General features: G+C 71.8%; 53 protein-coding genes (2 of these 53 running past the window's edge). 33 read left to right on the top strand and 20 right to left on the bottom strand.

The genetic code is table 11. The annotated features are described in order from the left end of the window. Nucleotides 1-1,080, bottom strand: the 5' portion of a protein-coding gene (locus J2Z30_RS34420) for a right-handed parallel beta-helix repeat-containing protein (protein ID WP_209468947.1). The gene continues 264 nt to the left of window position 1, outside the view; 1,080 of the gene's 1,344 nt are visible here — the first part of the coding sequence; it begins with the start codon at nt 1,078-1,080; its stop codon lies beyond the left edge, outside the window. A 67-nt stretch (nt 1,081-1,147) separates the two neighbouring features. On the opposite strand from J2Z30_RS34420, the gene J2Z30_RS34415 reads away from it, so the two are divergent. Then, nucleotides 1,148-2,305 (top strand): Dyp-type peroxidase, encoded by a 1,158-nt coding sequence (locus J2Z30_RS34415; RefSeq protein ID WP_044572433.1) that lies wholly within the window; start codon nt 1,148-1,150, stop codon nt 2,303-2,305. Between the two features lie 77 nt (nt 2,306-2,382). On the opposite strand, the gene J2Z30_RS34410 is transcribed toward J2Z30_RS34415, so the two are convergent. Continuing rightward, nucleotides 2,383-4,521 carry an ATP-binding SpoIIE family protein phosphatase gene (locus J2Z30_RS34410; RefSeq protein ID WP_044572432.1) on the bottom strand — a complete coding sequence of 713 codons (2,139 nt, stop codon included), beginning with the start codon at nt 4,519-4,521 and terminating at the stop codon, nt 2,383-2,385. A gap of 119 nt (nt 4,522-4,640) precedes the next feature. On the opposite strand from J2Z30_RS34410, the gene aspS reads away from it, so the two are divergent. Together aspS and J2Z30_RS34400 are read left to right on the top strand one after the other, a co-directional pair. Beyond that, on the top strand, nt 4,641-6,467 hold the full coding sequence (gene aspS / locus J2Z30_RS34405; protein WP_044572429.1) for an aspartate--tRNA ligase: 1,827 nt from the start codon (nt 4,641-4,643) through the stop codon (nt 6,465-6,467). A gap of 153 nt (nt 6,468-6,620) precedes the next feature. Then, on the top strand, nt 6,621-7,565 hold the full coding sequence (locus J2Z30_RS34400) for an intradiol ring-cleavage dioxygenase (protein ID WP_044572427.1): 945 nt from the start codon (nt 6,621-6,623) through the stop codon (nt 7,563-7,565). Nucleotides 7,566-7,593: 28 nt separating this feature from the next. Here J2Z30_RS34400 and J2Z30_RS34395 read toward each other — a convergent pair whose 3' ends face one another. The 3 genes from J2Z30_RS34395 to J2Z30_RS34385 all read right to left on the bottom strand — a co-directional run bounded on the left by J2Z30_RS34395 (nt 7,594) and on the right by J2Z30_RS34385 (nt 12,040). Continuing rightward, nucleotides 7,594-7,989 (bottom strand): hypothetical protein, encoded by a 396-nt coding sequence (locus J2Z30_RS34395; protein WP_020869882.1) that lies wholly within the window; start codon nt 7,987-7,989, stop codon nt 7,594-7,596. A gap of 129 nt (nt 7,990-8,118) precedes the next feature. Then, nucleotides 8,119-9,852: a methionine--tRNA ligase gene (gene metG / locus J2Z30_RS34390; RefSeq protein ID WP_044572424.1), complete on the bottom strand. Its 1,734-nt coding sequence runs from the start codon at nt 9,850-9,852 to the stop codon at nt 8,119-8,121. Nucleotides 9,853-10,024: 172 nt separating this feature from the next. Then, the gene (locus J2Z30_RS34385; protein WP_078956771.1) at nt 10,025-12,040 is read right to left on the bottom strand and encodes a VWA domain-containing protein; all 2,016 of its coding nucleotides are present in this window, start codon (nt 12,038-12,040) and stop codon (nt 10,025-10,027) included. 271 nt (nt 12,041-12,311) lie between these two features. Between J2Z30_RS34385 and J2Z30_RS34380 the strand changes: the two genes are divergently transcribed. Continuing rightward, nucleotides 12,312-14,390, top strand: coding sequence for a PhoX family protein (locus tag J2Z30_RS34380; protein ID WP_044572422.1), 2,079 nt, complete (start codon nt 12,312-12,314; stop codon nt 14,388-14,390). Nucleotides 14,391-14,408: 18 nt separating this feature from the next. On the opposite strand, the gene ligD is transcribed toward J2Z30_RS34380, so the two are convergent. Beyond that, the gene (ligD, locus tag J2Z30_RS34375; protein ID WP_044572419.1) at nt 14,409-15,347 is read right to left on the bottom strand and encodes a non-homologous end-joining DNA ligase; all 939 of its coding nucleotides are present in this window, start codon (nt 15,345-15,347) and stop codon (nt 14,409-14,411) included. Nucleotides 15,348-15,515: 168 nt separating this feature from the next. Here ligD and J2Z30_RS34370 point away from each other — a divergent pair, with 168 nt between their 5' ends. Beyond that, nucleotides 15,516-16,553 (top strand): LysR family transcriptional regulator, encoded by a 1,038-nt coding sequence (locus J2Z30_RS34370; protein ID WP_044581668.1) that lies wholly within the window; start codon nt 15,516-15,518, stop codon nt 16,551-16,553. Between the two features lie 51 nt (nt 16,554-16,604). Here the strand turns inward: J2Z30_RS34370 and J2Z30_RS34365 are convergent, their stop codons facing one another. After that, on the bottom strand, nt 16,605-17,690 hold the full coding sequence (locus tag J2Z30_RS34365; protein WP_308280195.1) for an endonuclease/exonuclease/phosphatase family protein: 1,086 nt from the start codon (nt 17,688-17,690) through the stop codon (nt 16,605-16,607). 156 nt (nt 17,691-17,846) lie between these two features. On the opposite strand from J2Z30_RS34365, the gene J2Z30_RS34360 reads away from it, so the two are divergent. Then, on the top strand, nt 17,847-19,085 hold the full coding sequence (locus tag J2Z30_RS34360) for an alginate lyase family protein (protein ID WP_044572417.1): 1,239 nt from the start codon (nt 17,847-17,849) through the stop codon (nt 19,083-19,085). Between the two features lie 165 nt (nt 19,086-19,250). Here the strand turns inward: J2Z30_RS34360 and J2Z30_RS34355 are convergent, their stop codons facing one another. Beyond that, nucleotides 19,251-20,789 (bottom strand): ATP-dependent DNA ligase, encoded by a 1,539-nt coding sequence (locus tag J2Z30_RS34355; RefSeq protein ID WP_044572415.1) that lies wholly within the window; start codon nt 20,787-20,789, stop codon nt 19,251-19,253. Nucleotides 20,790-20,837: 48 nt separating this feature from the next. Then, nucleotides 20,838-21,308 (bottom strand): DUF7144 family membrane protein, encoded by a 471-nt coding sequence (locus tag J2Z30_RS34350; RefSeq protein WP_052701456.1) that lies wholly within the window; start codon nt 21,306-21,308, stop codon nt 20,838-20,840. Nucleotides 21,309-21,630: 322 nt separating this feature from the next. Between J2Z30_RS34350 and J2Z30_RS34345 the strand changes: the two genes are divergently transcribed. The 12 genes from J2Z30_RS34345 (at nt 21,631) to J2Z30_RS34290 (ending at nt 34,480) form a co-directional block, all read left to right on the top strand. After that, the gene (locus J2Z30_RS34345; RefSeq protein WP_078957347.1) at nt 21,631-24,378 is read left to right on the top strand and encodes a SpoIIE family protein phosphatase; all 2,748 of its coding nucleotides are present in this window, start codon (nt 21,631-21,633) and stop codon (nt 24,376-24,378) included. Nucleotides 24,379-24,699: 321 nt separating this feature from the next. After that, nucleotides 24,700-26,307 carry a sensor histidine kinase gene (locus J2Z30_RS34340; RefSeq protein ID WP_063790933.1) on the top strand — a complete coding sequence of 536 codons (1,608 nt, stop codon included), beginning with the start codon at nt 24,700-24,702 and terminating at the stop codon, nt 26,305-26,307. Nucleotides 26,308-26,321: 14 nt separating this feature from the next. Further along, a complete protein-coding gene (locus tag J2Z30_RS34335) occupies nt 26,322-26,750 on the top strand; it encodes a roadblock/LC7 domain-containing protein (protein WP_020869870.1) in 429 nt (142 codons plus the stop codon). After that, nucleotides 26,747-27,106: a DUF742 domain-containing protein gene (locus tag J2Z30_RS34330; protein ID WP_020869869.1), complete on the top strand. Its 360-nt coding sequence runs from the start codon at nt 26,747-26,749 to the stop codon at nt 27,104-27,106. Before J2Z30_RS34335 ends, J2Z30_RS34330 begins: the two co-directional genes overlap by 4 nt. Beyond that, nucleotides 27,087-27,731, top strand: a complete 645-nt coding sequence (locus J2Z30_RS34325; RefSeq protein WP_185057991.1) for a GTP-binding protein — start codon at nt 27,087-27,089, stop codon at nt 27,729-27,731. Before J2Z30_RS34330 ends, J2Z30_RS34325 begins: the two co-directional genes overlap by 20 nt. Further along, the gene (locus J2Z30_RS34320) at nt 27,728-29,026 is read left to right on the top strand and encodes a cytochrome P450 (protein ID WP_107073323.1); all 1,299 of its coding nucleotides are present in this window, start codon (nt 27,728-27,730) and stop codon (nt 29,024-29,026) included. The genes J2Z30_RS34325 and J2Z30_RS34320 overlap by 4 nt, the downstream gene beginning before the upstream one ends. A gap of 94 nt (nt 29,027-29,120) precedes the next feature. Next, complete coding sequence (locus J2Z30_RS34315) at nt 29,121-29,684, top strand: GNAT family N-acetyltransferase (RefSeq protein WP_044572403.1); 564 nt, start codon at nt 29,121-29,123, stop codon at nt 29,682-29,684. 110 nt (nt 29,685-29,794) lie between these two features. Beyond that, complete coding sequence (locus J2Z30_RS34310) at nt 29,795-31,009, top strand: helix-turn-helix domain-containing protein (RefSeq protein WP_044572401.1); 1,215 nt, start codon at nt 29,795-29,797, stop codon at nt 31,007-31,009. A 104-nt stretch (nt 31,010-31,113) separates the two neighbouring features. Further along, complete coding sequence (locus J2Z30_RS34305) at nt 31,114-31,533, top strand: ATP-binding protein (protein ID WP_044572399.1); 420 nt, start codon at nt 31,114-31,116, stop codon at nt 31,531-31,533. Nucleotides 31,534-31,586: 53 nt separating this feature from the next. Further along, on the top strand, nt 31,587-32,477 hold the full coding sequence (locus J2Z30_RS34300; protein ID WP_044572397.1) for a radical SAM/SPASM domain-containing protein: 891 nt from the start codon (nt 31,587-31,589) through the stop codon (nt 32,475-32,477). Nucleotides 32,478-32,485: 8 nt separating this feature from the next. After that, entirely contained in the window at nt 32,486-33,616 is a 1,131-nt protein-coding gene (locus tag J2Z30_RS34295; protein WP_044572395.1) for a methyltransferase domain-containing protein, read from the top strand. A gap of 252 nt (nt 33,617-33,868) precedes the next feature. Beyond that, entirely contained in the window at nt 33,869-34,480 is a 612-nt protein-coding gene (locus tag J2Z30_RS34290; protein WP_044572393.1) for a TetR-like C-terminal domain-containing protein, read from the top strand. A 58-nt stretch (nt 34,481-34,538) separates the two neighbouring features. Here J2Z30_RS34290 and J2Z30_RS34285 read toward each other — a convergent pair whose 3' ends face one another. The 5 genes from J2Z30_RS34285 to J2Z30_RS34265 all read right to left on the bottom strand — a co-directional run bounded on the left by J2Z30_RS34285 (nt 34,539) and on the right by J2Z30_RS34265 (nt 39,239). Then, complete coding sequence (locus tag J2Z30_RS34285) at nt 34,539-35,249, bottom strand: DUF305 domain-containing protein (RefSeq protein ID WP_044572391.1); 711 nt, start codon at nt 35,247-35,249, stop codon at nt 34,539-34,541. Then, entirely contained in the window at nt 35,246-35,911 is a 666-nt protein-coding gene (locus J2Z30_RS34280) for a thioredoxin-like domain-containing protein (protein WP_044572389.1), read from the bottom strand. Before J2Z30_RS34280 ends, J2Z30_RS34285 begins: the two co-directional genes overlap by 4 nt. A gap of 87 nt (nt 35,912-35,998) precedes the next feature. After that, complete coding sequence (locus tag J2Z30_RS34275; RefSeq protein ID WP_044572387.1) at nt 35,999-36,409, bottom strand: hypothetical protein; 411 nt, start codon at nt 36,407-36,409, stop codon at nt 35,999-36,001. A gap of 275 nt (nt 36,410-36,684) precedes the next feature. Continuing rightward, nucleotides 36,685-37,785, bottom strand: coding sequence for an AMP-binding protein (locus J2Z30_RS34270; RefSeq protein WP_044572385.1), 1,101 nt, complete (start codon nt 37,783-37,785; stop codon nt 36,685-36,687). Between the two features lie 44 nt (nt 37,786-37,829). Further along, on the bottom strand, nt 37,830-39,239 hold the full coding sequence (locus J2Z30_RS34265) for an aldehyde dehydrogenase family protein (protein ID WP_078957346.1): 1,410 nt from the start codon (nt 39,237-39,239) through the stop codon (nt 37,830-37,832). Nucleotides 39,240-39,474: 235 nt separating this feature from the next. Here J2Z30_RS34265 and J2Z30_RS34260 point away from each other — a divergent pair, with 235 nt between their 5' ends. The 3 genes from J2Z30_RS34260 (at nt 39,475) to J2Z30_RS34250 (ending at nt 40,961) form a co-directional block, all read left to right on the top strand. Beyond that, complete coding sequence (locus tag J2Z30_RS34260) at nt 39,475-40,173, top strand: response regulator transcription factor (RefSeq protein ID WP_044572383.1); 699 nt, start codon at nt 39,475-39,477, stop codon at nt 40,171-40,173. 105 nt (nt 40,174-40,278) lie between these two features. Continuing rightward, nucleotides 40,279-40,722, top strand: a complete 444-nt coding sequence (locus J2Z30_RS34255) for a hypothetical protein (protein ID WP_044572381.1) — start codon at nt 40,279-40,281, stop codon at nt 40,720-40,722. Beyond that, nucleotides 40,719-40,961: a hypothetical protein gene (locus tag J2Z30_RS34250; protein ID WP_044572379.1), complete on the top strand. Its 243-nt coding sequence runs from the start codon at nt 40,719-40,721 to the stop codon at nt 40,959-40,961. The genes J2Z30_RS34255 and J2Z30_RS34250 overlap by 4 nt, the downstream gene beginning before the upstream one ends. 44 nt (nt 40,962-41,005) lie before the next feature. Here the strand turns inward: J2Z30_RS34250 and J2Z30_RS34245 are convergent, their stop codons facing one another. Further along, entirely contained in the window at nt 41,006-41,350 is a 345-nt protein-coding gene (locus J2Z30_RS34245) for a hypothetical protein (protein WP_044572378.1), read from the bottom strand. An 83-nt stretch (nt 41,351-41,433) separates the two neighbouring features. Then, nucleotides 41,434-43,230, bottom strand: coding sequence for a cellulose-binding domain-containing protein (locus tag J2Z30_RS34240; protein WP_052701454.1), 1,797 nt, complete (start codon nt 43,228-43,230; stop codon nt 41,434-41,436). A gap of 445 nt (nt 43,231-43,675) precedes the next feature. Between J2Z30_RS34240 and J2Z30_RS34235 the strand changes: the two genes are divergently transcribed. From J2Z30_RS34235 to J2Z30_RS34190, 10 genes are all read left to right on the top strand, one after another. Continuing rightward, nucleotides 43,676-44,587 carry a dihydrodipicolinate synthase family protein gene (locus J2Z30_RS34235; RefSeq protein WP_044572376.1) on the top strand — a complete coding sequence of 304 codons (912 nt, stop codon included), beginning with the start codon at nt 43,676-43,678 and terminating at the stop codon, nt 44,585-44,587. 40 nt (nt 44,588-44,627) lie between these two features. Continuing rightward, complete coding sequence (locus J2Z30_RS34230) at nt 44,628-45,629, top strand: proline racemase family protein (RefSeq protein ID WP_044572374.1); 1,002 nt, start codon at nt 44,628-44,630, stop codon at nt 45,627-45,629. Nucleotides 45,630-45,656: 27 nt separating this feature from the next. Then, nucleotides 45,657-46,340: a GntR family transcriptional regulator gene (locus J2Z30_RS34225; protein ID WP_044572372.1), complete on the top strand. Its 684-nt coding sequence runs from the start codon at nt 45,657-45,659 to the stop codon at nt 46,338-46,340. A 20-nt stretch (nt 46,341-46,360) separates the two neighbouring features. After that, nucleotides 46,361-47,674, top strand: a complete 1,314-nt coding sequence (locus tag J2Z30_RS34220) for an NAD(P)/FAD-dependent oxidoreductase (protein ID WP_245388743.1) — start codon at nt 46,361-46,363, stop codon at nt 47,672-47,674. Next, complete coding sequence (locus J2Z30_RS51840; RefSeq protein WP_209468946.1) at nt 47,655-48,068, top strand: (2Fe-2S)-binding protein; 414 nt, start codon at nt 47,655-47,657, stop codon at nt 48,066-48,068. The genes J2Z30_RS34220 and J2Z30_RS51840 overlap by 20 nt, the downstream gene beginning before the upstream one ends. Further along, nucleotides 48,058-49,515 carry an FAD/NAD(P)-dependent oxidoreductase gene (locus J2Z30_RS34210; RefSeq protein WP_245388742.1) on the top strand — a complete coding sequence of 486 codons (1,458 nt, stop codon included), beginning with the start codon at nt 48,058-48,060 and terminating at the stop codon, nt 49,513-49,515. The genes J2Z30_RS51840 and J2Z30_RS34210 overlap by 11 nt, the downstream gene beginning before the upstream one ends. A gap of 119 nt (nt 49,516-49,634) precedes the next feature. Next, a complete protein-coding gene (locus J2Z30_RS34205) occupies nt 49,635-50,024 on the top strand; it encodes a TOBE domain-containing protein (RefSeq protein WP_209468945.1) in 390 nt (129 codons plus the stop codon). A gap of 101 nt (nt 50,025-50,125) precedes the next feature. Beyond that, a complete protein-coding gene (modA, locus tag J2Z30_RS34200; RefSeq protein ID WP_044572370.1) occupies nt 50,126-50,986 on the top strand; it encodes a molybdate ABC transporter substrate-binding protein in 861 nt (286 codons plus the stop codon). Between the two features lie 71 nt (nt 50,987-51,057). Further along, the gene (locus tag J2Z30_RS34195; RefSeq protein ID WP_044581659.1) at nt 51,058-51,882 is read left to right on the top strand and encodes an ABC transporter permease; all 825 of its coding nucleotides are present in this window, start codon (nt 51,058-51,060) and stop codon (nt 51,880-51,882) included. Then, nucleotides 51,879-52,979 (top strand): ABC transporter ATP-binding protein, encoded by a 1,101-nt coding sequence (locus tag J2Z30_RS34190; protein ID WP_044572368.1) that lies wholly within the window; start codon nt 51,879-51,881, stop codon nt 52,977-52,979. The genes J2Z30_RS34195 and J2Z30_RS34190 overlap by 4 nt, the downstream gene beginning before the upstream one ends. A 59-nt stretch (nt 52,980-53,038) precedes the next feature. Here J2Z30_RS34190 and J2Z30_RS34185 read toward each other — a convergent pair whose 3' ends face one another. Both J2Z30_RS34185 and J2Z30_RS34180 read right to left on the bottom strand, forming a co-directional pair. Next, nucleotides 53,039-53,374: a hypothetical protein gene (locus tag J2Z30_RS34185; RefSeq protein ID WP_044572366.1), complete on the bottom strand. Its 336-nt coding sequence runs from the start codon at nt 53,372-53,374 to the stop codon at nt 53,039-53,041. A 139-nt stretch (nt 53,375-53,513) separates the two neighbouring features. After that, nucleotides 53,514-54,209 (bottom strand): HAD family hydrolase, encoded by a 696-nt coding sequence (locus J2Z30_RS34180; RefSeq protein ID WP_078956769.1) that lies wholly within the window; start codon nt 54,207-54,209, stop codon nt 53,514-53,516. Nucleotides 54,210-54,231: 22 nt separating this feature from the next. Here J2Z30_RS34180 and J2Z30_RS34175 point away from each other — a divergent pair, with 22 nt between their 5' ends. Further along, complete coding sequence (locus J2Z30_RS34175) at nt 54,232-54,480, top strand: hypothetical protein (RefSeq protein ID WP_044572365.1); 249 nt, start codon at nt 54,232-54,234, stop codon at nt 54,478-54,480. A 577-nt stretch (nt 54,481-55,057) separates the two neighbouring features. On the opposite strand, the gene J2Z30_RS34170 is transcribed toward J2Z30_RS34175, so the two are convergent. Then, nucleotides 55,058-55,252 (bottom strand): DUF397 domain-containing protein, encoded by a 195-nt coding sequence (locus J2Z30_RS34170; RefSeq protein WP_044572361.1) that lies wholly within the window; start codon nt 55,250-55,252, stop codon nt 55,058-55,060. A gap of 11 nt (nt 55,253-55,263) precedes the next feature. After that, a complete protein-coding gene (locus tag J2Z30_RS34165; RefSeq protein ID WP_209468944.1) occupies nt 55,264-55,599 on the bottom strand; it encodes a Scr1 family TA system antitoxin-like transcriptional regulator in 336 nt (111 codons plus the stop codon). 348 nt (nt 55,600-55,947) lie between these two features. Between J2Z30_RS34165 and J2Z30_RS34160 the strand changes: the two genes are divergently transcribed. Next, nucleotides 55,948-56,068, top strand: the 5' end (the start) of a protein-coding gene (locus tag J2Z30_RS34160) for a hypothetical protein (RefSeq protein ID WP_209468943.1). The gene runs 653 nt beyond the window's last position; only the first 121 of its 774 coding nucleotides appear in the window; its start codon is at nt 55,948-55,950; its stop codon lies beyond the right edge, outside the window.

Genomic DNA, 56,068 nt, shown 5'->3' with positions numbered 1-56,068 from the left:
CGTCGTGCGCAGATCATTGCCGCGCAGGCAGTTGCCCCGTCCCTTCGTGGCGGTGGGGAACGTCCAGCCGACGTCAACCTTGTTCGCGGTGAAGGTGTTGTCCAGGATCCGGTTGCCGTCCGGCTTCATGTCAGCGGTCGCGGTGATCATCAGCCCGGCGTTGCTGTTGTCGGCGATTCGGTTGCGGACGAACTGGTTGTCGCCGCCGCCGTCGACGCCGATGCCGATGCCCCACCCGCCGTCGGCCTGTTCGGGGGTGGCCGCCTGCTGGTTGGCCGCGATCAGATTGCCCGCGATGACGGCGTCCCGCTGTGGGAGCAGCTTCTCCTGGTGGTCGGAGTTGGTGGTGAGCCCGACCCGGTTGCCGACCAGGCGGTTGCCGACCACGTACATGTCGCCGCCGGCATTGGTGCCCTCGTAACCGACCGCGTTGAGTTCGGCGATGTTGTCCCGCACCACGATGCGACAGGGCTTGCACTGTCCGACGTAGATCCCCGAGTCGGCCGAGCCCGACGTGTACGAGTGCTCGATGACACCGTTCTGCGCGGAGAACGCGTAGATGCCGTACAGCCCGTTGCGGGTCGCGGTCACATGGGAGACCAGGAACGATTTCAGGAAGGTGACGGGCTCGTCGCCGGTGTCGTAGCCGCCGGACTGCCCCGGCGCTCCGGCGGCCGCCTTCGCCGAGCCGGTGACCAGGACCCCGTTCTGTGTGTTGTTCTGCACGGTCAGGTTCTCCACGGCCACCCCGGGAGCGGCGACGACGATGCCGTTCGGCTGCCGTAACCGCCCGTCGATGACGACCTTGTCCCGGGACTCGCCGCGAAGGGTGATGCGGTCCGTGGATATCTTCACCGACTCGTGATACTTGCCCGGCGCGACCAGCACGAGATCGCCTGGCCGGGCCAGGGACACCGCGGCCGAGATCGTCGGGGCGTCGCCCGGCACGTTGATCGTCACATGCGCACCGGACGGCCGTCGGCCCTGGTCCGGCCCGTTGTCGTCCCCGCCGCAGCCGACCAGTACGGGTGTCAGTGTGCCGAGTACCGCGGCCATGAGACGAAGACGGAGACGAGGCATGGCCTCATCCTGGCACGTGCGCCGACGGGGTCGCAGGCGCCGGAATGGATATGGCACAGTTCACGCTGTGCGCCAAGCCGACTCCCGCCCGTCACGCCGCACGTTTCTCGGTGCCACCGGCACGGTGACCGCCGTCGGCCTCTCCGCCGGGTGCCAATCGAGTTCCGCCCCGCCGGACCGGGACGATGCCCCCGCGCCGACCCCGCCGGTCTCACCGACGGGCCGGTACCAGGCGGGCATCACGCTTCCGCAACCGGCCCAGCGGAACCTGCTGGCCGTGGTGGCCGACCTCGTTGACGTCCGTGCCGCGGCTGTCCGTCCGCTGCTGGCCGAACTCGGCGAGGTCATCCGCACCCTCACCGCGGGGACCGACGCACGGCTGATGGGCCTGGAGCCGGGCGATCTGACCGTGACGGTCGGGGTGGGCCCCCGGCTGGTGCGCGAGGTCGATCCCGCCCTGCCCGGCGCGAAGGACCTCCCACGGTTCTCCCGCGAGCGGATCGCCTCCCGGGCACGCGGCGGCGACCTGCTGATACAGATCTGCGCCGGCGACGCCTTGGTGGTACCGGTCGTGGCCGCCGCGCTTCTGGAGCGGGCCGGTGACCGGATACGCGAACGCTGGCGGCAGTCCGGAGTCCGCGGTGCGAACGTGCCGGTGGCCGAGGGCCGTGCCGCGCCACGAAACCTCTTCGGTTTCGTCGACGGCATCGTGGGCCCCCACACCAAGGCCGAACAACGACGCCACCTGTGGTTGGCCGGACCGGCTCGAGTCGCCGACGGCACCCTCGCCGTACTACGGCGCATGGAGCTCGACCTGCCCCGGTTCGCCAAGCTGTCCGTCGCCGAACAGGAAGCGGTCTTCGGCCGGCGCCGGGCCACTGGTGTGCCCCTCTCCGGTGGCACCATCGCCTCGGGCCCGGACCTCGGCGCCAAGACTCCGGACGGGCGCTATCTCGTCCCGGTGGACGCCCACGCCCGCAGGGCGCACTCCAACGCGGTCGGCGTCGGCCTTATGCTCCGTCGCTCCTACAGCATCGACGGACCCGCCCCGGGCCTGCTCTTCATAAGCTTCCAGAACGACATAAGGACCTTCACCAACACCCTCACCAGCATGGACAATTCCGATGCCCTGCTGGAGTTCACGACCACGACCGCCAGTGCGACCTTCCTGATACTTTCCGGATTCGACGAACAAGACCGGCTGGGTTCCCGGCTCTTCCGCTGAAGCGCTCCGCTGGAAGTGCACTGACCTGCCGTCGCTCGTCCGCGGCGCCGTCGTGGCTGGGACTTCAGCGCGGCCGCTCAGGCCCCGTCCTCCGGCCCCGCCTCGTACAGCTCGTACCAGATGCATTTGCCGTCGCCGCGCGGATCCACCCCCCAGTTGTCGGCCAGCAGCTCCATCAGCAGCAGCCCGCGCCCGGAGGAGGCCAGCTCGCCCGGACGGCGGCGGTGCGGCAGCTCGTCGCTGCTGTCGGCGACGTCAAGCCGCAGCCGCCGGGTCCCGTGCCGCCCGCTGACCTCGGCCACCAGCAGGGCGTCCCCGTCCGTGTGCACCAGTACGTTGGTGACCATCTCGGAGAGCATCAGCACGGCCGACTCCACCTGGTCCGGGTCGGCCCAGTCGTGCAGCATGTCGCGCAGCTGCTGCCGGGCGCCCGCTATCCGCTCCGGCTCGGCCTGCGCGACCGTGACCGCCGTACGCCGCACCGGCGCCGAACCGGGCCCGACCAGGCACAACTCCGCCTCCCGGCGGATCAGCAGCAGCGCTATGTCGTCCTCGCGCCGGTCCGCGAGCGGACCGGTGGTGTGGTGGGAGGGCGGCCCGTGCACCGCCTGTACGAGGGAGTCGGCCAGGATCTCGAGGTCGTCCGAGTCGAGCCCTCCGGAGCCGGCGTCCGGGGCGGCGGGCCGCTCGAAGACCTCCCGGATCCGCTCCCAGCCGGTCTCCAGATCGTGCCCGCCGGTCTCGATCAGCCCGTCGGTGCACATCAGCAGCGTCTCGCCGGGCTCCAGCACCACCCGGGTGGTCGGATAGTCGGTGTCCGGGTCGATGCCCAGCGGCAGCCCGCCCGCCGTGGGCCGGAGCATCATCGTGCCGTCGGCCAGCCGGACCGCCGGGTCGGGGTGGCCCGCGCGGGCGATGTCCAGGGTCCCCGCCACCGGGTCCACCTCCATGTAGAGGCAGGTGGCGAACCTCGGGTCGTAGCGGCCGTCCGGGCCCTCGGGCTCGGCAAGACCGGCCAGGAAGCGGGAGGCGCGGGAGAGCACCGCGTCGGGGTGGTGGCCCTCGGAGGCGTACGCCCGGACCGCGATCCTCAGCTGCCCCATGATCCCGGCGGCCCGCACATCGTGGCCCTGCACATCGCCGATCACCAGCGCGGTGCGCCCCGAGGGCAGCCCGATCACGTCGTACCAGTCGCCGCCGACCTGGAGTCCGCCGCCGGTCGGCACATAGCGCGCGGCCACCGTCAGCCCCGGGATGTCGGGCTTGCTGGCGGGCAGCATCGAGCGCTGGAGCCCGTCCGCCAGCTCCCGCTCGGTCTCCTGGAGCGCGGTGCGGGACAGCGCCTGGGCCAGCATCCGGGCGATCGTGGTCAGCACCGAGCGCTCATCGGGCGAGAACGACACCGGATGGGCGAATCCGGCCATCCACGCGCCGATGGTGCGGCCCGCGACGATCAGCGGCAGAAACGCCCAGGACCGGCGGATGCGGGGGCGGCCGGGCGACCACGCGGCCGGAAACCGGCCGCGGTACTCCTCCGGTGTGGGCAGATAGACCGCCCGGCCGGTGCGCACCACCTCCGCCGCCGGATGGTCGGTGCTCAGCGCGATGTCGTGGAGGGGACGGTCGGTGCCCGCCCGCGGCCCGTGGTGGCCGATCACCGAGATCCGCTCGCCCTCGACGCCGAAGACCGCGAGCCCGTCCGGGGAGAAGCCCGGCATCGACAGCCCCGCCGCCACCCGCAGCACCTCGGCGGTGGACATCGCCTCCGCCAGCGCCCGCCCCGCGTCCAGCAGGAACGCCTCGCGGTTGCGGCGCCAGTCGCCGGTGATCGGCGGGCCGCCGGCCGAGGTGCCCGGCAGCGGGTCGGGGACCTCCTGGAGGGTGCCGAGCAGGTAGTAGCCGTCGTCGCTGCCGCCCCGCGCTATCGGCCGGGAGCGGGTGCGCACGGTCCGCAGTACGGTGCCCTTCTCGTCCACGATGCGCAGCCGGGCCTCGGCCAGGGTGCCCTCGGCCACCGCGAGCTGGACTATCGCCTTGACCTCCAGCCAGTCCGCGGGGTGGAAGCAGGCGCGGGCGGCGGCCTCGGGGAGGGTGACGGCCTCGGCGGGGAGGCCCACCAGCCGGGCGGCCTCCGCGTCATAGGTGACGGCGCCCGAGACACTGTCCCAGCGCCATAGGCCGGTCGCTATGGCGGCCAGCAAGTCCTCGGTGCGCATTGCGCTACCTTATGGGGATTTGCCAACCGCTTACCAGTGAGGGTCGCGGCGCCGGTAGGCTTGGCCGGAAGCTTCCCGAGGGTACGTACGCCTCCCGCTCGACACGACTTGGATGAATGATGCATCGGTACCGGTCCCACACGTGTGGTCAGCTCCGCGCCGCTGACGTCGGCACCGACGTCCGGCTCTCCGGATGGCTCCACAATCGACGGAACCTGGGCGGCATCCTCTTCATCGATCTCCGCGACCACTATGGCCTGATCCAGCTGGTGGTGCGCCCCGACACCCCCGCCAACGAGGCCCTGAGCTCCATCAGCAAGGAGACCGTCGTCCGGGTGGACGGCCGGGTCATCGAGCGCGGCGCGGACAACGTCAACCCCGAGCTGCCGACCGGCGAGATCGAGGTCGAGGTCGCCGACGTCGAGGTGCTCGGCGCCGCCGAGCCGCTGCCCTTCACCGTCTTCCCCGAGGACGGGGTCGGCGAGGAGCGGCGGCTGGAGTACCGCTTCCTGGACCTGCGCCGCGAGCGCATGCACCGCAACATCATGCTGCGCTCCGCCGTCATCTCCGCCATCCGGCAGAAGATGACCGCGCAGGGCTTCAACGAGCTCGCGACCCCGATCCTGTCCGCCACCTCCCCCGAGGGCGCCCGGGACTTCCTGGTCCCCTCCCGGCTGCACGCGGGCAAGTTCTACGCGCTGCCGCAGGCCCCGCAGCAGTTCAAGCAGCTGCTGATGATCGCGGGCTTCGACCGCTACTTCCAGATCGCGCCCTGCTTCCGCGACGAGGACGCCCGCGCCGACCGCTCGCCCGGCGAGTTCTACCAGCTCGACGTCGAGATGAGCTTCGTCGAGCAGGAGGACGTCTTCGGCGTCATCGAGAAGGTCATGACCGAGCTCTTCGAGGAGTTCGGCGGCGGCCGCCATGTGACCTCGCCCTTCGTGCGGATCCCGTTCCGCGAGGCCATGCTCAAGTACGGCTCGGACAAGCCGGATCTGCGGGCCCAGCTGGAGCTGCGGGACGTCAGCCACATCTTCGAGGGCTCCGGCTTCAAGGCGTTCGCGGACAAGCATGTGCGCGCGCTGGCCGTGCCGGACACCGCCGAGCAGCCCCGGAAGTTCTTCGACCAGCTCGGTGAGTTCGCCGCTCTGCAGGGCGCCAAGGGGCTGGCCTGGGTCCGGATCGGCGAGGACTCCAAGCTGACCGGCCCGATCGCGAAGTTCCTCACCGAAGAGGACGTCGAGAAGCTGATCGCCGAGGTCGAGGGCAAGCCCGGCACGTCGATCTTCTTCGGCGCGGGGGACTTCGACGAGGTCTCCAAGATTATGGGCGCGGTGCGGGTCGAGGCCGCCAAGCGGGCCGGCCATTTCGTAGAGAACGTCTTCCGCTTCTGCTGGATCGTGGACTTCCCGATGTTCGAGCGGAATGAGGACACCGGGCAGATCGAGTTCTCCCACAACCCCTTCTCCATGCCGCAGGGCGGCCTGGAGGCGCTCGAGACCAAGGACCCGCTCGACATCCTGGCGTGGCAGTACGACATCGTCTGCAACGGTGTGGAGCTGTCCTCCGGCGCCATCCGGAACCACGAGCCGGACGTCATGTACAAGGCGTTCGAGATCGCGGGCTACTCCCGGGAAGAGGTCGAGCACGAATTCGGCGGCATGCTGCGCGCGTTCCACTTCGGCGCCCCGCCGCACGGCGGGATCGCCCCCGGCGTCGACCGCATCGTGATGCTGCTGGCCGATGAGCCCAACATCCGCGAGACCATCGCCTTCCCGCTCAACGGCAACGCCCAGGACCTGCTGATGGGCGCGCCCAGCGAGGTGGACGAGGCCCGGCTGCGCGAGCTGCACCTGTCGCTGCGCAAGCCGCCGCAGGTCAAGCAGGCCGAGAAGGCCGAGAAGGCTGAGAAGACGGGCGAGAAGGCCGAGAAGCCCGCAGAGTAGGCGGGGGCCGGACGAGACCCACAGGGCGGGGGCGTGCCGAACGGCGCGCCCCCGCCCTTCGCGTTGGGGGGATGGCCGAATGCCGCTCTTCGCACAGCCATTCACAGCCCGCGCCCATGGGGCTGCCAGGTTGCCTCCCTACTGTCCCGGCCCATGACCGAACAGCAGAGCAGCAACGGCCTCGAGCCGCAGCCCCAGCGGGACATGACGAGGCGGCGGGCCGTGGTGGCGGGCGGCGCGGCGGTCGCGGCGGCGGGCCTGGGAGCGGCCGTCGCCACCACCGCCTCGGCGGGCGAGACCTCCGCGTCCGCCTCCTCCGCCACCCCCTCGGCCGCCACGTCCTCGCCGTCCGGCGAGGTCTGTTACCGGCTCACCTCGGAGACCACCGAGGGGCCGTACTACATCGACGCCGACAAGATCAGAAAGGACATCACCGAGGGTAAGGAGGGCATTCCGATGACCCTCCGCCTCAAAGTGATCGACTCCGACAGCTGCAAACCCATGGCGAAGGCTGCCGTCGACATCTGGCACTGCGACGCGCTCGGGCTCTACTCGGGTTACGAGAGCTCCAGCAGCGGTGGCGGCGGCACCCCGCCGACCGGGACCCCGCCCACCGGCACCCCGCCCACCGACGCCCCGACGGGCGCTCCGACCGGTGCCCCGCCCGGTGGCGGCCACCAGGAGCCGACCGACGACAAGCGGTATCTGCGCGGCACCCAGCTGACCGACCGGCACGGTTTCGTCGAGTTCACCACGGTCTTCCCCGGCTGGTACCGGGGCCGCTGTGTGCACATCCACACCAAGGTGCACATCGGCGGCAAGCTCACGGACGACGGCTACGAGGGTGGCCACACCTGCCACACCGGTCAGCTCTTCTTCGCCGAGGAGGCGGTGCTCGACTCGGCGAAGGTGGCCCCGTACAACACCAGCACCACGCCGCGCACCACCCTCGACGAGGACGGGATCTACCCCGGCAACGGCGCACAGGGCGGGCTGCTGCACCTGAAGTACCGCAAGGGAAAGATCGAGAAGGGTGTCGTCGGCAGTCTCACGCTGGGGGTCGACCCCGACGCGACCCACGACGGCACGGATCTCTGACGCCCTGGGGTCCCCTGAAGCCCTGGGGTCACAGCCTCCGGTCCACGCCGCACGGTGTGCCCCGGTCCGCGCGGGCGGCCCGGTGCACGGCGCGCAGCAGCCGCTTCGGCGTGGTCCGGTGCTGCCATAAGACGGCTTGGACGCCGTACTCCATCACCGCCATCAGCTCCGTCTCCCGGAGCTCGCCCGCGATCAGTACCACCCGCTGCCGTCCGCCCCGCACCAGGCGGCGCAGCTCCGCCCCGGCGCGGTCGTCGAGGCGCTCGGCGAGCATCACGGCGACGGCGCCGCGGGGCTCGTCGCCGAACGGGCACGGCCGGTCGACCAGCTCGACGCTGGGCTGATGCTGCAGATGACGCACGACCCCGGCCCGGCTGAGCGGGTCGGGGCCGTGGACCGTCACCGTGACACGCGCGTCCGGCACTGTGTTCCTCGATTTCCCGGTGGCTATGGACTCCACAGGGTCTTCGAGGGGGCTAAACGAACGGTTGCCGCGCGATCAACACATGCGTGAGGGGCGTCTTGGGCCGAACCCCGCCACGCGGCGGAGCCGCTAAGCGGCGCCGTTCCCGTTCTGCTCATCGCCGCCGAAGCGCTGCCGGAAGGAGTCCAGATCCTCCTCGGTGATCTTCGCGAAGAGCACCGGGGGAACCGTGAAGGCCGTGCCCGCCGGGACCGACGCCAGCGCCTTCGCCTCCTCCTGGCCGACCCAGGCCGCGGTGTCCTCGCCCAGCGCGAACGCCGACCGCATGGCCCGCGCCGAGGCCGGGATGAACGGCTCGGAGACGATCGCGTAGAGGTGGATGAGGTTCATCGCCGTACGAAGGGTGAGGGCCGCGGCCTCCTGGTCGGTCTTGATCTCCAGCCAGGGGGCCTTCTCCTCCAGGTAGGAGTTGCCCGCGCTCCACAGGGCGCGCAGCGCCGCCGCGGCCTTGCGGAACTGGAGCGCGTCCATGTGCTCTTCGTACTCCGTCAGCAGCCGCGCGATCTCCTCGCCCAGGCGCTCCTCCGCCTCCCCGGCGGCCTTTCCGGCCGGGACCTCGTCGCCGAACCGCTTGCGGGAGAAGGAGAGCACGCGGTTGACGAAGTTGCCGAGGGTGTCGGCCAGGTCCTTGTTGACGGTGGCGGTGAAGTGCTCCCAGGTGAAGGAGGTGTCGTCGGACTCCGGGGCGTTCGCCATCAGGAAGTAGCGCCAGTAGTCGGCGGGCAGCACCTCGAGCGCGGCGTCGGTGAACACCCCGCGCTTGGCGGAGGTGGAGAACTTCCCGCCGTAGTACGTCAGCCAGTTGAACGCCTTGACGTAGTCGACCTTCTTCCAGACGTCCCGGGTGCCGAGGAGGGTGGCCGGGAACATCACCGTGTGGAACGGGACGTTGTCCTTGGCCATGAACTCCGTGTAGCGGACCGTCCGGTCCACGTCGTACCACCACGACTTCCAGTCGCGGTTCGCCGGGTCCTGGTCGGCCCACTCCTTCGTGGCTCCGATGTACTCGATCGGGGCGTCGAACCAGACGTAGAAGACCTTGCCCTCGGCCGCCAGCTCCGGCCAGGTGTCGGCCGGCACCGGCACGCCCCAGTCCAGGTCACGGGTGATCGCCCGGTCCTGAAGCCCCTCGTTCAGCCACTTGCGGGCGATCGAGGAGGCGAGCGTCGGCCAGTCCTTGCCGTGCTCGTCGACCCAGGCGGCGACCTCGTCCGCCAGCTTGGACTGGAGGAGGAAGAGGTGCTTGGTCTCCCGGACCTCCAGATCGCTGCTGCCGCTGATCGCGGAGCGGGCGTCGATCAGATCGGTCGGGTCGAGGACACGGGTGCAGTTCTCGCACTGGTCGCCGCGGGCCCGCTCGTAGCCGCAGTGCGGACAGGTGCCCTCGATGTAGCGGTCGGGGAGGAAGCGGCCGTCGGCGTTGGAGTACACCTGGCGGATCGAGCGCTCCTCGATGAAGCCGTGTCCCTTGAGCTCCCGTGCGATCGTCTGGGTGATCTGCACGTTCTGCGCGGAGGAGCTGCGGCCGAAGTAGTCGAAGGCGAGCCCGAAGCCGTCGTAGATCGCCTTCTGCGCCTCATGCTGCTGGGCGCAGAACTCGTCGACCGGCAGCCCGGCCTCCTTGGCGGCCAGCTCGGCGGGGGTGCCGTGCTCATCGGTGGCGCAGATGTAGAGGACGTCATGGCCGCGCTGGCGCATATAGCGGGAGTAGACGTCGGCCGGGAGCATGGACCCCACCATGTTGCCCAGGTGCTTGATCCCGTTGATGTAGGGAAGGGCGCTGGTGATGAGGTGTCGAGCCATTGCAGGCTGCTCCCGAGTCGATACGGTAAGTGACTTTTCGCTCTGTTGAGCCGCCAATATCGTATCGGAGCGACGGGGGCCACCCGCGCGGCGTTTTTCCGCGGCGGATGGCCCCCGGGGTGGCGCCGGTGCGGCGCCTGGTCGGGTGTGGGGTTTTGGGCAGGGTCGCTGGTCAGCCCTGTTCGCGGGCGGCCAGCCAGCCCGGGAACTTCTTCAGCAGCTCCCGGTACAGCTCGGCGTCGGCGACCGTACGGGGGTCGAGCCCGGCGTGGAAGAAGCCGGTGTTGTCGACCGCCCGCTTCTCCGGGACGGCGAGGGCGGGCGAGGTGTCCAGCTTCCGCAGGAAGTCGAACCCCTTCGCCTCCGGGTCCCCGAACGCCAGGAACTGCCAGAACAGCGGCAGCCCCGCCGCCTCGCACAGCGCCTTCTCGGCGGCGGTCTTGGTGGTGGGCGCGCCGTCCGTCTGGAAGATCACGAACGCGGGGTCGGTCGCGCCGGACGCCTTGTAGTGCTCGATGACGGCGTTGACGGCGGTGTGGTAGTTCGTCCGCCCCATGTGCCCGAGCGAGCCGTGCAGCTCCTCGATCCGGCCGGTGTGCTGGTCCAGCTCGAGGTCGGCGGTGCCGTCGATGTCGGTGGAGAAGAACACGACGGGCACGGTGCCGCTGGTGTCGAGCTGCGCGGACAGGGCGAGCGCCTGCTCGGCGAGGTGCGACACGGTGCCGTCCTTGAAGTACCCCCGCATCGACCCGGACCGGTCCAGCACGAGGTAGACCACCGCCCGCTGCCCACCCAGCCCGCTCTCCTGAACGGCCTCCCCAGCCGCGCCGTACGCCCCGACCAGCCCAGGCGCCCGCGACGTGAGGTCGGCGAGGGGGATGGCGGCGGCATCGGCCTTCGCGGCGGCGGGTGCGTCGGCCTTGGCCGCGGTGGCGGGTGCTTCTGCCTTGGCCGCGGTCGTAGGTGCTTCCGCCTTGGCCGCGGTGGCGGCGGCAGCTGCGGGCGCGGGCGCGGGCTCGGGCTCGGCTGCGGCCTCGGGCTTGGCCTCGGGCGCGGGCGCGGGCTTGGCCTTGGGCGCGGGCTCGGGGTCGGCCTCGGGCTCGCTCGCGGCCGCGGTCTCGGCCTCCGCCTCGGCGGGCTCGTCGGCTGCGGTGGCGGCGGCGTCGGCAGCCTCTACCTCCGCCCCGGCGTCGGCACTCGCCTCCGCCACCGGGGCCGTCGTGGCGTCGGCGTCGGCCTTGGCCTCGTGGTCAGCCTCTGTGGCTGCCTCAGCCTTGGGCTCGGGCGCCGCAGCGGGCTCCGGCGCGGGGTCCTCCGCAACCTCGCCCTGAGGCGTGTTGTCGGCCTCCGCCACCGGCTCGGCGGGCTCCGGGGTGGCGGCGGTCGCAGTTTCGGGCTCAGCCTCCGCCTCGGCAGGCTCCGGCGCGGGGTCCTCCGCAACCTCGCCCTGAGACGTGGTGTCGGCCTCCGCCGGAGATGCGTCGGCGGCTTCCGCCACCGGCTCGGCGGTTTCCGCCACCGGCTCGGCGGTTTCCGGCGCGGGATCGGCTGCGGGCTCAGGCTCGGCCTTGGGCTCGGTGTCGGCGCTCGTCTCCGCCGCCGGAGCCGCCGGGGCATCGGCGTCCGCCTCGGCCTCGGGCGCGGTGGCGGACTCCACCTTCGCCTCCGGCTCGTCCGCCTCCGCCTTGGCGGCTGGCTTGGGCTCGTCCGTCTTCGCCTTCGGCGCGGTCGCGGGAGCTTCCTTCTCGTCGGTCGCTGCCGCTGCCTTAACCGGAGTCTGGTCGCCGGACGTTGACGTGTCCTCGTGCGCGGGGGACTTCAGGATCTCGTCGAGGGACTTCAGCGGGGCGGACAGGGCCGGGTCGTGCCCGGATGCGTCGTTCCGGGAGTCCCGGGAGTCCGGGGCCGGGGCCTCCGCGTCCGCGGTCGGCTCGGGCTCCGGCTCAGCCTTCGGCTCAGGCGCAGGCTCCGGCGCGGTCTCGGGCTCAGGCGTCGGTCCGGCGTCCGAGTCGGCCTTCCGCTCGGCCTTCTGGTCCACCGTCGGCTCCGCCGACTTGGGCTCCGCCGACTCCGCCGACTCCGGCTGGGGGTCCGGGACAACCGCCGCCTCCGGCGCAGCAGAAGAATCGTCCACCCCCGTGGTTCGGGAGCGGCCGAAAACTTTGCGCAGTAGGTCCCGTATGCCCATGGGAGATACCTCTCACGTGTCGAGTGCGGTGCATGGCGGTGCATGTCCGTGGTGCCGAAAGGCTAGCGGGCCCTTCGGCGGCCCTCTTCCGCCGATTCCGCTCGCGCTTCGTTCACCTCTGGTTCAGGCGCTCGTCGCCACCATGCGGTTCTACGCCCATAGCTTCGCCGCCAAAGGATCCCGACGTCATGTCGGTCCGGACCGCGTCGGAGTACTGCCCGTGCGGGGCCCGGCGAAGCCCATACGTGAACACCCTTACGGAGGGGAAGACGTGCGCAACCTCCTACCGCTCATCAGCTCACACCCGGGCGGTCGTTCCGCACTGACGTGCCGGTACCGGTGTGGCGACGCCTGCCTTCACGAGACGCCGAACACCAGCGACAACGCCTATGTGGGCGATGTCATCGCCGGTGCCGCCTCGCGCCGTGCCCTGCTGCGGGCCGGTGCCGTGGTGACCGTGGCGGCCGCGACCGGTGCGGTGGCGGTGGAGCGGGCGCCTCGGGCGTCCGCCGCGACGGGCGGCGCCGCCGCCGCGGAGCACAAGGCCGCCGCGAAGAGCAAGGCGGCCCGCGGCCTGCGCTTCGCGCCGGTCGCCCCCAACACCGAGGACACCGTGGTCGTCGCCGAGGGCCACGACCAGAACGTGGTGATCCGCTGGGGCGACCCGATCCTGCGCGGCGCGCCCGCGTTCGACCCGGACAAGCAGAGCGCCAAGGCCCAGGCGGCCCAGTTCGGTTACAACAACGACTACATGGCGGTCCTGGACGTCCCCGGCGAGCGCGACCATCAGCTGCTCGTCGTCAACCACGAGTACACCGACGAGGTGCTGATGTTCTCGGGTTACGACCCGGAGAACCCCACCCGCGAACAGGCCGGGATCGGCTGGGCCGCGCACGGCCTGTCCGTGGTCGTGACGGCCGAGGAGCGCGGTCTTGGCCGGCTCACCGCGCTGTCCCGCCACCACCTCAACCGCCGTATCACCGCGACCACTCCGTTCGAGGTCACCGGCCCGGCGGCGGGCAGCGAGCTGCTGCGCACCTCCGCCGATCCGACCGGCAAGCGGATCCTCGGCACGCTGAACAACTGCGGCGGCGGCATCACGCCGTGGGGCACGGTGCTCTCCGGCGAGGAGAACTTCAACCAGTACTTCGCCAACCCCGACAAGGTCAGCGACCCGGCCGTAAAGGCGGGCCTGAAGCGCTACGGCTTCGAGGACGGCGCCTCCGAGCGCAAGTGGGAGCGTTTCGACGACCGCTTCGACCTCGCCAAGGAGCCCAACGAGGCGCACCGCTTCGGCTGGGTGGTCGAGATCGACCCGTTCGACCCCGAGTCCACCCCGCGCAAGCTGACCGCACTGGGCCGCTTCAAGCACGAGGCCGCCGAGCCCCGGCTGACCACCGACGGCCGTCCGGTGCTCTACATGGGCGACGACGAGAAGTTCGACTACTTCTACAAGTTCGTCTCCGCCAAGCGGATGATGAAGGGCAACAGCCGCATCGCCCGCGAACACAACCGCACGCTGCTGGACGAGGGCACGCTGTACGTCGCCAAGTTCACCGGTGACAGCCCGTCCGCCGAGGTCGACGGCTCCGGAAAGCTGCCCGAGGACGGCGAGTTCGACGGCGCCGGTGAGTGGATCCCGCTGGCCCGCGGCGACCGCTCCTTCGTGGAGGGTATGACCGCCGAGGAGGTCTACGTCTTCACCCGCATAGCCGCCGACAAGGCGGGCGCGACGAAGATGGACCGCCCCGAGGACGTCGAGCCGAGCCCGCGCACCGGCCGGGTCTACATCGCGCTGACCAACAACACCGACCGCGGCAAGGAGGGCAAGGCCCCCGCCGACGAGGCGAACCCGCGCAACGGCAACAAGCACGGCCAGATCCTGGAGCTGACCGAGCGCTGGAACAACGCGGGCTCCACCCGCTTCAACTGGCGGCTGTTCCTGGTCTGCGGCGACCCCGAGGACCCGAGCACCTACTTCGGCGGCTTCCCGAAGGACCAGGTCAGCCCGATCTCCTGCCCGGACAACATCACCTTCGACGCGTACGGCAACCTGTGGATCTCCACCGACGGCAACGCGCTCGGCAACCACGACGGGCTGTTCGGCGTGGCCACGGCGGGCAGCCGCCGCGGTGCGGTCAGGCAGTTCCTGACCGTGCCGAACGGCGCCGAGACCTGCGGTCCGATCGTGCAGGACCGGCGGGTGCTGGTGGCCGTGCAGCACCCGGGCGAGATCGACGGCGCGAGCGTGGAGGAGCCCGCGTCCACCTGGCCCGACGGGCCGGGCGAGCTGACCCGGCCATCCGTGATCAGCGTTTGGCGGCGCGACGGCGGCGACATCGGCGCTTGAGATCCATGAGCCCGCTCGCTAGCCGTCGGCCTCCGCGAGCCGCTTCAGCCGCTCGCGGGGGCCGCGCAGCGAACGGCCCCTGGTGTCCGTACGGGCCCAGGGGTCGTCCGCGAGCCGCTCGCCGACCGTCCGCAGCGTCCAGCGGTCGGCCCTCAGCTCCGGGTCGTCCAGCTCCCGCGCGTCGATGGGCGTGGCCACGGGGGCTCCGGGCCGGGCGCGCACCCCGTACGGGCTGACGGCGGTCTGGGCGTAGGCGTTGCGCTGGATGTCCAGGTAGAGCCGGCCGCGCCGCTTGGCCTTGCGCGGTTCGGTGGTGAGCCGGTCGGGGTGGCGGGCGGCCAGCAGATCGGCGGCGTCGTGGGCGAAGGCCCGTACGGTGGCGAAGTCGGCGCGGCGGTCCAGCGGGACGATGACATGCAGTCCGCGCGAACCGGTGGTCATCAGCAGCCCCGGCAGCCCGAGCTCGCCGAGCAGTTCGCAGCAGCGGCGGGCCGTCCAGCGCACCTCCTCGAACCCCGACTCCCCCGACGAGGGCGGGTCGAGGTCGAAGACCAGCCGGTCGGGGTGGTCGGGCCGGTCGGCCCGGGAGAGCCAGCGGTGCGGGGTGACGCATGCCTGGTCGGCGAGGTAGAGGAGGGTCGCGGTGCCGTCGCAGACCACATGGGTGACCTCACCGCCCTCCTTGGGGAGCACGGCGCGGCGCACCCAGTCCGGGAAGTAGTCCGGTGCGTTCTTCTGCATCAGCGGCTTGCCGCCGATTCCGTCCGGGTGGCGTTCCATCATCAAAGGGCGGCCGCGCAACTGCGGAATGATGCGCCGGGAGACCGACCGGTAGTACTCGACGAGATCCCACTTCGTGATCCCGTCGTCGGGGAAGAGCTGCTTTTCCGGCCGGCTGACCCGTACGGTGTGACTCCCGGTCCTGACGTTCCGCGCATCGGTCCGCTTCTCGCTCATATCGGACTCGGGTAACCACATGGATCGCTGACTAAACTCTGGAGTCAGGAAAACGGGAGAAGTTGAAAAGCGGGGGAAATCATGGAGAGACCAGGTTCGCTCGGCCCGCCGAGGACGGATCGGCGCGGCCGCTGGGCGCAGAGCCCGCTCGCGCTGATGGACACCACGATGGACCAGTTGCGCACCCTGATCATGGTCCATGAGGCCGGTACGGCGCTCGGCGCGGCACGGATTCTGGGCCGCGAACAGTCCAGTGTGCAAAAGCAGATCGACACCATGAACCGGAACTTTCGCGAGCTTTGCGGCGAACCCCTCATACTCAAGCAGGGGCGCGGCAAGGACGTGCTGTTCACCGGCACCGGAGAAGCCCTGGTCGAATTGGCGCGCGGAACTCTCGGCGACTGGCTGGACGGCATCCATGAGTCACGGCGCCGCCTGGGAAAAACGCTGATGGTGGGCACCACCCGATTTACCCTCAGCTATCTGGCGGGCGCCGGGGAGCGGGTGGCCGAGGACTTCCGGCAGCGCGGTATCGAGCTCAAGGTCGGCCATGTGCGCACCCGGGACGTGCTGGCCAAGCTGCGCGCCAAGGACGTGGACCTGGTGTGCGGCTCCGTGGTGACCCGGCCCGAGGGCGGCGATGAGCTCGCCGCCTTCGACGTGATGGAGTGGCGGCGCAGCGGGGTCTCGCTGCTGACCAATCTCTCCGAGGCCGAGCTGCCCGGCCCCACCGCGCCGACCAGCGCGCTGCGCACCCTGCCGCTGGTGATCTCGGCGAGCGGGCTGATGGCCGGGGTGCTGCACACCTGGTTCGGCGGCGACTACCGCGGCAAGCTGCGCATCGCCGCCGAGATAGACACCGTCAACTACGGCTTCGAGCTACTGCGCTCCGGGCTGCTGCGCGGCTGCATGCTGGTCACCAAGGGGGTCGCGGACGCGGCGGGCGATCCGCGGGTGGTGTACGGACGCGGGCTGCGCGCCGTCGAGCTGGTCAATGACACCGGGCCCCGGCTGGAGGTGCTGCTGGGCGCGTTCACCCGGCGCGGGGAGCGCGCGTCCTATGACCCGGCCCATCCGCTCAATCTGCTCTGGGACGCGCTCGCGCAGGAGAACGCGCGCTGGCAGCGGGAGCAGCGCTGGCCCACGGCGGGTCTTGAGCCCGATCCGTTCGAACTGGCCAACTCCTACGACCCGAGCGAGAGCTGAGGTCCCGGTCAGCCTTGAGGTCCCGGTCAGCCCTGAGGCCCAGATCGGCCCTCAGCCCTGCGGCCCGTACAGGTCCAGCTCCACCAGCAGCGCCCGGTGGTCGGTGTGCGGCAGATCCAGGAAGCGGGCCGTGCGCGGCCTCAGGCCCCGGCTGACCAGAACGTGGTCGATCTGCGCCCCCAGGGCCGGGGCCGTGGCGCTCGGCCAGCTGGGCGTGCGGGACACCCCGGTGGCCCGTGCGCTGTCCCGCAGCCCGGTGTCCAGCACGGCCCGGAAGGCGGCGTGGTCCTGGGTGGCGTTGAAGTCGCCCGCGATCAGGGTGGGTTCCCCGCCCCGCCCGTCCGCGTAGGCCCGCAGCCGGCCCAGCTCGGTGCGCCAGAGGTCCAGTTGCCCCGGCATCGGCGGCATGGGATGGGCGACCTGCATCCGCAGCCGCTGCCCCGCGACCCGGACGACCGCGCCCGGCATGCGCAGCGTTCCGCGCACCCCCTCCGCCCCGGTCAGCGGATGGCGGCTGAGGATCGCCGAGCCCGCGGCGGCGCTGTCGCCGAGGGCGACGCTCCGGTACGGGTAGGCCTTGCGGACGGCGGCCGAGCCCAGCGCCTCGGCGCATCGCGCATCGCACTCCTGCACCGCGACCAGGTCCGGCCGCTCCCGGCGCAGCGCGCTCAGCAGCCCCTCCCTGGCCTGGCCGAATTCGAGGTTCGCGGTCATCACCCGCAGCCGGGCGAGGACCGGTCCGCGCGGCTCGGGCGGGGAGCCGCCGTCGTACGGCTGGATGAACCACCCGGTGGCCGCCGCTGCCGCCAGCGCCCAGCCGCACCCCAGCGGCCAGCGCGCGGCCGTGCTCAGCAGCAGCCCGAGCGCCGCCGGGACCAGCAGCCAGGGCAGGAAGGCCAGCAGCTGCGGTATGGGGGTGATGCCGTCGGTGTCCGCCGCCCGGCACAGCACCACCACGCTGACCACGGCCAGGGGCGGCACCGCGCACCAGGCCGCCCACCGCCGGGCCCGTCCGCCGGGGAGCCGTAGCGGCCGGGCGGCGGCGCGTAGCAGCCGGGCGACGGCGCCCCGGGCGCCGCGCGGTGCCGGTGGGCGGCCGGGGCCTGCGGCTTGGTCCTCCGCGACTGTCGTCTCCACGCTGGGCCTCTCGATCGGGGCGGGGCGCACATTCTCCTATGGACGGAAGGTCTAGACCTTGACGTGTTCATGAGCTAACTTCCCGGAACACCGCAGGAGTTCATGTCGGCATCCGTTGTTCACACATACGAACTCACCGTCAGGAGAGCCGCCCCCATGCGCACCAGAGCCCTGTATCTCGCCCTCGCCACAGCGCTGGCCGCGCTGTTCGCGGGCATCCTCAGTGGCCCGGCCACGGCCGGGCAGACCCAGCGGTCCACCGCGTCCGAGGCCACCGCCGAAGCGGCGCCCAAGGCCACACCCAAGGCCGCCTTCACCCACCCCGGCGTCCTCGTCAGCCGCGCCCAGCTCGACTTCGTCCGCTCCAAGGTGAACGCCGGCGCCCAGCCCTGGAAGGGCGCGTACGACGCGATGCTGGCGAGCCCGTACGCCTCGCTGTCGCGCACCCCCAAGCCCCGCGCGGTCGTCGAATGCGGTCCGTACTCCGACCCCAACATCGGCTGCACCGATGAGCGACAGGACGCGCTCGCCGCCTACTCGCTCTCGCTGGCCTGGTACATCACCCGCGACAGCCGCTACGCCGAGAAGGCGATCCAGATCATGGACGCCTGGTCGGCCACCATCAAGGACCACACCAACAGCAACGCCCCGCTCCAGACCGGCTGGGCCGGATCCTCCTGGCCCCGGGCGGCCGAGATCATCCGCTACAGCTACGACGGCTGGTCCGCCGCCTCGATCGACCGCTTCAAGACCATGCTGCGCACCGTCTACCTCCCGAAGGTCATCGGCGGCTCGAACTCCAACGGCAACTGGGAGCTGGTGATGCTGGAGGCCGCCTCCGGCATCTCCGTCTTCCTGGACGACCGGACCAGCTACGACAAGGCGATCGCGAAGTACCGCGGCCGCGTCCCCGCGTATGTCTACCTGGAGTCCGACGGCTCCCTGCCCAAGACCGCGCCCGGCAGCGGCCTTGACACCCGCGACAAGATCATCAAGTACTGGCAGGGCCAGTCGACCTTCGTCACCGGGCTCACCCAGGAGACCTGCCGCGACTTCACCCACACCGGATACGGCATCGCCTCCATCGCGCACGTCGCCGAGACCAGCCGCATCCAGGGCCAGGACCTCTACCCCGAGGTGGGCGAGCGGCTGCGGCAGGCGCTGGGCTTCCAGTCGAAGTACGAGCTGGGCGAGGCCCCGCCGTCCTGGCTGTGCGGCGGCAGCGTCAAGCGCGGCCTCGGCCCGGTCACCGAGGTCGGCTACAACGCCCTGCACAACCGGCTCGGCATCGCCATGGCCAACACCCAGAAGCTCACCGAGCGGCAGCGCCCGGCGGGCACCAACAGCCTCTTCCTGGGCTGGGAGACCCTGACCCACGGGGACAATCCGTCCTGAGCCCCGCCTGACCCCGGACCGGCCCCGGACCGGCCCCGGACCGCCCCGCGGCCCGGGGTCCTGGGTGTCCGGCGGACCACGCGGCGGAGCAGCCTGCCGCAGGCGTCAAGACACGTCGGCCACCCCCTGGGGGCCCTCGGGGCGTGGGGTCCCGAGGGCCCTCGTTCATCCGCCGCGCAGCGCCAGCACCGCCTCGACCGTGTCCGCCTGGTCCGCCGGTTTGTCCTCCCGGTAGCGCAGCACCCGCGCGAACCGCAGTGTGACGCCCGCCGGATAGCGGGACGATCGCTGCAGCCCGTCGAAGGCCACCTCCACCACCAGCTCCGGCCGCACCCGCACCACCCAGCCGTCGTCGCTGACCGCGATCCCCAGCAGCGCCTCCGTCTGCCACTCCAGCATCACGTCGGTCAGCCCCTTGAACGTCTTGCCCAGCATCACGTACGTGCCGTCCGGCGCCCGCGCGCCCAGGTGGAGGTTGGACAGCTTCCCGGTGCGGCGGCCGTGCCCCCACTCCGCCGCCAGCACCACCAGGTCCAGCGTGTGCACCGGCTTGACCTTCAGCCAGGACGCCCCGCGCCGGCCCGCGCCGTACGGCGCCTCCAGCCCCTTGACCAGCACCCCCTCATGCCCCCGGGCCAGCACGTCCGCGGCGAACTCACCGGCCGCCCGCCGGGTTTCCGGATCTGCCGGGTCGTCGGCCACCAGCCGCCGCACCCGCCGGGGCCCGGGGGCGATCCGGGCCAGTTCGGCATGGCGCTCGCGGGTCGGGAGGTCGAGCAGATCGCGGCCGTCCACCACGAGGAGGTCGAAGAAGACGGGGGACAGCGGCAGCGCGGCGGACGCCCCCGCCACATCGAGCCGGGAGCCGACGCGGGCGGAGGTCTCCTGGAACGGCCGGGGCCGCCCCTCCGCGTCCAGCAGGATCACCTCACCGTCGAGGATCGCCCGGTCCACCGCCAGTTCCCGTGCAGCCGTGACCACCTCGGGCAGCCGCTCGGTGATCTCGTCCAGGGTGCGGGTGTAGATCCGTACCTCCTCGCCGTCCCGGTGCACCTGCACCCGGATCCCGTCCAGCTTCTCCTCGACCGCGCACGCCCCCAGCCGGTCCATGGCCTCGTCGAGATCCTTGGCGCTCTGCGCGAGCATCGGCAGCACCGGCCGCCCCACCTCGAGCCGGAAGTCGGCCAGCGCCGCAGGGCCGCGCCCCAGCAGCGCCTCGGCCACCGCGCCCAGCGACCCGCCGAGCATCACCGCCCGCCGCACCTCGGCGGCCGGTGCGCCGACCGCCTCGGCGAGTCCCTCCACGGCCAGCCCCTCCAGCGCCCCCTGCCGCAGCTCCCCGCCGATCAGGCCGAGCAGAAAGCCCTGCTCCTCCTTGGTCGCGGCGGACAGCAGCTCGCCCACCAGCCGCTTGCGGGTCGCCGTCGCACCGGTGCCGGCGACCGCCGCGACCCGGCTCAGGGCCGCGTCCACATCGAGCACCGCGAGCGTCGGCTCGGCGGCGGGTTCTCGCCGGTGGCGCAGGGTGGACCAGCCCACTCCGGTGCGGCGCTGGGGCAGCTTGCCCGCGAGGTAGGTGATCACCACGGCCGCCTCGGCCGGTTCCGTGCGCCGGAACAGCCGGGCCAGTGCGGCGATCTTCTCCGAGCGGGCGGAGGTGGCCGCGACCTGGCGGGAGGTCAGCGCGACATCAGCCAGCAGCATGGCTCCAGCCTGCCCCGCGACCTGCCGGGAATCCAGGCATCACGTTCCTCAGGCGGTGCGTCCCGCCTCGGGCCCTCCCGTCTCCGCGCGTCCCGCGCCGCCGCGGCTCGGCCCGGCGCACAGCGCCCAGATCACCAGGGCGTCGATGATGAGCAGCACCGTGGCCCAGACCGGGTAGTACGGCAGCCACAGGAAGTTGGCGATGAGCGCGAGACCGGCCAGCACCACGCCCGTGACACGGGCCCACATGGCACCGGTGAACACCGCGAACCCGGCGATCACCACGGCGATCCCGAGGGCCAGGTGGACCCAGCCCCATCCGGCGAGGTCGAACTGGAAGATATAGCTCTGCGTCACCAGGAAGACCTGGTCGGTCCGGATGGCCGAGATGCCCTGGAGCAGGTTCATCAGACCACCGAAAATCATCATGACCCCCCCGAAGACGAGCCATCCGCTCACCGCCCGGTGCATATGGCCCGGAGCGGCCCCTGTCTGAACTCCACCGGCGTGACTGGCCATGTCGGGCTCCTTCGTCCGGCGCGATCGGCGCCGCCACGACACCGATTCGCGGCAATAAGGGTGAATAACCCTTTTCTCAGATTTGCATAGACCCCCGTCTTCGGCACCTCGCCCACCGTGAGCCCGTCAGCGGCCCGCCGGCGGCCCGCCGGCGGCCCGCGGGTCAGCCCGCCGGTCAGCCCGCCGGTCAGCCAGCCGGTCGGCCCGCCGCGGATTCGCCATGAGAACGGAAAGTCGCGCATCGCATGCGGATGGTGAGGACGGCCTGGCCGCCGGGAGCGGAGATTCGCCTTCCAAGAATTCCCGGTGTAGATGTATGTGTATGGCCCGGTTTATGGGTCGATCGTGGGCTGCCCGCATGTTCCCCGGTCGGCGCCCACGGAGTCGGCGGCGGGAGCGCCCGGAGGTGGCGGGTCGGCGCTTTCGATCCTGGCTGAACGTTCGCAGCGTCGCCGGTCAGGTCTTCATCCTCCAGCTCGTGATCGTGCTGCTGCTCGGCGCGGCGGCCACCGTCGCCCTGGTGCTCCAGGTGCGTCACGACGCCACCGACGAGGCCCGCGGCCGGTCCGTCGCGGTCGCCGAGTCCTTCGCCAACTCCCCGGGTATCGTCCAGGCCCTGCACAGCCCCAACCCCACCAAGGTGCTCCAGCCGAAGGCCGAGGCCGTCAGGAAGAAGTCCGGACTCGACTTCGTCGTGGTGACGACCGACAAGGGCATCCGGCTCACCCATCCCAAGCTCAACCGGATCGGCAAGCACTACGTCGGCAACATCGAGCCGGCGCTGCGCGGGCACACCACCGTCGATACGGGCCCCGGCACACTGGGCGAGGCGATGGACGCGGTGGCGCCCATCTTCGACAGCAACCACAAGGTCGTCGGCGCGGTCGGCGCGGGGATCACCATCAAGAAGGTGAGCGGGCTCGCCAACCGCCAGCTGCCGCTCCTCGTCGGCGCCGTCTCCGCGTCACTCGTCCTCGCCACCGGCGGCACCGCGCTGGTGAGCAGACGACTGCGGCGGCAGACCCGTGGCCTGGACCCGATCGAGATGACGCGGATGTACGAGCACCACGACGCGGTGCTGCACTCGGTGCGCGAGGGCGTGCTGATCCTTGGCGACGACGGGCGGCTGGTGCTGGCCAACGACGAGGCGTCCCGGCTGCTGGATCTGCCGCCGCGGCCGGAGGGGCGGCTGGTCGACGACCTGGGCCTGGAGCCCCATGTCGCCGACGTCCTGGCCTCCGGGCGCGATGTCACCGACGAGGTGCTGGTGGCCGGCGACCGGCTGCTGGCCATCAACAACCGGCTGACCGACCGCGCCGGGGGACCGCCCGGCAGCGTCGCCACCCTGCGCGACTCCACCGAGCTGCGCGCCCTCTCCGGCCGCGCCGAAGTGGCCCAGAAGCGGCTCAAGCTGCTGTACGACGCGAGTGTGGAAATCGGCACCACGCTCGATGTGAGCCGTACCGCCGAGGAGCTGGCGCAGGTGGCGGTGGACCGCTTCGCCGACTTCGTCACGGTCGACCTGGCGGAGCCCGTGGCGCGCGGCGATGAGCCACTGGCCGTCGGCGGTGTCGAGATGTGCCGGTCGGCGGTCCACGGCATCCGGCCCAACCACCCCTTCTATCCGGTCGGCCGGGTGTTCGCGTTCGTCCCGTCCTCGCCGCAGGCGTTCGGGCTGAGCGGGGGCGAGCCGGTCGTGGAGGCCGATCTCTCCGAGGCCACCGGCTGGCAGGCCCAGGACCCCGAGCAGACCGCCAAGGTCATCGAGTACGGCGTCCGGTCGCTGGTCACCGTGCCGCTGCGGGCCCGGGGCGTGCTCCTGGGCGTGGTCAACTTCTGGCGGATGAAGCACCGCGAGCCCTTCGAGCAGGAAGAGGTGTCCCTCGCCGAGGAGCTCGCCTCGCACGCCGCGGTCTGCATCGACAACGCCCGCCGCTACACCCGCGAGCACACCATGGCGGTGACCCTCCAGCACAGCCTGCTGCCCCGCGCCCTGCCCACCCAGAGCGCCCTGGACGTGGCCTTCCGCTATCTGCCGGCGGAGTCGGGGGTCGGGGGCGACTGGTTCGATGTCATTCCGCTGCCGGGGGCGCGGGTGGCGCTGGTGGTGGGGGATGTGGTGGGCCATGGCTTGCACGCGGCGGCGACGATGGGGCGGTTGCGGACGGCGGTGCACAACTTCTCCACGCTCGATCTCCCGCCCGATGAGATCCTTTCCCATCTCGACGATCTGATCGCCCGGATCGACCAGGACGAGGGTCCGGGCGGGCCGAACGGTGACGGTGGCGGTGGCGGTGAGGGGATCACGGGAGCCACGTGTCTGTACGCGATCTACGATCCGGTGACGCGGCGTTGCACGATGGCGCGGGCCGGTCATCCGCCGCCCGCGCTGGTGCGTCCGGACGGTTCGGTGGAGTTCCTGGACCTGCCCGCGGGGCCGCCGCTGGGCCTGGGCGGGCTGCCGTTCGAGACCGCCGAGGCCGAGCTGGCCCAGGGCAGCCATCTCGTCCTCTATACGGACGGCCTCATCGAGGACCGCCGCCGGGAGATCGACACCGGTCTGGAGATGCTGCGCCGCGCCCTGTCCCACCCCGGCCGGACCCCCGACCAGATCTGCACCGAGGTGCTGGACGCGCTGCTGCCCAGCAACCCGAGCGATGACATCGCCCTGATCGCCGCCCGCACCCGGGTCGTGGGCGCCGACCGGGTGGCCGCCTGGGAGGTGCCGTCCGACCCCGCCGCGGTGTCCGGAGTGCGGGCCGAGGTCATGCGGAAGCTGGCGGAGTGGGGGCTGGACGAGGCCGCGTTCACCGCCGAGCTGGTGCTCAGCGAGCTGATCACCAACGCCATCCGGCACGCCACCGGCCCGATCCGGGTGCAGGTCCTCCGCGACCGCGCGCTGATCTGCGAGGTCTCCGACACCAGCAGCACCTCTCCGCATCTGCGGTACGCGGCGACGATGGACGAGGGCGGCCGGGGGCTCTTCCTGGTCGCGCAGTTCGCGGAGCGCTGGGGCACCCGCTACACCGCCGACGGCAAGGTCATCTGGGCCGAACTGGCGACTCCGTAGCGTCCATCCGGGCCGAGCGGACGATCGTTGCGCCCATCTGGGACGAGCCTGCCATTCCGTTGCGTTCATTCGGGGCGAGTCGGCGATTCCGTTGCGTCGCCGGGCGGGCCGACGATGGCGGCCTCAACGGCGGCGTCAATGGCAGCGTCATATGCGTCCGGAACATGACGCTTCTCAGCGCCCCGATTTGACGGGCCGTCATGATCCATGTGCTGAGAGGGCCCGGTCAAACTGACGTGACTCTACTAACATGTGGCGCCCACGGCTTGATGTCCGCGTGGTCCAGCCAAAAACCTCAACGCGCCCATGAGGACCTGATAGATGTCAGCACACATATCCAGCCATCCGTACAAAGGGCCCTCGGTGACGCGCGGGGCCCTGACCGTCCCTCTGCTGGCAGCCGTCGTCGCCGCCGGAGCGGGACTGTGGGTGACCACCGCGGTGCCATCCGCCCAGCGCGTCTTCGTCGCCGTCTTCTGCGGAGCCGCCGCCGTGCTGCTGGGGGTGGCGCTCGCCGTCGCCGCCAACCGCTCGCGGACCATCGGCCGTCTCCAGGAGCGGGTCACCTCGCTGGAGACCGCGGCCGCCGCGCGGGAGATCGAGGCCACCCGGCTCGCCGAGGAAACGATTCCGTCCGCGGTACGGCAACTGCGCGAGGGCGGCTCGGTGGAAACCGTGGTCACCCGCATGGAGCGCCCCACCAGCCGGGCCCATCAGTATCTGCTGCGGACCCTGCTGCGCGAGATCGGCGACGGTGAGCGGATGCGCGCCTCCGCGATGGCCGCGTGCGCCAACGCCGCGGGCCGTGTCCAGGCGCTGGCCACCAGCATGCTGGCCGACCTCCGGGAGATGGAGAACCGTCACGACGAGACCGTCCTCGGCGATCTGCTGAAGCTCGACCACACCACCGCCCAGGCGGGCCGGATCGCGGACAGCATCGCGGTGCTGACCGGTGCCCGCTCCGGGCGCCGCTGGACCAAGCCGATCGTCATGGAGTCCGTGCTGCGCGGCGCGATCGGGCGGATCAGCGCCTTCCAGCGGGTACGGGTCCACTCGACCAGCAACGCCGCGGTGGCCGGTTACGCGGCCGAGGGCGTCATGCACGCCCTCGCCGAACTGATGGACAACGCCGCCAGCTTCTCGCCTCCCACCGAGGAGGTGCATGTGTACGTCGAGGAGACGCACGCGGGCGTCGTGGTGACCGTCGAGGACGGTGGCCTGGTGATGGGCCCGGCCGCCCTGGACCGCGCCCAGAAGTCCGTCTCCTCCGAGAGCCTGGACCTGATGACGCTGTCCGGCACCCGGCTGGGCCTCGCGGTCGTCGGCTGTCTGGCCCGCAAGCACGGGCTCACGGTCTCCTTCCGGCCGTCCGCGCGCGGCGGCACCGGTGTCGTCGTCCTGATCCCGCAGCAGCTGGTCACGCACATCAACCAGGACGCCGTCGTCCTCGACACGCCGGGCACCGTCCGCACCGGGGTCCCCCGGCAGACGCCCGCCGCGCCCGCCGCGCCCACCGCGCCCGCCGCGCCCGCCGTCACGAGCGCGTCCACCGTCACGGCCGCGCCCGCTCCGGCCGCGCCCGCTCCGGTCGCCGCGCCGTCCACGTCGCCGGAGACCGCCCCGTCCGCCCCGTCCCCCGCGCCGGAGCCCTCCGAGCAGCCCTCGCGGGTCAACGGACTGCCCAAGCGGCGCCGTGGCGAGACGCTGGCCGCCGCCACCCGCGCGGCCGCCCAGACGGCCGAGACGGAACCCAAGCCCAAGACCAGCCGTCCACGACCCGAGGAAGCCGGAGCCCGCTTCGGTGCCTTCCGCCAAGCGGCCCGCGGTGCTTCCGCCGCAGGTGACCCGTGTGACACCGAGCCTTCGGTATCCGCAGATCACACCGAGTCCGCCGAGTCCGCCGAGCCTGCCGAGAACGACAAGCCGTGACAGAAGGAACGCCGATGAACACCACCGACCGCAGCTTGGACTGGCTGTTGGAGAACCTGCTGGAGAAGACCCCGGGCTCGCGCCACGCCCTGGTGCTGTCACGGGACGGTCTCAAACTGTGCCTCTCCTCCGGGTTGTCCGTGGACCAGGCCGATCAGCTGGCGGCCATCGCGTCCGGCATCCAGAGCCTCGCCCATGGCGCGTCCATCGAGTTCGGCGACGGAAGCGGCGGCGTACGGCAGTCGATGACGGAGTTCCACGGGGGAATTCTGTTCATTGTCGAGGCCGGAGAAGGCGCCCACCTCGCCGTGGTGGCCCATGACGATGCCGATGTCGGCATCATCGGCCACAACATGAACGAGCTGGTCGAGCAGATCGGCGACCATCTGCGGGCCGCTCCGCGGGTGGAAGCGGGCGGCAGCGGCGGCGGGGCGAAGGCATGATCCGAGGTCCGCTGGACAAGGAGGGCCCGGACCGGCTGTACACCGTCACCGGCGGCCGCAGCCGGGCCGACGAGAGCCGGTTCGACATGGTCACGCTGATCGTCAGCGAAAGCGACCCCACCCCCGGGATGCAGTCCGAGCACGTCAAGATCCTGCGGATGTGCCGCCGCCCCCTGTCGGTCGTGGAGATCTCCTCGTATCTGGAACTGCCCGTCAGCGTGGTCAAGATCCTGCTGTGCGATCTGCTGGACACCGGCCGCATCACCGCGCGCCATCCGCATGCGGCCCGCCCCGGCGGCCGGCTTCCCGGGCCCGAAACCCTGAAGAAGGTGCTCGTTGCACTCCAGAATCTCTGAGACCACCGTGAGCACCGCGCTCCCCGGCGGCGCCGGGCACGCCCCGCTGCGGGAGAGCGCGAGCAACGGTCTGAAGATCGTGATCGTCGGCGGGTTCGGCGTCGGCAAGACGACGATGGTGCAGTCCGTCAGCGAGATCCGCCCGCTCAGCACCGAGGAGACGATGACGCAGGCGGGCATCGGCATCGACGACGCCTCGTTCGTGCGCCATAAGACCACCACCACGGTGGCCTTCGACTTCGGCCGGATCAGCCTGGACGAGCAGATGGTGCTCTATCTGTTCGGCGCCCCGGGCCAGGAGCGGTTCTGGTTCCTGTGGGACCGGCTCTTCTCCGGGACCCTGGGCGCGGTCGTCCTGGTGGACACCAACCGGCTCTCCGACTCCTGGTACGCGCTGGACCGGCTGGAGCACCACGGCACCCCGTTCATCGTGGCCCGTAACAACTTCACCGAACCGCAGCACACGCTGGAGGAGGTGCGGGAAGCCCTCGACCTCCCGCCCGAGGTACCGATGATCGAATGCGACGCCCGCAAGCGCGACTCCAGCAAGGCCGTACTGGTCGCGCTCGCCCGCTACCTCTACTCCCTGTCCACCAACGGCTCCGCCGGGGAGACCACCGCGTGACCACCCCTGACCCCACGTCCCCACTGGATGCCCTGCCCGGGGCCCCGCCCGAGCCCGTCTTCCCGTCGGCCCCCGCGCCGCCCGACGGGGTGGTGCCCCCCGGGTCGGTGCCGCTGGACTACGGGCGGTTCCGGGACGAACCGATGGAGCTCTACCGCGAGCTGCTCCGGGACCACGGCCCGGTCGTGCCCGTCCTGCTGGACGGCAAGATCCCCGTCTGGACGGTGCTCGGCTACCGCGAGGTGGTCCGGGTCACCACCGACCCCAACCGCTTCGCCCGTGACTCCCGCCGCTGGCACTCCTGGCATCTCGTGCCGCCGGACTGGGAGTTGACGACCTTCGTCGGCTACCGCCCGACCATGCTCTTCAGCGAGGGCGCAGACCACCAGCGGCGGTCCGAGGCCATCTGCGACGGTCTCGCGTCGGTGGACCAGTTCGAGCTGCGCGCACAGTGCGAGCGCGTCGCCGACCAGCTGATCGACACCTTCGCGGGCAGCGGCCGGGCCGATCTGGTGGCCGAGTACGCCAGCCAGATCCCGCTGCGGGTGGTGACCCGGCTCTACGGCCTGGACGACACCGAAGCCGCCGCCATCCAGGACGATTCGCTCCACCTCACCGGGAACGACGCCCCCATCGCGCTGCAGAAGATGCAGACCCGGATGGAGGCGCTGATCAAGCGCGTCCGGGAGAACCCCGACCAGGTCAACGTCGCCGCCCATCTGGTGTCCCACCCCGCCGGGCTCACCGACGACGAGATCATCAACGACCTGCTCGGCTCCATCTACGCCGTCCAGCAGCCCACCAGCGACCTGATCGGCAACGCCCTCCGGCTGATGCTGACGGACGAACGGTTCGCCATCACCCTCTCCGGCGGCCGCCGCAGCGTCGGCCAGGCGCTCAACGAGGTGCTGTGGGAGGACACCCCGGTCCCGTTCTGGATCGGCCGCTGGGCCGCCGAGGACACCATGCTCGGCGGCCGCCGCATCAGGAAGGGCGACTGCCTGATGCTGGGCCTCGCCGCGGCCAACGCCGACCCCGACGTCCGCCCGGACTTCCACTCCGGCGCCGGCGGCAACCAGGCCCATATGGCCTTCAGCCACGGCAAACACGGCTGCCCCCCGGCCGCCCGCGAGATCGCCGAGGTCATCGCCACCGCCGCCATCGAGGTCCTCCTCGACCGCCTCCCGGACGTCACCCTCTCCGTCCCCGCGGACGAGCTCGAATGGCACGTCACCCTGATGATGCGCGGCGTGGCCGCCCTCCCCGCCGAATTCACCCCGGCCCATCTGCACTGACTGTCCACCGTCCCCCGGAGGTGCGCGGCGCACCGCCGGGGGGCATGTCTTTCCGGGGCAACGAGCGTGGCGCCCCCGAGAGTAGAGTCCCGCCATGTTTCCGGTCATCCGCGACGAAACTCGCCTCTCACTTCGCGAACTAACCGTCGATGACGTGGACGCGGTCCTGGCTATCTACGGTAGCCCGAAGGCCACCGAGCACCTGAGCTTCACGCCACGCTCACGCGACGAGGTCAGCGGCATTGTCGAGCGATCGGTGACCTCGGCTACGTCGACCCCACGCCAGGAATACGCACTCGCCGTCGTCGAACGGGCCGACTCCCAACTGATCGGATTCGCCCGCCTCGCCCACGACCCGCACCAACAACGCGCCGCCACCATCGGATTCGCGCGGCGCTCCGACACCTGGGGCGTGGGCTACGGCAGAGAAACCGTCCGCCTGCTCCTCACCCTCGCCTTCGCTGACCTGGACCTCCACCGGGTATGGGCCGCTCGGGCGCCTCTCAATGTCGCCTCGGAGAAGACGCTCCTCGCGGCAGGTATGGCAGCAGAGGGCCGAATCCGCGGCCACGTCCACGTACGTGGGGCATGGCGGGACTCCATCGTCTACGGAGTGCTCCGCGAGGAATGGGAGCGCGGAGAGGACAACCGCCGGTAGCCGCGCTCCGGGCCACCCGAGGGCAACGTTCTTCACCTGCGGTGTGCGCCAGGGCGTAGCGTGGAAGCCACATCCGCCTGATACCTGATGGTGAGTGGGGGACCAGTGCCATGGGCTGTGAGGACGAGCAGGGGCTCGGGGACCGGATCGCTCGGTTTCGGCTTCGGCGCAAGCTCACCCAGGAGCGGCTCGCCGAACGGGCGGAGCTGTCCGTGGACGTGGTGCGCAAGCTGGAACAGGGGCAGCGGCAGACGGCGCGGCTCTCGACGATCAACGCCCTCGCCCGCGCCCTCGACGTGGAACCGTCCGTGCTGATCGGTCAGCCGACCACCTTCGAGGCTCGCCAGGAGGGCGACTCGCCGTCCGTGCTCGCGCTGCGGCAGGCCGTCTCCCCGCTGACCGAACTCCTCGGCGAGGACGCCGACCCCGAGGCCCCGCCCACCGTCGGCGCGCTGCGCGCCGCGTTACGGTCCACCGAACGCATCCGCCGCGAGGGTCGGATGGCCGACATCGGTGTCCTGCTGCCCCAACTCATCCGGGACGCCAGGACGGCGGCACACGCCCACAGCGGCGCTGACGCCGCCGCGGCCCATGCGGTGCTCGCCGAGGGGTATCAGGTGGCGGCCACCACGCTGGCCGCACTGGGCAAGGAGGATGCCGGGTTCACGGCGCTGGAGCGCTCCATGGAGGCCGCCCGGCGGTCGGACGATCCGCACCTCGAGACCATGGGCGTCTCCACGTTGTCGTGGATCCTGACCAAGCAGGGGCGGCTGGAGGACGCCGAGCGCGTCGCCCTGGCCGCCGCCGAGTGGATCGAGCCCGGATTCCGGTCCCGGCCCATCGACCTGTCCCTGTGGGGAATCCTGCTGCTGCGTGCGGCGACCGCGGCCGTGCGACGCGGCAAGCACGACACCGTGGACGAACTGCTCAACATGGCGACGGCCGCCGCCTCCCGCATCGGGGAGGACCGCCTCGACTACGCCACACCGTTCGGCCCGACCAATGTCGGTGTCGCCAAGGTCAACTTCCTGGTGGAGATGGAGCGCAGCGCGAAGGCGCTGACCGCGGCCCGGACCATCCCCGAACTCCACCGGCTTCCGCCGACATGGCGCGCCCGGTTCCATGTCGACCGCGCCCTGGCCTGCGTCGATCTCGGCAAGGATGACAGCGCCGTCCGGGCCCTGCTGGCCGCGGAGGGCGATGCGCCGGAGTGGATGCGCTACCACGGAACGGCTCGGCGGGTGGTGGCCGAACTACGTGGCCGCGAGCGCCGCCGCACCTCGCCCGTGACCGAACTGGCCGACCGGCTCAATCTGGACGGGTAGGACGCGACGTCCCACCCGCGCATCAGAGTGGTACGTAGGGTCACTGTGCGGTCGCTCTCGGCGGTCATAGCGTGCGCTCACGCTCACGAACCGCGAGGTCCACCATGATTGTGACCACCACCGCTCGCCCCTCCGGGCACCCCGGCTACACGGAGACCCTGCCGTGTACGGCCCAAAGCGCCGCCACGGCTCGTCGTCTCGTCCGCACGGCGCTGGCGGTCTGGGGCATAGAGCACTGCGCCGACGCCGCCACCCTCATCGTCTCGGAGCTGGTGGCCAACGCGGTGGACCACACCGACTGCCGCGTCATCCGCGTCACCGTCACCCGTCCCGCGCCCGATGTAGTCCGCTTCGCCGTGGTGGACAAGTGCCGCACACTCCCCGTGCCACGCATCGCCGGGGCCAATGAGGAGCGGGGACGGGGCCTGGCCGTGGTGGAGGAGTGCGCCTGGCGATGGGGGGCCGATCGGCTGCCCTGGGGGAAGCGGGTGTGGGGCGAGCTGCGATGTGAGATCGACGGTTGAGGCTTGTGGGACCGGGGCCGGGTAGGCCGCACAACGACACCGAGGGAGCAGCAGTGAGCACCGTGGTTGAGAGCCCCGAGGCTTCCCCGACGACCGCGCCCAAGGCCGTCGAGCTGGAGATCACCGGAGCTTGTCAGCTCCAATGCACGCAGTGTTTTGCCGAGTCGGGGCCGACGGGTACGCGCGGCGCGATGACGGCCGACGATTGGCGGCGGGTGATCAGCGACGCGGCGGCGCTGGGTGCGCGCGAGGTGCAGCTCATCGGTGGTGAGCCGACCACGCATCCGGCATGGGCGGAATTGGTCGACCACGCGCTGAGCCTCGGTCTTCAAGTCGAGGTCTACAGCAACTTGTTCCACATCAAGCCCGGTTGGTGGCGCCTGCTCGCCCGCGAGGGCATGAAGCTGGCCACCAGCTACTACAGCGACCGTGCGGAGGAACACGACGCCATCACGACCCGGCCAGGCAGCTACGAACGCACCCGGGCGAACATCGCCGAGGCCGTACGGCGCGGTATCCCGCTGCGTGTCGGCATCGTGTCCGTCCTGTCGGGGCAGCGCGTGAGCGAGGCATGCCGGGAGCTGGAAGCGCTCGGCGTGACGGCGATCCGCACGGACCGTATGCGGCGACTCGGCCGGGCCTCGCTGCCCGAGGTGGGGGCGGACACGTCGGAGCTGTGCGGGCGGTGCGGGCACGGACAGGTGGCCGTCCTGCCCTCGGGCGAGGTGACCCCGTGTGTGATGGCGCGGTGGCTGACCGCCGGCAACGTCCGGGAACGGGGCTTGGCCGCGATCCTGGGCGGCGAGGCATGGGCCGAGGCGCTGAGCGCGATTCCGACCCGCGCCGGGGGAGGTCCGTGTGACCCTGACTGCAAGCCCGCGTCGGACGGCGGCGACTGCTCGCCCGCCGAGCAGGAAGCATGCGACCCGAAGTACGACGAATGAGGCGGCTCATGGACTGGAAGCCCCACGCCGAACGTCTCGCGGCCGAGGTGACCCCGCCCGTCTCGCGGTGGCGGCAAGCGGTGGCCGCCACCCCCCGGCACGTCTTCGTGCCCCGATGGTGGGAACCGGCGGGCGACGGCACTTGGGCGTTGCGTGACGGACCGGCGGACGAGCCGGCGTGGCTGCGCGCGGCCTACTCCGACAGGTCCCTGGTGACCCGCGTCGGCCCGCTGCACGCCGACCGGGCAGGCCCCGACGACCGGCCGCGCGGCGTGCCCACATCGTCGAGCACCATGCCTGGCCTGGTGGTGCGCATGCTGCGCCACGGGCTGTTGTACGACGGCGCCGACCTCGGCCTCATCGGCACGGGTACTGGGACCAGTACCGCCTTCGCGGCGCGGCGCCTCGGGGACAAGCACGTCACGGCCATGGACGTGGACCCGTACCTGACCGAGACGGCGACCGATCGGCTTGCCTCCCTGGGCATGTCCCCCCAGGTGGTCACCTGTGATGTCACGGGGCCGCTCCCGGGGGACTTCGACCGCATCGTGTCCATGGTGGCGCTGCACAACCTCGTCGGCGTGACGGCCGCGCTGCGCCCCGGCGGGCGTCTGGTCACCACGCTTGCCCATATGAACGTGATCGTCACGGCCGACAAGGACGCGGACGGCGGCGCGCGCGGGGTCGTCGAGTGGGACCGGGCCGGGTTCATGAGCACCCGCACCGGGGCCGACTACCCGCCGAGGACGGAAGAGCTGTTCGCGGCCGTACGGGACCGCGAAGGCGAGCAGACGATCGAGGGCCGCTATCCGGTGCTCAATGTCGCGGAGGCGTGGGACGTGCGCGCCATGCTCGAACTCGCCGCGCCCGGCGTCGAGACCCACTACGAGGAGCGCGGCGAGCAGCGCACGGCATGGCTTGTGCATGCCGACGGCTCATGGGCGCGCGCTTCGGCGACGTGGATCGACCCGCCCACCGTTCACCAAGGCGGCCCGCGGCGCCTGTGGACGGTGCTCGAACGCATCCGGCACCGGCTGAACGCCGAGGGCAGTCTGCCGATCTACGGCAGCCGCGTCCACATCACGCCTGACGGGGTGTGTCACTTCACGCGGGGCAAGTGGTCGGCCTCCTACGGCTGACCTCACCCGACCGCCCCGCCCTGAAGACCAGAAGAAAGAAGAGAAGCGTGCTGGACCTTCCTTCCCCTCGTGAGGAAGGTCCGGCAGACTCTGCGCCATGTTGGCTTAATGCGCTGTCGCGCGCATTAAGTAACGGGTGTCACACTAGCGAGGGGCGTGTACGCCGTGCAATGGGTTACCGGGCGTTCGGCGCCCGGATGTCGTGAAGATCTGGTGCTCACGAGGGTGGAGGGGCCGTAAAGTCGGCGCGTCATGACAGAGCGACCACCGCATGGGTCGGCTCGCCCCGGGGGGCGTACGGCCCGGACTCGGGCCGCCGTGTTGGCGGCCGCGTACGAGGAGCTCGACCGCGACTCGTTCGCCGAGCTCACCCTCGATCGGCTCGCGCGGCGGTCGGGGGTGCATGTGTCGACCATCCGGCGGCGCTGGCGCACGGTGGAGGGGGTGGTCGTCGATCTGCTGGCCGAGCGCAGTTCGACGCTGCCCACCCCGGACACCGGTGACTTCCACCGGGATCTGAGGGAACTCACCCAGGCCATCGCGGACTTCAACAACGCCCTGCGCAACCGCAATGTCATGCAGGGGCTGCTGGCGGCCGCCGCGCATGACACCCGGGTCGAGGAGATCGTCCGTAACGCGTTCGTGCGGCGGACCGAGGAGGTGACCCTGATCGTGCGGAACGCGGTGGAGCGGGGGGACGTCCCCGAGGAGACCGACGCGTGGGAGGTCATCGCCTCGTTGGGGGCGCCGCTCTACTACCGGGTGCTCATCCTGCGCGGGTCCATCGACGATCGGCTGGTGCACACCACCGTCGAGGCCACGTATCTGGCGGCCCGGTCCGGGGTGTTCGCGCGCAAGGGGTGATGGCGCCCCGCGGCCCCTGGAGCGGACCCCGTGGGGCGAGGGGCGCCATCGGCGGACGTCAGGAGGACGCGCCGCGTGCCTTGAGCATGTCGGCCATCAGCTGGATCTCCGACTGCTGGCCCTGGACCATCGTCCGGGCCAGATGCTTCTCGGTCGAGTCCTTGACCAGCTCGACCGCGCCCTTCGCCATCTCGACGCCGCCCTTGTGATGGGCGGTCATCAGCTTCAGGTAGAGCACCTCGGCCGCCTTGCCCTTGGCCTTGCGCAACTCGTCGAGCTGGCTGTTGGTGGCCATGCCCGGCATGAGCGAGCCGTCGTGCGGCTTGTATGTGGAGCCCATGCCCTTCATCGAGCCGTGGTCCATGCCCTCCATGCCGTCCGACGAGGCGTGCTTCATCCACGTCATCGGCGGGTCCTCGGACGTCTTGTCCAGCCCCCACATGTCCAGCCAGCCCTGCAACATCCCGGCCTGGGTGGCCTGGGTGGTGGCGATGTCGAACGCCAGCGACCGCACCTCGTCGTCGCCGGTGCGGTCGCGCACGATGAACGACATCTCCACCGCCTGCTGATGGTGGACGGACATGTCGCGGGCGAAACCGGCCTCGGCGGAGGTGTCCTTCGGCGTTCCCGTGTCGGTCGAGCCCTCCGAGCGGTCGCTCGTCAGCCACAGCACCGCCACCGCTACCAGCGTCAGCAGGGCGAGGGCGGCGGCGATCCCCGCCACCAGTGGCTGGCGGGAGGCGCGGCCGACGGCGGTCCCGTCGCTCACGAAGTCTTCCCCTTGGTGCAGTAGGCGCCGGGCTCGGGCGTCTGCTTGCCCTGGACGAACTTCTTGAAGAAGTCGGCCACCCGCGGGTCGGACGCCTTGTCGATGTCGAGCTGATTGCCCCAGGCGTTGAGGACGATCGGCGAGTCCTGGTCCTGGTAGGGGCTCATCAACGAGTACGGGGTCTTCTTGACCCGCGCCGAGAGGGTGGCGATGTCCTCCTTCGACGCCTTGTCGGTGTACGTCACCCACACCGCGCCGTGCTCCAGCGAGTGCACCGCGTTCTCCTTGGCCAGCGGCTTGGTGTAGACATCGCCGTTGCAGTTCTGCCAGAGCTGGTCGTGGTTTCCGCCGACCGGCGGCGACATCGCGTACTTCACCGAGCCCTGGACATGCGTCCGGCCCAGGTTCTTCCAGGTCTTCATGCCCTTGAACTCGCCGGTCTTCACCACCGAGGAGGTGACCTTGGCCTCCTTCTTCTCCTTCTTGTCGCTCGCGTCCACGAGGAAGTAGCCCCCGACGGCCAGTCCGGCGACGATCACCGTGACCGAGGTGATGGTGATGATCCGGTACCGGCGCTCGCGCGCCTTCTCGGCGCGGCGCAACTCCTCTATCTTCGCGCGGCGGTCGGCCGCGCCCTTCGCCTTCGATCCCTTGGAGCCCATGGCTGTCCTCAACCTCGCAGTTCGCGCAGTTCGCGCTGTTCGCACACTGGATGGGTGGAGCGGTGCATCGCGGTGACCGGCGTCGGCCTAGGTCCGAAGTACTTGGAGTTGGTGGAGGCCGAGGGCGCGGACGGGATGGTCCGGCGGCCCCCGGGCGGAGTCCGGGTCCCGGGGGCCGTCGGGCGGCGGGACCTCGGCGAGGGAGGGCGGGGGTACGGGCGTGGGCACCAGGGCCTGGACGACTCCCCGGGGGCCCGCGACACAGTTGTCGCTTCCGGTGCCGGAGCCGGAGGTGCCGAACGGGCGGTGCCCCGGAGCCGGATACGCGACCGGCTCCTCGTGCGGCTGGGCCGACGCGGTCTCCGCCAGGCGGTGCGGGCACCCCGTCGACAGGACGTTGTGGCCGGCGGCGGGATGGACGCACGAGGGCGCCACCCATATCGCCGCGGCGAGCAGCAGCACGGCACGGCAGAGGACGGAAGGCACGGTGCCGCGCACCGGGTCCCTCCGTATGTGGCCCCTCCGTATGCGGGCCTCTCCTCCGCGCTGCCCTCTGCCCATCGCGCCAGATCGTAACCACTGCGACTGTCGCGACTGAATGGGTCCATGGCGGAACGCGGCAAACGCCTGGTGGCGGCCCGGTGTCAGCGGTGGTGGCGGCCCGGTGGTGGCGGCCCGGTGGTGGCGGCCCGGTGGTGGCGGCCCGGTGTCAGCCGTGCCGCCACCCCTGGCGTCCGGATGTCTGCCGGTGGACGCCCCTCAGGGGGCGCGGGTCAGTAGACGCCCTCGATCACGACCTCGTCGTCGAACATCGCCACCGGCCCCACATCGGCCACCGAGTCCCCGACCGCGCCCTCCGGCGGCGGGACGCGGATCGCCAGATCGCGCTCGAGGTTGCCCGGCAGCAGGGCGGACTTGCTGACGTGGTTCATCACCACCTGGCCGCGCTCGCCGTACGGCACCGGCCGCCCGCTCGCCGGGTCCACCACCGAGAAGGTGACGAACGGCGTACGCGGATCGAAGACACACGGCTCGTCCGGGCCGAGCCCCAGCCGCTCGGTGGCGCCACCGAGGATCATGGTGTTGCCGTAGGTGCCGTAGAGCTCACAGCCGGGGAAGATCTCGGTGCGCAGCAGATCGCGGGTGTCGGCGTCCATATGGGCGCCGCCCCACATGATGCCCTTGACCTTCTCCCCGATCAGCTCGATGAGGTCGTCGTGCCGGGCCAGCCGCTCCAGCAGCGGCGGGGTGGTCATCAGCACCCCGATGTCCTGGGTGCGCAGGACGTACGCCGCCTGCTCCACCAGGTGGTTCACATAGGCGTCGGTCTCCTCGGCCTTCCCGGCGGAGATCAGCTTCTTCACCCACCGCGGATCCATGTCGACGCGGAACATCAGCCCACCGTGCCGGGCGGCCGTGCCCGCGACCATCTCGCCGACCATATGGGGGCCGCTGGGGGCGATGGCGAGCCAGTCCACCCCGCGCGGGATGCCGAGCCCGTCGAGGTCGGCGCTCAGCCCGTGGGTGAGGCGGTCCAGCCAGTCGCGCAGACACACGATCCGCTTGGGCGCGCCGGTGGTACCGCCGCTTTCGAAGACCCCGACGATCCGGGCGTCGGCGCCGTAGCCCTGGGGGATGAGATCGCGCACCGGCACCTCGCGCAACTCGCCGGTGACATTGGGGAAGAGGGCGAGATCGGCGACGCCCTTGACGTCCCGCCGCGGATCGAAGTCCAGCGTCTCCGCCTTCCGCAGCCAGAACGGGGAGCCGGTGTCCGGGCCGAAGTGCCACTCCATGGCGGCGCGGATGTACTCATCGGGGTCGGGGCGCTCGTCGAAGGGGATGTCGAGCACCGAAAGGGAAGCTGTCGGCACGGGATGCTCCTCGCGGATGGCGGCAGGGGTGCGGGCTGAGGGAGTCAGCCGCGGATGACGGCCTTCGTACGCATCAGGAACTCGCCGAGATACGCGTCGTGCGGGATGCCCGGCGCGATCCAGTGGGTGGGATGGTCGCCGATGTAGAGGTTCTTGATGGACGGCTCGGCGAGCAGCCCGTCCAGCAGCGCCTCGTCGCCGGTGAGCGCCGTGACCACCAGGCTGTCCCGGAGCGCGGCGACGCCCGCCTCCCGCGTCCAGGGGGCCACCCAGACGCAGGGGAACGACAGCTCCACGCCCAGCCGCGCGTCCCGCGGATCGTCGAGCTGGAAGACGGCGGGGCGGAGGGCGGCGCTGCCGTCGCCGAGGTCGTCCACCACGCCGCCGCCGCCCAGCCACGCGCGGGCGCCCGCGGCCTTGCCGAGCAGCAGGCGCTCGAAGCCGCGCGCGACCTCGAGCGGATGGACCGGCAGCACCGCCTTCTCGTCCTGCGGCGGCAGGCTGGGCAGGGCGGCGAGCCGCTCCGCCAGCGCCTCGGCGACCGGCGCCGGATCGCCCTCGACGAGGACGGCGGTGGCGTTGACGCACGCGGTGCCACCGTGGCGGGCGATGGAGTCGACGACGACATCGAGGTGGTCGCGCCACTCCCGGTCGGCGGTGATGAGGATCTTGGAGCGGCCGGGCCCGTTGGGCAGCACGGCCGGATCGGCGGCGTAGCGGTCGATGACCTCCTGTCCGCCGTAGACCATGGAGAGGTCCGCGCCGTGCAGGATCTCGCCCGCCGCGTCGTGGTCGGTGGGCAGCAGCACCACCTGATCCGTCCCGAACCCCGCCTCGCGCAGGGCGCTGACCAGCCGGTACGGGGTGAGCGGCTCACGGCGGGAGGGGCGTACGGCCACCCGGTAGCCCAGCGCCAGCGCCTCCAGCCACAGCGCGTGCACGGCGGGGTGGTTACCGGCGGCGTGGACCGCGAAGACATCGCCGCGCCGGATCCACACCGCGGTGCCGCTCCGGGCGTACGGATCGCGCCAATCGCCCACCGCCCCCACCGGGCGGGCCGCCTGGACGCTGCGGTACGCCTCGGCGGCGCTGAGCCGTATCGCCTCCACGGCGATCCGCACATTGGCGAGCGGGGTGCCCGACATCCGGCACACCGCGCCCTCGTACGCCGCGTACGACATCCCGGCCACGGTGCCGGTGGCGAACAGCTCCCCCGCCCGCTTCAGCGCGGCCAGCCGCTCCTCCAGCGGCAGGGTGTCGGCGGCGCGCAGGGCGGCCAGCGCCCGGGTGACGAACAGCCGGGGCGCCAGGGAGAGTTCGGCCATCGGCGCGCCGGTGACATCGTGGACGGTGAGGCGGTGGCGGGAGCGGTAGGGCCCCTTGGGCCCCAGCGCGTCCAGGGCGTCCGGGGCATCCGGGGTGTCCAGGGCGTCCGGGGTACCCGGGGTGTCCAGGGCATCCGGGGTGTCCAGGGCGTCCGGGGCGGTGGCGGGCTGGGACACGCTTGCTCCTTCGCGGGCGCGGAACACACCGGCTCCTGGGCGGGCGCGGCGGGAAAAGGGTGAACCAGACCAATCCCACGGCGCGGACGGGACGGAGTCAATTGGCCCAAAGGCCATGTCCGGGCCCTTGGCACGGGCGGCGCCCACGGCGGGGCACGTACCATGCCGGGCCGGAGGTGGTACGGACATGGCAGGCACGGGCAGCGGTCACGTCCTGGTGACGGATGACGACGCGGCCATCCGGCGGTCCCTGGAGCGCGGGCTGCGGCTCAACGGGTTCGCCGTGACCCTCGCGGACGGCGGCCACGCCGCGCTGGCCGCGCTGCGCGACGGGGCGCCCGATGTGGTGGTCCTGGACATCTCCATGCCGGACCTCAGCGGGATCGAGGTGTGCCGCAGCCTGCGTGCCGACGGCAATGACGTACCCGTCCTGATGCTGTCGGCGCTCGACGAGGTGGCCGACCGGGTGGCCGGGCTGCAGGCCGGGGGCGACGACTATCTCGTCAAGCCCTTCGCGCTCCAGGAGCTGGTGCTGCGGCTGCACGCCCTGCTGCGCCGCCGTCCGCCCGCCGCCACCGACCGGGTGCGGGCCGGTGCGCTGGAGATGGTGCCGGAGGCGCGGGAGGCGTGGCTGGACGGGGTGGTGCTGCGGCTCACCCGGCGCGAGTTCGAGCTGCTGGACGTGTTCGCCCGCAACGCCGGGATCGTGCTCACCCGCGATCAGCTGCTGGATCGCGTCTGGGGCTATGACTTCGACGTCCGTACGGACGCCGTGGACACCTTTGTCAGCTATCTGCGCCGCAAACTGGAGGCGGGCGGCCGGCCGCGGATGCTGCACACGGTGCGCGGCGTGGGGTTCGTCCTGCGGCCCACCGAGACGCCGTAGTTCCGGTCCACAGAGTTTCCACAAAGAAGGTTCCTAGGTTTTTCCCCAGTCCGGGACGGCCCGGCCCCTCCCCGGCCGTCCGGCTCCAAGGGAAGGAACAGCACCATGCACCGTGGAAAGAGCGTCCTCGTGGCGGGCGCGGCCACCGCCGCCCTGCTCGGTCCGGTGGGCATCGCGGCGGCGGACGGCAGCGCCCCGGCCTCGGCACCGGCCGCCTCCCCGAGCGCGAAGGCGCCGATGGGAGCGGGGGACGGCTCCCGGGGGCTGTGCAAGCGCGCCATGAGGATCGACAAGCGGCTGGACCGCGCGCTGAGGCGGCTGAAGGGCCCGGCGACCGTCCGCGGGTCCGTGGCCCGGCTGACGAAGCGGGTCGAGCGGGCGAAGAAGGCGGGCCACACCGAGGCCCAGACGTTCCTCAACCACAAGCTCACCTTCCGCAGGTCCCTCGTACCGACGCTCGAGCAGCGGCAGAAGGACCTGTCGAAGGTCCAGAAGTGGTGCGCCGCACGCGGCGAGGGATCCGGCAGCGGCAAGGAATCAGCCAAGTGAAGCGCGGCCCCTGGGCCGCCGCGGCCACGGCGCTGCTCTGCGCCGCGCTGGCCACCGGCTGCGGCGGCAAGGGCGGTTCGGACGGCTCGGACGACGCGGACGGCTCATCGGGGACGTCCGCCCCGTCGGCCACCGCACCGGCTCCGTCCGCCTCCGAGCTGGATGAGCTGAACAAGCTGGTGGACGACGCGGAGTCGGCGGCGAACAGGGCGGACTCCGACGCGGCGAACGACAACTGAGTGGACGGGTCCCGGGCGTGCGGCCTCGCGCCGGGACCCGTCCTTCAGACGGTCGTGACCGGGGCGATCAGACCCGCGGTGGATCCGGCCGGTACGGGGCCGGCCTCGGCGCTGACCAGATCGCCGTTCTCCAGGACCCCGGAGCCGCTGACGTCCACATGGACCCGCAGCCCGTAGTTGTCCCCCGGGAGCAGCTCACCGGGGACGGTGACGCTGAACGGGACATGGCCTCCCGGACTCAGCGGCACATCGGTGAGGACCTGCGCGGCCACGATCGACTCGGGGGTGTCGGAGCGGGACACGTTGCGCACCTCCACCACCACCCGCGCCGCCCGTCCGGCGGGGGCGTCGGGGGGCAGGGTCACGATGCCGCTGAGGACACTGCTCATTCCGGGATGGATTCCCCCGGGGGCGGAGGTCTTGTTCCGCCATCCGGGTGGGACCGCCGTTCGGGCCGGGTGGAGCGGCGCTGTCAGTCCGCGCAGGGGCGGCCGTTCAGGGTGAAGGAGCCGGGCGGCCGGTTGCCGTCGCTCGAGGAGCCGAGGAAGCCCATGGAGAGGGAACCACCGGCCTTGACGCGCTTGTTGTAGTCGGCCGCGGTGGCGGTCACCTTCGAGCCGTGCTGGGTGAACTCCCCGTCCCACATCTGCGTCACCCGCTGGGAGTCGTGGAAGGTCCAGGTGACCCGCCAGTCATCGAGGGATTCGCGGGAGGTGAGGGTGACGGCGGCCTGGAAGCCGTCAGGCCATTCGTTGACCAGCTGGAAACGGGCGCTGCAGTCGGCGTCGTCGCCGGGCTTCCGGCCGTCGGAGGGCGGTTTGCCGCCGTGGCCGGACGCGGATCCGGAGTCGGATCCGGAGTCGCCCTTGGCGGACGAGGAGGACGGGGCGGGGGAGCCCCCGGGCTTCTTCTGGTGCCCCTTGCCGGAGCCCTTCCCGTTCTGCCCGCCCTCGCTCTTCGAGGGGCTGGGGGAGGCGGGGGTGCCGGGGTTGTACGGCGAGGAGGTGGCGGGGGCCAGGCTGCCGGGGGTCACCTCGGGGCCCATGGAACCGCCGGTGCGGTTGTCGGAGTCGGCGGCGGTTCTGGTCATCGCGACCAGTGCGGCGAGGGCGACGACGGCTATCACCGCCAGGATGACCGTCGTACGGGCTCTGCGTAACCGGCGGCGGGCGGCGCGGCTCCGGACCACCCGGTGCCCCCCGGAGCGAGCCCCGCTCGCGCCATCGGCCCCGCCCGCGCCGGCTCTGCCACCCGCGCCGGCTCTGCCGCCCGCGCCGGTTCTGCCACCGGCTCTGCCCTCCACGCCACCGGCCCGTCTGCTCCGCCGCGCCCCGACCGCGTCCAGGACCCGGTCGCGCAGCCGCTCCCAGAGCGGGGCGCGGACCGCGTGCGCGGTGGGCGCGGCGGCGCGGGAGCTCGGCTTGGCGCCCGGGGCCCGCTCGGCGAGCGTGCGGCGCCGCTTGAGGTAGAGGTGCGCGCCCCAGCCGATGACCCCGCCCGCCAGCGCGCCGGGGAGCCCGGCGCCGTCCACATACATGCAGGTGGCGGCGTCCCGGCAGGTCCGGCAACGGGCGAGGTGCTGCCACAGGTCGGCGGGCGAGGGGGAGTCGGGCGCCCGGGTGGCGGCGTCCAGCAGCTTGGCGTAGCTGCGGCACTCCTCGTCGGTGAGGGTGTCCACATGGGCGCGCTGACACCGTTCGCGGAAGGCCGCGCGGACCCGGGCGATCTCCTCGGTGGCGTACTCCGGGTCGTACCCCAGCTGCCGGGCCACCGCCTCCGTGGACCGCGCCTCCACCTCGACCAGCCACAGCAGCTCCCCGTCCGCCTCCGGCAGGTCCCGCAGCGCGCGCAGGGCGAGCGGCTGGTCGCGGGGCGGTGCGGCGAACCGGGCGGCGAGGTCGGAGGCCAGCCAGGTCCGCAACTCCGGGTTGAGCCGGTCCCCGTGCCGGTGGGCGTCCCAGTCGGCGGCGGTCTTCCGTACGGCGGTCAGAAAGAGCGGAAGCCACGGGAGGCGCTTGCCGAAGCCCCGGGTGCGGCGGTTGCGGGTCTCCCGGATGCCCCGCCGGAACGCCTCGGTGGCGAGCCGCATCCCGTCTTCCGGGGTGGTGGTGCACAGCTCCGCGTAGTCGGCGACCGCGTCCCAGTACGCGCCCAGCAACGCCGTGGCGGAGGCCGCGCCATCGACATCCTCGCCGGGCGCCTCGGCGGCCCCGCGGCGCGTCGGGGAGCCGTCCCCGGGCGATTCCCTGGGAGATGAGTGGTCGGGCATGGAGGCAATTCCTCACTCACGAACAGCGGCGCCCCCGCCGGGGGCAACCATCTCACAAACGGGCCGCGGGGTGGTCAGCCAACAGCACAGCGATGCCTCGGAGTTGGGGGTTCCCCTTACGGGGCGGGCCGAGCCTTTCACGCCGGTGACCTGGCTGACAAGAGACGAAGAGCAGTCCCCGTTTTGGATGATGAGCCACCTGACAGGCCGCGGGACCGGGCCGAAGCAACGTGAATAGTAGTCACGTTCACTGCTCCTGGCGACAGAATGGCCACACCCGCAAAAGGTATAGACCGCACAGTTCGCGCTGTGAACTCCTGTGCGTTTTCGGTGACTTCCGGTGAGCCGGTTCCCTCATGTCGAGGACTGTGCGGTGTGACATTGCACTGCTACCGTTGAATGGACAAAGGACAGTGGCCTGGTCCCCTCCCCCAGGAGGTTCCGCATGCCCGATCTCTCCGCGCCCTGGCGTGGCGTTCATGTCGCCACGGCGCTTCCGTTCCGTGACGATGACGAACTGTCGGTCGATTACGAGGGTTACGCCGCCCATGTGCGGTTTCTCGCCGAGCATGGCTGTGATGGGGTCTGCCCCAATGGGTCGTTGGGGGAGTACCAGACCCTGACGGACGAGGAGCGGGCGCGGGTGGTGCGGGTGGCGGTGGAGGCGGCGCCCGAGGGGTTCGGGGTGATGCCGGGGGTGGCGGCGTACGGGGCGCTGGAGAGCCGGCGGTGGGCGGAGCAGGCGCGGGAGGCCGGGGCGCGGGCGGTGCTGGCGCTGCCGCCGAACAGCTACCGCGCCGACCGGGAGGCCGTGGTCGGCCACTACCGCGAAGTGGCGCGTGCCGGGCTGCCGGTGGTGGCGTACAACAACCCCCATGACACCAAGATCGACCTCACCCCGGAGCTCCTGGCCGAGCTGCACGGGGAGGGGCTGATCGCCGCGGTCAAGGAGTTCAGCGGGGATGTGCGGCGGGCGTACGAGATCGCCGAGCGCGCCCCTGGGCTGGATCTGCTGATCGGCGCCGATGATGTGCTGCTGGAGCTGGGGCTCTCCGGGGCCGTGGGGTGGATCGCCGGGTATCCGAACGCGATTCCCGACGCCAGCGTGGAGCTGTACCGGCTCGCCACCTCGGGCGCCGGCGCGGATCTGGAGAAGGCGCTGCCGCTGTACCGCGCGCTGCATCCGCTGCTGCGCTGGGACTCCAGGACCGAGTTCGTCCAGGCCATCAAGGCGTCCATGGACCTGGCCGGGCTGCGCGGCGGATCCTGCCGCCCGCCGCGTTCGCGGCTGGCCGGGGAGGTGGCGGCGCGCGTCGTCCGGGAGACCGAGACGGTGCTCGCGCTGGGGTACCGGTGAGGGCCGGGGCAGGGGCCGGGGCAGGGGTCAGGGGGCGGCTGTGAGGTCGCGGCGGGTGTTGCACACCGTGGAGTCCCACACCGAGGGCATGCCCACCCGGGTGGTCACCGGCGGGGTGGGGACGCTCCCGGGCGCGACCATGGCCGAGCGCCGGCAGTGGTTCATCGAGCACCGCGACGATCTGCGCACCCTGCTGATGTACGAGCCGCGCGGCCACTCCGCGATGAGCGGCGCCATCCTGCAGCCGCCGACCCGGCCGGACGCGGATCACGGCGTGCTCTTCATCGAGGTGTCCGGGGTGCTGCCCATGTGCGGGCACGGCACCATCGGCGTGGCCACCGTGCTGGTCGAGACCGGGATGGTCGAGGTGCGGGAGCCGGTCACCACCATCCGCCTGGACACCCCGGCGGGCCTGGTGGTCGCGGAGGTCGCCGTGCGCGACGGGGCGGCCACCTCGGTGACGATCCGGAACGTGGCCGCGTTCTGCCTGGCCACCGACCGTACGGTGCGGGTGCCCGGGTTCGGCGAGGTGCGCTACGACATCGCCTTCGGCGGCAACTTCTACGCCATCGTGGAGCTGGACGCCCTCGGGCTGCCCTTCGAGCGGGCGGCCGGGCAGGAGCTGCTGACCGCCGGGCTGAAGATCATGGATGCGGTGAACGCGCAGGACCCGCCGCACCACCCCGAGCGGCCGGACATCACCGGCTGCCGTCACGTCTATCTCAAGGCCCCGGGTTCGACGGCGCGCCACTCCCGCCACGCGATGGCCATCCACCCGGGCTGGTTCGACCGCTCCCCCTGCGGGACCGGCACCTCCGCGCGCATGGCGCAGCTGTACGCACGCGGTGAGCTGGGGCTCGGCGAGGAGTTCGTCAACGAGTCGTTCATCGGGACGCGGTTCATCGGGCGGCTGCTGGAGGAGACCACGGTGGCGGGGCTGCCCGCCGTCGTGCCCTCGATCACGGGGCGGGCGTGGGTCACCGGCACCGCGCAGTTCCATCTCGACCCCGAGGATCCGTTCCCGGCCGGGTTTCTGGTGTAGAGAGGGGAGATCGGTGGTGGATGGGATATGACCGGGTCCGCTCCCCGTGGACGCCGCACCAGCCTCGAGCCGCTCGGTAAGCGCGAGAACCTGCGCGACCGGGTCAGAAACGCCCTGCGCGCGGGCATCATCTCCGGTGAACTCGCCCCCGGCGCCGTCTACTCGGCGCCCGCCCTCGGCGCCCGCTTCGACGTCTCCCCCACGCCCGTCCGTGAGGCGATGCTCGACCTGGTGAAGGAGGGCCTGGTGGCCTCGGTGCCCAACAAGGGGTTCCGGGTCACCGAGGTCTCCGAGCGGGACCTGGACGACCTGGCGTCCATCCGGCTGCTCATCGAGCCGCCCACCGTACGGGAGGCCGTCCCCCGTATCCCGCCCGGAGACCTGCCCGCGCTGCGGGAGTTGGCCCAGGCCATCGTGGACGCGGCCGAACGCGGCGATCTCATCGGCTATATAGAGGCCGACCGGGTCTTCCACCTCACCCTGCTCGGCTACGCCGGGAATCGGCGGCTGGTGGACGTGGTCTCCGAACTCCGCTCCCAGACCCGGCTGCTGGGGCTCATCCCGCTGCTGGAGAGCGGGCGGCTCGGCCAGTCGGCGGCCGAACACCACGCTCTTCTCGACCTTGTGGAGGCGGGGGACGCGCGCGGCGCCGAGACCATGACGCATCGCCATATCGGCCATGTGCGCGGGCTGTGGGCCGGTGGACCGTGACCCCGGGCGGGAACGATTCGATGCACCAGGCCTCGTTGCGCAACGACTCGATGCACCAGGACTTGCCGAAGACCGCCGACCTCGTCGTCATCGGCGCCGGAGTCGTCGGCGCGGCCGCCGCCTGGTTCGCCACCCTCGCCGGGCTGCGGGTCGTGGTGGTCGACCGGGGCGCCATCGCGGGCGGCACCTCGGGCGCGGGCGAGGGCAACGTCCTGGTCTCGGACAAGGAGCCGGGCCCGGAGCTGGAGCTCGCGCGGTACTCGCGGCAGGTGTGGGGCGAGGACCTGGGCCCGTACGGCGAGTGGTGGGAATTCGAGCGGAAGGGCGGGCTGGTGGTCGCCTCCACCCCTGCCGCCCTGGGCGCGTTGCGAACGCTGGCCGAGCGGCAGCGGGCCCGTGGGGTCGTCGTACGGGAGGTGTCCGGGGCCGAGCTCCACGACCTCGAACCGCGGCTGACCCGCGAGGCCGCCGGGGGCGCGCTGTATCCGCAGGACGCCCAGGTGCAGCCCATGCTGGCGGCGGCCCACCTGCTGCGGCTCGCGCGGCGGCGGGGGGCGGTGGTGCGGACGGGGACGGAGGTGGTGGGGTTCCTCCGGCGGCGGGGAGGGTGCGCGGGTGCCCCGGCCATGTCGGGAGGGTGTGTGGGTGCCCCGGCCACCTCGGCGGGCGGCTCCCCGGCGACCCCGCGAGGCGGCGCGGGCGCCCCGGTCACCGGCGTACGGACACCCCACGGCACCGTCAGCGCCCCCGCCGTCCTGAACGCGGCGGGCACCTGGGCCGGTGCGGTGGCGGGGCTCGCGGGCGTCGAGCTGCCGGTGCTGCCGCGCCGGGGCTTCGTCCTCGTCACCGAACCACTGCCACCCGCGACCGTACGGCACAAGGTCTACGCGGCCGACTACGTGGACGCCGTGGCCAGTTCGGACGCGGAGCTCCAGGCGTCGCCGGTCGTGGAGGGCACGGGCGGCGGCACGGTACTGATCGGCTCCACCCGGGAGCGGGTCGGCTTCGACCGGTGGCCGTCCCCCGCCGCCGTACGGGCGCTGGCCAGGGGCGCGATCGGGCTGTTCCCGATGCTGGCGTCGGTGCGGGCGATGCGCGTCTACGCGGGCTTCCGGCCGTACTGCCCGGACCATCTGCCGGTCATCGGCCCCGACCCGCGCGCCCCCGGGCTGTGGCACGCCTGTGGCCACGAGGGCGCGGGAATCGGCCTCGCGGCGGGGACGGGGAAGCTGATCGCGCAGGCGCTGACTGGGGAGGCGACGGATCTGGACCTGACGCCGTTCGCCCCGGAACGCTTCGAGAAGGGTGGTGCGGATGAGCCACGCGGGGAGTGAGCGCACGGAGTTGTCGGCGTACCGGCTGACCTTCGACGGCAGGACGGTCACCGCGCGGCCCGGCCAGAGCGTGGGCGCGGCGCTGGTGGCCGCCGGGATCGTGGCCTGGCGGACCACGCGGCGGGAGAGCAGACCGCGCGGGCTGTTCTGCGGGATCGGGGTGTGCTTCGACTGCCTGATCACCGTTGACGGGCGCCCAGGACAGCGGGCGTGTCTGGTCCCGGCACGGGACGGGATGCGGCTGTCGGCGGAGGTCGGTGGCGGTGGCGGTGACGATGGCGGTGTTGATGGCCGTGAAGACGGTACGGCTGGCCGTGTCGACGACGGCCGTGATGGCGGTGCGGCCGACGGTGTAGAGGACGATCGCGGTGGTGATGGCAGCGATGGCGACTGATCGGCCGACGTACGACGTAGCCGTCGTGGGCGCGGGTCCCGCCGGGCTCGCCGCCGCCGTCGGGGCCGCCGAGGCGGGCCTGGACGTGGTGCTCATCGACGCCGGGCGCCTGCCCGGCGGCCAGTACTGGCGCCACGACGAGCACTCGGCGCCCCCTCGCCACCACCACGGGCGGCTCTTCGCCCGCCTCCGCGCCCGGCTGCGCCACCAGCGCCACCTCGGCCGTCTCCACTACCTCCCCGGCCACCAGGTCTGGCTGATCGACCGCCCCCGCCCGGACAGCGGGCCGTTCACCCTGCGCCTGAACGGTCCGTACGACACGGCCCCCGTGGAGCGGGACCGGGTGCGGGCCGGTGCGCTGGTGCTCTGCTGCGGCGCGTACGACCGCCAACTGCCGCTCCCCGGCTGGGAGCTGCCCGGGGTGATGGCGGCCGGAGGCGTCCAGGCGCTGCTGAAGGGGCATCGTGCGGTGGCGGGTCGGCGGGCGGTGGTCGCGGGCACGGGCCCGTTCCTGCTGCCGGTGGCGACGGGCTTGGCGCGGGCGGGGGTGCGGGTCCTCGCCGTGTGCGAGGCCAATCCGGCGCACGGCTGGCTGCGCCACCTGGACGGGGCGGTGCGGGCGCCCGCCAAGTCCGCCGAGGCGGTGCGGTACGCGGCGCTGATGGCCCGCCACCGCATCCCGTACCGGACCCGGGCCACGGTCACCGAGATCCTGGGCGAGGACCGGGTGCGCGGGGTGCGGCTCGACGGCGGCGAGGTGCTCGAGGCCGATCTGGTGGCGCTGGGCTGGGGGTTCACCCCCGCCCTCGAACTGCCCCTGATGGTCGGCGCCGCCACCCGGCGCGACCTCGACGGCTCCCTCGTCGCCGTGGTCGACGCCCGTCAGCGCACCACCGTCCCGGACGTCCTGGCCGCGGGGGAGACCACGGGCGTGGGCGGCGCCGCGCCGGCCGTCGCCGAGGGACGGCTGGCCGCCCTGTCGCTGGCGGCGGCCCACGGGCTGCCGGTGGATCCGCGTGCCGTACGGCGGCTGCGCGCCGCGATCCGCCATGGCCGCGCCTTCGCCGCCGCGCTGCACCGCACGTACCCCGTGCCCGACGGGTGGACCGACCGGCTGACCGAACGCACGGTGGTCTGCCGCTGCGAGGAGGTCACCTACGGGGAGCTGTGCCGCGCCCGTACCGACCTCGGCGCCCAGGACCCCCGCACCATGAAGCTTCTGGCCCGCCCGGGGATGGGCTGGTGCCAGGGCCGGATCTGCGGTTTCGCGGTCGCCGCCATCACCGCGTCGCTCACCGGCCGCCCGGCCACGGCGGAGGATCTGCGGCCGCTCTCGGCACGGCCGTTCGCGGCGCCGGTGACGCTGGGGGAGCTGGCGGAGCCGGCAGACGACCTGGATGACCCGGATGACCTGGATGACCCGGATGGCTCGGACGGGGAGCTCTGACCTGCCACGCCGATCCAGCGTGTGCGGCGCGCAGATGCCAGCCTCCGTACCCGAATCGTTGGATGGATACCACCTGACCACCATGTACTGGCTCGCAGATGCGGCGCTACCATCGGCGGATGCATACGTACCGGATCGGTGAGGCCGCGGCCCTGATGGGGGTCAGCGTCGACACCCTGCGGCGCTGGGTCGACAGCGGACGGCTGACCGCCGAACGGGATGAGCAGGGGCGCCGGATCATCCCGGGCCCGGCGCTCGCCGCGTTCGCCCGCGAGGTCGCCAGCGGCACGGACCGCGACCACCCCGGCTCCTCGGCCCGCAATCGCTTCTCGGGGATCGTCACCGAGGTGATCCTCGGTGATGTGTCCGCGCAGGTGGAGATCCAGGCGGGCCCGTTCCGCGTGGTGTCCATGATCAGCCGGGAGTCGGCGGAGGAGCTGAAGCTGGAGCCGGGCGTTCCTGCCGTCGCCGTGATCAAGTCGACCAACGTGGTCGTGGAAACGCAGTGAACACGCGCGCCGAGGGCGGCACAGACACAGGCAGCGGCATAGGCAGCGGCACAGGCAGCAGTCGCAGAGTCAGCAGTCGCAGAGAGGGAGAGACAGACCCCATGACGACCCGTTCCGTATCCGGTTCCGGATCCCGATCCCGAGCCCGTTGGACGCTCCGTGTGGTGGGCGGTTTCGCGATCGCCGCCGTGGCGCTCACCGCCTGCTCCTCCGGTGACTCCGACGACTCCGGTGACTCCGGTGACTCCTCCAAGAAGTCCAGCTCCGGTTCCTCCTCCGAGAAACTGTCCGGCACGGTGACCGTGTTCGCGGCGGCCTCGCTGAAGGAGAGCTTCACCGCACTGGGCAAGATCTTTGAGAAGGAGCACCCCGGCACCAAGGTCTCCTTCAACTTCGGTGGCAGCGACGCCCTCGCGGCCAGCATCACCTCCGGCGCGCCCGCCGATGTCTTCGCCGCCGCGAGCCCGAAGACCATGAAGATGGTCACCGACGCCAAGGACGCGAAGGGCACCCCGGCCACCTTCGTCCGCAACCAGCTCGAGATCGCGACCCTCCCGGGCAACCCGAAGAAGATCAAGAGGCTCAAGGACCTCACCCGCTCCGGGCTGAAGGTCGCGCTGTGCGCCAAGGAGGTGCCGTGCGGCTCGGCGGCGCAGAAGGCGCTGACCGCGGCCAAGCTCAAGCTCACGCCGGTCTCGTACGAGCAGGACGTCAAGGGCGCGCTGACCAAGGTGCAGTTGAAGGAGGTCGACGCCTCGGTCGTCTACAAAACCGATGTGAAGGCGGCGGGCGGCAAGGTCGCGGGCGTGGAGTTCCCCGAGTCGAAGCAGGCCATCAACGACTACCCGATCGCCCTGCTGAAGAACGCCCCCAACGCGGAGGCGGCCACGGCCTTTATCGACCTGGTGAAGTCGGCACAGGGCCAGAAGGCGCTCGGCCAGGCCGGTTTCCTCAAGCCGTGACGGAGCGGAACGCCGGGGCGGAGCCGAAGGCCGGGGCGGAGCCAGAGGGGGCAACCGGCCCCACGGAGGTTCTGGGCAGCGGCACACGGCGACGCCGCCTCGGCACCCCTCGCCTCCGCGCGGGCGTCCCGCTGCCGCTCCTGCTCCCCGCCCTCCTCGGCCTGGTCTTCCTGGTGCTCCCACTGGTCGCGCTGCTGGTCCGCGCGCCCTGGCGGAGCCTGCCCGACCAGCTGACCAGCGTCGCGGTGTGGCAGGCGCTGCGGCTCTCGCTGATCACCGCGACCGCCGCCACCGCCGTGGCGCTGGTCCTGGGCGTACCCCTGGCCTGGCTGCTGGCCCGCGCCCGCTTCCCCGGCCGCCGGCTGCTGCGCGCCCTGGTGACCCTGCCGCTGGTGCTGCCGCCGGTGGTGGGCGGTGTGGCGCTGCTGCTCGCGCTGGGCCGTAACGGGATCGTGGGTCGCTGGCTGGACTCGGCGTTCGGCGTGACCCTGCCGTTCACCACGGCGGGGGTGGTGGTCGCGGAGGCGTTCGTCGCGATGCCGTTCCTCGTGATCAGCGTCGAGGGCACCCTGCGGGCCGCCGATCCACGCTACGAGGAGGCCGCCACCACGCTCGGCGCCTCGCGCTTCACCGCGTTCCGGCGTGTCACCCTGCCGATGGTGGCGCCTGGCGTGGCGGCCGGGGCGGTGCTGGCGTGGGCGCGGGCGCTGGGCGAGTTCGGCGCCACGATCACCTTCGCGGGCAACTTCCCCGGCCGTACGCAGACGATGCCGCTGTCGGTCTATCTCGCGCTGCAGAGCGACCCGGCCGCCGCGATCGCGCTCAGCCTCGTCCTCCTCGCCGTCTCCATCGCGGTCCTGGCCGGGCTGCGCGACCGCTGGATGGCCGCCACATGACCAACACGGACACCTCCCCCACCGAGGAGGCCACGCCGCACACCGACGGCCTCGCCGCCCGGCTCGTCGTCGACCGGGGCAGCTTCCGGCTCGACCTGCGGCTGACCGCCGCGCCCGGCGAAGTGGTCGCCCTGCTCGGGCCCAACGGCGCGGGCAAGACGACCGCGCTGCGCGCCCTGGCCGGGCTCACCCCGCTCACCGAGGGGGCGCTGCGGCTGGACGGCCGGACCCTGGAGGAGCCGTCGCATCGACTGCGGACGCCGCCCGAGGACCGCCCGGTCGGCGTCGTCTTCCAGGACTATCTGCTCTTCCCGCACCTCACCGCGCTGGACAACGTGGCGTTCGGCCCGCGCTGCCACGGGGTTCCGAAGGCGGAGGCCCGCGCGCAGGCGGCCGACTGGCTGGACCGGATGGGCCTGACCGACCGCGCGGGCGCCAAACCCCGCGCCCTGTCCGGCGGGCAGGCCCAGCGGGTCGCCCTCGCCCGCGCCCTGGCCACCCGCCCCCGGCTGCTGCTCCTGGACGAGCCACTGGCCGCGCTGGACGCCCGCACCCGCCTCGATGTACGTGCCGGACTCCGCCGCCACCTGGCCGACTTCGAGGCGGTAGCCGTCCTGGTCACCCATGACCCGCTGGACGCGATGGTGCTGGCCGACCGGCTCGTGGTCGTGGAGGACGGCCGTATCGTCCAGGAGGGCGCCCCGGCGGACATCTCCCGCCGCCCCCGCACCGACTACATCGCCAGCCTCGTCGGCCTCAACCTCTACCAGGGCCGCGCCGACAGCCACACCGTGACACTCGACGGCGGCACCACCATCACCACCACCGAGGACCTCACCGGCCCGGTCTTCGTCGCCTTCCCACCCGCCGCGGTCACCCTCCACCGCGACCGCCCCGACTCCAGCGCCCGCAACCTGTGGCGGCTGGAGGTGGCCGGTATGGAGTCCCACGGCGATCAGATCCGCCTCGACCTCACCGGCGAACTCCCCCTCCTGGCAGACCTCACGACGGCGGCGGTAGCCGAACTGTCCCTCCACCCGGGCCGCCAGGTGTGGGCCACCCTCAAGGCAACGCAAACCCACGCATACCCGGCGTAAGCCGGTCCAGCACACCTACGCGCTGTCGAGCGGCTGCTGCGCGACTGGACGACCATCGGTCACCGGTCGTCCCCCTCCCCGACCCCGAGCTCGGCGACGACCGCCCGGACCAGCGCCTCGCGAAGCCGGTCGGCGTCCGTGAGGTATCGCCCCGGCCCGAGCGGGACACGCCAATGCGGATACGGCCCGCTGGCCCGGTCAATGGGCGGAACGCCGAGGTACGAGGTCTCAACGCGGCCCGTACCGAGCGTCTGCACCTGCCGGATCCGTCGCCAGTCCTGCGCGGCTTCTGGGCGGATGAGCCAGTACACGAGGTTGTAGTCGGCGATGACGGCACCGGTCGCCCCACCGAGTAAGCCCAGGACCCGCTCCCTGAGCACCTCGGGCGCCCGCACGGCGTATCCGCACGTCGGCGCCGCTCGGTGGCGCCCAGGGTTGTGGATGGGAGGCGCTGGTGTGCATGGGATCCCCCGGCGTCGTATGCGGTCAGGTGATACCGACCGTAGGGACACCAGGGGCTGCCCACCCGAGCTGTCAGTTCGGGCGCACCACGGGCTCGGATCTGCGGGCCGCCGGAGCTGCGGAAGTTGTCGAGCTGGTGGCGAGCCGCACGAGATCGTGCAGCGAGTCGATCTGCCAGTCGGCGGCGTGCGCCTCGGCGGTGCCGGACCAGAGATGGCCCCACGGCCCGCGCCGCAGATGCGCGACGCGCAGTCCCGCCGCCTGTGCCGGGCGGATGTCGTTCGCGGGATGGTCCCCCACGTACACCGTCTCGTCGGGCGGGGTCCCGGCGAGGTCCAGGACGCGGGCGAAGAAGCGGGGATCGGGTTTGGCCACGCCCCACTCGCCCGAGGTGGCGATCTCGTCGACCGGGAGGTCGAGCTCGCGTAGCAACTTGCCGGCGTACGCGGTCTGGTTGCCCGCGATGACGATGCGGAGCCCCTTCTCACGGAGGGCCGCGAGGGCTGGGCGCACATCCGGGTAGAGATCGGCTTCGTCCAGTCGCTCACCCGCCCCCGCGGCCTCCATCGCGGCTCGCTCGGCCGCGATGTCGATGTCCGGCCGAATGAGCCGCACGGCTTCGGCGTTGTCGCGGCCCTGAGCGACGACCGCGCCCACGAGCGCGGAGAGGGTATGGCGGGGGACGTCCAGCCAGTCCGCCCACGCGGCGCATCCGCGGTCATCCCGGATCAAGGTCTCGCCGACGTCGAAGACCACTGCGCGAAGCATGCGGGCAGCGTAAGCGGACGATGTGGCGCACTGGACGCAGGACGGCGAGCACTGGTGGTGCAGCCGGGACTCGTGGGCGTACGCGACGGATGGCACGGTGCACCAGTGGGGCCCGCGAGACCTGGCCGACGAGACCGCCGAGGCCCTCGCTTGGTGGGAGGGCGCCGGGCGGCCTGAGATGTTCGCCTTCGGCCTGACGGTCACGGCTGATGGCGACCACCGGGTATGGCTCGGCGATCCCTCGGCGGCGTGGCCTCTGCCCGCCGCGTAGCCGGTACCCCTGGCCGCCGCGTTGGGCGGAGCGCCGTCCCGTCGGCCGGGGCTGTCCCGCTCGCCCGCCGGGCCGCCTCCGCCGGGGGTGCCGCATCGGTCGGGTGCGGCGCCGTCTCGCGCGCTTCGCGCGATTGAGCAGCGGGGCAGGGGGCGGGGGCGCGGGTCGACCGCCGACCGCCGGGCCGGTGGGAGTGACCGCCGGCGGCGGCATCCGTGTGCGGGGCGAGGCCCGTCGCCGGACCGCCGGACTCCGTATCCACTGCGACGCTGGACAACCCATCAGCCGCGCCTGAACGGTCCACCGTCGCACTCGACGCCGCAGGGGGTACCTCTCCCGAAAACCCTTGACAAGGTAGTTGCTTCAGATCAAGCGTTTTCGGAGGGGGTACCCGGAGGGGCCGCCCCCCCGGACCGCGCTCCGGATCGGCATCGGCCCCCGGGCGGCGTTGCCGTCACGGCGCGAGCCCCCACCGGCCCGGCGGTCGGCAACGCGCCTTGCGCCCCGGCCCCCTGCCCCGCTGCTCAATCGCGCGAAGCGCGCGAGACGATGCCTGCACCTGACATCTGGCCTGCGCTCAGAGGGTGCGGTCGAGGCGACCGGCCTTCACGGCGCGTATGAAGACGCCGAGCGCGGCGGGCGTCGTACGGACCACCGCGTCGGGCTCGTCGCTCTCGCGTATGCGTATGCCGCCAGGGGCGGCGGCGAGTTCCACGCAGTTCTGGTGGACGTCCGTGCTGAAGGAGGACTTGTGCCACTTGAGGTCAGGCATGACCACGCTTCCTAGTAATGGCTGTAGAGGATGTGTTGGATCAGGCCAAGCGAATCGCGAACGTCATGGCTGATCGCAGAAGGGCTGGTGTCCACTGGCGGTAGGGCTACGCCACGGAGCCGGTCGAAGTGCCCTCGGTACTGGGCGACCGAGTCCGGGTCGTGGAGGAACATGGACTGGCTTGCGTGGTCCAACTGGATGGTTTCCAGAATCCCGCCGTGTGAAGCAATCAGGTTGAAGGGCGTGTTCATCATTGGCAGGCCGTCCGCCGTGAAGGGCAGGACCTGAATGGTCACATGCGGCAGTTCCGCCAGCTCTACGAGCCGCAGCAACTGCTTGCGCGTCACGGCCGAGCCTCCGTATGAACCCCACCCCCGCCGAGCGGGTCGCCACAATCCTCCGTAACGACTTCGCTGCCCACGGCGTACGGCTCCCCGACATACGGGCCGACCTCAGCGACCCCCACCAACCGCAACTCGAACTCGGCACCGTCCCCCTCGGCACCGGCTTCGCGCTGCTGCGCGTCCTCACGGATTATCAGCGTCTGCTGAAGGCGGAGCGGGCCCGACCACAGCGCACAGAGGGAGGATTTCGCGGGCCGTGCCCTGTGCCACGTCTGGCCGGACGGGGCTTCCCGGCGGGCGTGGCACGGCTGCCCGGCCCGCCCCGGGCCCCGTTGGGGCATGCTGGGGCACATGAGGCAGGGGGAGCCCGGGGAGGGCGAGGGGTATTCGGGGCGGGCCGGGAGGCGGCGGTTCGTCGTCGCGTCCGTGGTGAGCTGTGTGGCCATCGCGGTGGCCGTCACCCATGTGCTGG

Source organism: Streptomyces iranensis, assembly GCF_017874715.1.
GTDB lineage: Bacteria > Actinomycetota > Actinomycetes > Streptomycetales > Streptomycetaceae > Streptomyces > Streptomyces iranensis.
Note: the sequence above shows the minus strand (reverse complement) of the source record. Positions and strands in the feature narration are given on the sequence as shown.

Excerpts from the sequence above, each read along its gene's own strand:
- J2Z30_RS34410 (WP_044572432.1), bottom strand. The coding sequence starts at position 4,521 with ATGCGCACCGAGGACTTGCTGGCCGCCATAGCGACCGGCCTATGGCGC.
- aspS (WP_044572429.1), top strand. The coding sequence starts at position 4,641 with ATGCATCGGTACCGGTCCCACACGTGTGGTCAGCTCCGCGCCGCTGAC.
- J2Z30_RS34400 (WP_044572427.1), top strand. The coding sequence starts at position 6,621 with ATGACCGAACAGCAGAGCAGCAACGGCCTCGAGCCGCAGCCCCAGCGG.
- metG (WP_044572424.1), bottom strand. The coding sequence starts at position 9,852 with ATGGCTCGACACCTCATCACCAGCGCCCTTCCCTACATCAACGGGATC.
- J2Z30_RS34385 (WP_078956771.1), bottom strand. The coding sequence starts at position 12,040 with ATGGGCATACGGGACCTACTGCGCAAAGTTTTCGGCCGCTCCCGAACC.
- ligD (WP_044572419.1), bottom strand. The coding sequence starts at position 15,347 with ATGAGCGAGAAGCGGACCGATGCGCGGAACGTCAGGACCGGGAGTCAC.
- J2Z30_RS34370 (WP_044581668.1), top strand. The coding sequence starts at position 15,516 with ATGGACCAGTTGCGCACCCTGATCATGGTCCATGAGGCCGGTACGGCG.
- J2Z30_RS34360 (WP_044572417.1), top strand. The coding sequence starts at position 17,847 with ATGCGCACCAGAGCCCTGTATCTCGCCCTCGCCACAGCGCTGGCCGCG.
- J2Z30_RS34355 (WP_044572415.1), bottom strand. The coding sequence starts at position 20,789 with ATGCTGCTGGCTGATGTCGCGCTGACCTCCCGCCAGGTCGCGGCCACC.
- J2Z30_RS34350 (WP_052701456.1), bottom strand. The coding sequence starts at position 21,308 with ATGGCCAGTCACGCCGGTGGAGTTCAGACAGGGGCCGCTCCGGGCCAT.
- J2Z30_RS34345 (WP_078957347.1), top strand. The coding sequence starts at position 21,631 with ATGGCCCGGTTTATGGGTCGATCGTGGGCTGCCCGCATGTTCCCCGGT.
- J2Z30_RS34340 (WP_063790933.1), top strand. The coding sequence starts at position 24,700 with ATGTCAGCACACATATCCAGCCATCCGTACAAAGGGCCCTCGGTGACG.
- J2Z30_RS34335 (WP_020869870.1), top strand. The coding sequence starts at position 26,322 with ATGAACACCACCGACCGCAGCTTGGACTGGCTGTTGGAGAACCTGCTG.
- J2Z30_RS34330 (WP_020869869.1), top strand. The coding sequence starts at position 26,747 with ATGATCCGAGGTCCGCTGGACAAGGAGGGCCCGGACCGGCTGTACACC.
- J2Z30_RS34315 (WP_044572403.1), top strand. The coding sequence starts at position 29,121 with ATGTTTCCGGTCATCCGCGACGAAACTCGCCTCTCACTTCGCGAACTA.
- J2Z30_RS34310 (WP_044572401.1), top strand. The coding sequence starts at position 29,795 with ATGGGCTGTGAGGACGAGCAGGGGCTCGGGGACCGGATCGCTCGGTTT.
- J2Z30_RS34305 (WP_044572399.1), top strand. The coding sequence starts at position 31,114 with ATGATTGTGACCACCACCGCTCGCCCCTCCGGGCACCCCGGCTACACG.
- J2Z30_RS34295 (WP_044572395.1), top strand. The coding sequence starts at position 32,486 with ATGGACTGGAAGCCCCACGCCGAACGTCTCGCGGCCGAGGTGACCCCG.
- J2Z30_RS34290 (WP_044572393.1), top strand. The coding sequence starts at position 33,869 with ATGACAGAGCGACCACCGCATGGGTCGGCTCGCCCCGGGGGGCGTACG.
- J2Z30_RS34280 (WP_044572389.1), bottom strand. The coding sequence starts at position 35,911 with ATGGGCTCCAAGGGATCGAAGGCGAAGGGCGCGGCCGACCGCCGCGCG.
- J2Z30_RS34260 (WP_044572383.1), top strand. The coding sequence starts at position 39,475 with ATGGCAGGCACGGGCAGCGGTCACGTCCTGGTGACGGATGACGACGCG.
- J2Z30_RS34255 (WP_044572381.1), top strand. The coding sequence starts at position 40,279 with ATGCACCGTGGAAAGAGCGTCCTCGTGGCGGGCGCGGCCACCGCCGCC.
- J2Z30_RS34245 (WP_044572378.1), bottom strand. The coding sequence starts at position 41,350 with ATGAGCAGTGTCCTCAGCGGCATCGTGACCCTGCCCCCCGACGCCCCC.
- J2Z30_RS34240 (WP_052701454.1), bottom strand. The coding sequence starts at position 43,230 with ATGCCCGACCACTCATCTCCCAGGGAATCGCCCGGGGACGGCTCCCCG.
- J2Z30_RS34235 (WP_044572376.1), top strand. The coding sequence starts at position 43,676 with ATGCCCGATCTCTCCGCGCCCTGGCGTGGCGTTCATGTCGCCACGGCG.
- J2Z30_RS34225 (WP_044572372.1), top strand. The coding sequence starts at position 45,657 with ATGACCGGGTCCGCTCCCCGTGGACGCCGCACCAGCCTCGAGCCGCTC.
- J2Z30_RS34220 (WP_245388743.1), top strand. The coding sequence starts at position 46,361 with ATGCACCAGGCCTCGTTGCGCAACGACTCGATGCACCAGGACTTGCCG.
- J2Z30_RS51840 (WP_209468946.1), top strand. The coding sequence starts at position 47,655 with ATGAGCCACGCGGGGAGTGAGCGCACGGAGTTGTCGGCGTACCGGCTG.
- J2Z30_RS34210 (WP_245388742.1), top strand. The coding sequence starts at position 48,058 with ATGGCGACTGATCGGCCGACGTACGACGTAGCCGTCGTGGGCGCGGGT.
- J2Z30_RS34205 (WP_209468945.1), top strand. The coding sequence starts at position 49,635 with ATGCATACGTACCGGATCGGTGAGGCCGCGGCCCTGATGGGGGTCAGC.
- modA (WP_044572370.1), top strand. The coding sequence starts at position 50,126 with ATGACGACCCGTTCCGTATCCGGTTCCGGATCCCGATCCCGAGCCCGT.
- J2Z30_RS34190 (WP_044572368.1), top strand. The coding sequence starts at position 51,879 with ATGACCAACACGGACACCTCCCCCACCGAGGAGGCCACGCCGCACACC.
- J2Z30_RS34180 (WP_078956769.1), bottom strand. The coding sequence starts at position 54,209 with ATGCTTCGCGCAGTGGTCTTCGACGTCGGCGAGACCTTGATCCGGGAT.
- J2Z30_RS34170 (WP_044572361.1), bottom strand. The coding sequence starts at position 55,252 with ATGCCTGACCTCAAGTGGCACAAGTCCTCCTTCAGCACGGACGTCCAC.